The following is a 55,661-nucleotide window of genomic DNA, read 5'->3' on the forward strand; positions in this document are numbered from 1 at the left end:
GGCGATCACGAAGTGACGCGACCGAAGGGAGCGCCCTTGACAGGCCGGCACGAACCGGAAGGACGATGGGACTGACGGGAAACCCCCAGCACCTCCCTGAGACGGCCCAAGGGGCTACCGCCCCCCGCCCCCCGGCCCACAGACGAGGGGGCGGGTGGGCAACCACCGGCCGGGCCCGGGGGGTCGAGGGGGAGATGGCCGGCCCGCGCCGCAAGGTACGTACGACAAAGCCCCCGCCACCCATGGGGCGGGGGCTGAGCCGGGGTTACTTCTCCGTCACGCCCGCCGCGTCGAACGTGGCCACCTCGTGCATCGCGCGGGCCGCGCTCTGCACCAGGGGGAGCGCCAGGAGGGCGCCCGTGCCTTCGCCGAGGCGGAGGTCCAGGTCGACCAGGGGGCGCAGGCCGAGCTTGTTCAGGGCGGCCACGTGGCCCGGTTCCGCGCTGCGGTGGCCCGCGATGCAGGCCGACAGGGCTTCGGGGGCGATGGCGCGGGCCACCAGGGCGGCCGCGCCGGCGCTGACGCCGTCCAGGATGACCGGGGTGCGCAGGGATGCGCCGCCCAGGAGCAGGCCGACGATCGCCGCGTGCTCCAGGCCGCCGATGGCCGCCAGGACCCCGATCGGGTCGTTCGGGTCGGGCTGGTGGAGCTCCAGGGCGCGGCGTACGACGTCGACCTTCCGGGCGTGCGTCTCGTCGTTGATGCCGGTACCGCGACCGGTGACCTCCGCCGGGTCGACCCCCGTGAAGACGGAGATCAGCGCGGCCGACACCGTGGTGTTCGCGATGCCCATCTCGCCGGTCAGCAGCGCCTTGTTGCCCGCCGCGACGAGATCGCGCGCCGTCTCGATGCCGACCTCGATGGCCGCGACGGCCTCCTCGCGGCTCATCGCGGGGCCGACGGAGAGGTCGTCCGTACCGGGGCGGACCTTGCGCGGGAGCAGGCCCGGGGTGGCGGGGAGGTCGCCCTTCACACCCACGTCGATGACGCAGACCTCGGCGCCGACCTGGTTGGCGAAGGCGTTGCAGACGGCCCCGCCGCCCAGGAAGTTGGCCACCATCTGCGTGGTGACCTCCTGGGGCCACGGGGTGACGCCCTGGGCGTGGACACCGTGGTCACCGGCGAAGATCGCGACGGCGGCCGGCTCCGGGATCGGCGGCGGGCAGACCCGCGACAGGCCGGACAGCTGCGCGGAGATGATCTCCAGCATGCCGAGCGCGCCCGCCGGCTTCGTCATGCGCTTCTGGCGCTCCCAGGCCTCGCCGAGCGCCTTCGCGTCGAGCGGGCGGATGCTGGCGACCGTCTCGGAGAGCAGGTCGTGCGGGGCCTCGCCCGGCAGCGCGCGGCGGCCGTACGTCTCCTCGTGGACGACCCAGGCCAGCGGACGGCGCTGCGACCAGCCCGCCTGCATCAGCTCCGGCTCCTCCGGGAACTCGTCCACGTACCCGACGCACAGGTAGGCGACGACCTCCAGGTGCTCGGGGAGCCCCAGCGCGCGGACCATCTCGCGCTCGTCGAAGAAGCTGACCCAGCCCACGCCGAGGCCTTCGGCGCGCGCGGCGAGCCAGAGGTTCTCGACGGCGAGGGCGGAGGAGTACGGGGCCATCTGCGGCTGGGTGTGCCGGCCGAGGGTGTGGCGGCCGCCGCGGGTGGGGTCGGCGGTGACGACGATGTTCACGGGGGTGTCGAGGATGGCCTCGATCTTCAGTTCCTTGAACTGCTTGGCCCGGCCCTTGGGCAGCGACTTGGCGTACGCCTCGCGCTGCTTCTGGGCGAGCTCGTGCATCGTCCGGCGGGTCTCGGCGGAGCGGATGACGACGAAGTCCCAGGGCTGCGAGTGGCCGACGCTGGGCGCGGTGTGGGCCGCCTCCAGGACGCGCAGCAGCACCTCGTGCGGGATGGGGTCGGTACGGAAGCCCTTGCGGATGTCGCGGCGCTCGCGCATCACGCGCAGGACGGCCTCGCGCTCGGCGTCGGCGTATCCGGGGGCCGGCTCGCCGACGGGCTCCGCCGGGACGGGCTCGGCCTCGGACTCGGACTCGGCTTCGGCCGGAGCGGCTTCGGCGGCGGGCTCGGCGGCGGGCTCGACGCCCTCGGGCGCGGCCTCGGTCTCGGTCTCGGCAGGCGTCTCGGCGGGTGCTTCGGCCTGGACCACCGTTTCCGCGGAGGCCGGCTCGACGCCCCCGGCCGGACCCTGCGGCTCGGCGGCGGGCGCCTCGGCGGCCTGCGCGGGCTCCGCCGGGGCCTCCGGCGCCTCGGGCCCCGCTTCGGCGGCGGGCGCGGTCTCGGAGGCCTCCGGCGCGGGCTCGGCCGGGGTGTCGGCGGCGGGAACTGCGGCCTCGGGCGCCTCAGGGGCCCCAGTGGCCTCGGCGGCGGGCACCGGGGCGACGGCGGCCTCGGGGGCCGTCGGGGCCTCCTCGGCGGCGGCGGGGACGGCCTCCGCTGCGGCCGCGGCGGGGGCGGCGACGGCCGCGGGGTCGACCGGCTCGACCGTCCACGGGGTACCGGCCTGCGGCGGGACCTCGCCGGTCTGCGGCGCGGCGGGACCCAGGTCCAGGTACTCGGGGCCGGGCGCGGCAGCGGCGGCGGGGTCGACCGCGACGGGCTCGGGGGCGGGTACGGGCTCGGGGGCCTGCTCGGCGGCCGGAGCGGCGGCTTCGGGAGCCTGCGCGGCGGCGGCCTGGGCGGCTTCGGCGGCCTGGGCGGCCTGGATGGCGGCGGCCACCTCGGGCGCCAGCACCACGACGGGCTCCGCCGCAAGGGCCTCCGGCGCGACGGCCACGCCATCGACGGCCACGGCGGGCTCCGCCACGGCCGGCTCCGCCACGGCGGCCTCCGGGGCGACGGCCACGGCCTCCGCCACCACCGGCTCCGCCGGCACGGCTGTCTGCTCCCCGGCCGCGACCGGCTCGGCGGCAACGGCCTGCTCCACGGGCGCGACGGGCTCGGCGGCTACGGCCTGCTCCACGGGCGCGACGGGCTCGGTGGCAACGGCCTGTTCGACCGGAGCTGCCTGTTCGACCGGAGCTGCCTGCTCCACACCGGGGGCCTGCTCCACACCGGCGGCGGCCTGGGGCACCCCGGGGACGACCTGCACCCCGGGGACGGCCTGGACACCAGGGACGACCTGCACGCCCGGCACCATCGGCGGCACCTGCGCGGCGGGCGCGGCGGCCGGACCCCGGTCGGCGAGGGAGCGTACGACTCCCCCGGTGGCGTCGGGGACGGGCGGGCCCATGTGCAGCGGCCGGCGCGGCGGCATCACGCCGGCGGCGGGCGGCACCTGTGCGGCGGCCGGCGGGACGACGAGGCCGCCGAGGTCCAGGGAGCCGGAGTCGCGGCCGCCGGTCTCGTGTGCGCCCGCGCTGTACGCGACGGGTTCCGCGAAGGCGCCGGGGCCGGGTCCGGGAACGGCGCCGGGAGCGGGGAAACCACCCTCGGGGAAACCGGCCTCCGGGAAGCCGGGGAGGGGCTGACCCGGAACGGGCTGCCCGGGCACCGGGAAGGCCTCGGGGCCGGGGTAGCCCTGCTCCTGGAAGCCGAGGTGTCCGGGCTCGGGGTAGCCGGGGGCGGCGGGCTGCGGGTACTCGGTGTATCCGGGCTCGGCCGGGAATTCGCCGGGAAAGGCGGGGACCGGGGGGACCACCTGCGGGTCGCTCCAGGAGCCCTGGCCGTGGCCGCTCGGCATCAGCAGGAGTTCCTCGTCCTCGGCCTCGGACGGGTCGTCCACGAGGTCCTGGAAGGCGTAGCCGGCCGGGGCCTGCGGCGGCATCGGGGGCAGGGGCGGCATCGGGGGGACCGGAGCGGGACTGCCCGGCTGATCCACCATGCCCGTGTTGTCCGGGTGACCCTCGCCCGGGACCTGGCCGGTGTCAGTCATGCGTACCCCTCGCCCATCGGTGTTGCCTCTTCGATCGCCCGGTCGCCCTCAGGGCCCGCCGTGCGGACTTTGCCGTGCGGGGTCGTCGCGCGGTGCGACGCCTCGCGTACGCACGCACAACAACTCCTGAGCATTGTCGCGCTCGTAGGCCGCCGTGTCGGCCGGAAACCGGCACGGTCCGCTGTGGACTGCGCCACGTCGCGCGTCCACCAGGGGCGGTACGACGATCGGCCAGCCTACCCCGGGCTCCGCGTCAGCGGTTCACGGGGCGTTCGCCTGCCAGCAGGAACACCACGGAACGCTCCTGTTCCGCCCAGGTCCGGGTGTCGAGGCCGACGGACTGGAGCAACGCGCATTCGACGGCGTACCCGTGCTCGGTGAGGGTGCGTCCCATGGCCTCGGCCTCGTCGCGCGTGGAGGCGTGGCTGACGATCCGTTCGGGGCGCCGTTCGGCGACGGCGGCGACGACGGCGGGCCCGCCGCCGCCGACGCGGACGACGTCGGGTTCGGGCAGGTTCTCCAGGGCGTGGGGGGCGCGGCCCGCGACGACCTGGATCTGGACACCGCGCCTGCGGGCGGCGGCCGTTACGCGTTCGCACGCGCGCGGGTCGGCGTCGACGGCGATGACGGCGGCGCCGAAGGCGGCGGCGTCCACGGCGAGGGCTCCGGAGCCGGCGCCGATGTCCCAGACGAGGTCTCCGGTGCGGGGGCCGAGCCGGGCGAGCTGTGCGGCGCGCAGTTGGGCGGACTCCCCCTCCCCCGGCCGGGGTCCGTCGGCGGCGGGCCGGGGCCGGGCCCAGCCACGTGCGGGGGCGAGGCCGGGGTTCTGGCCGAGGAGCCAGCCGGGGTCCGCGGCGGCGGTGTGTCCGGCTCCGCCGATGACGATGACGACGTTGGGGTCGCGCCAGCTGTGGTCGGCGGCGGCGTCGGAGGTGAGGACGGTGACGCGTTCGCGGTCGGTGCCGAGTTCCTCGCAGATGACGAAGGTGCGGTGGATCCCTTCGAGCAGCAGGGCGAGTTCGACGGGGCCGGCGCCGGGCGAGGTGAGGACGGCGACCTTGGGGTGGGCGCGGCAGACGTTGACGGCGCGGCGCAGGGTGCGGGGGTGGGCGACGACGACCTGGGCGTCGTCCCAGGGCATTCCGGCGCGGGCGAAGGCGGCGGCGACGGCGGAGACGGCGGGGACGACCTCGACTTCGAGGCCGTGTTCGGGTGCGCGCAGGGTGCGTACGACGCCGAAGAAGCCGGGGTCGCCGTCGGCGAGGACGACGGCGGTGCCGCGGTGGCCGGCGATGCGGCGGGCGGCGAGGCCGAGGCTGCCGAGGCGGATGCGTTCCGCGCCGGGCGGGACTTCGGGGAGCGCGAGGTGGTGGGCGGCTCCGGCCACGAGGGTGGCGGCGGAGAGCGCGGAGCGGGCGGCCGCGGTCAGGGGGGAGCCGTCCCAGCCGATCACCGTGACCCGGTCGGCCATCGTCGTCGGTCTCCTGGGGTGGGGGGCGGGGGAGGCGTCTTCGGCCGCGTCCGGGCGGCGTCGTGGGCGTCTTCGGCCTCGTCAGGGGGACACGGTGAGACTACCTGGTCATCGGGTCAGTGCCGGTCGGCGCCGACGGGGCAGCCGTGCGCGTCGGCGCCGAGGCGCAGGAGGCGGTCTTCCCCGTGACCGTCGCCGTGGCTGTTCCCGTAACCGTTCCCGTGGCCGTCGCCGTGGCCTTCCGCCCGGCCGGCGTCGTGGCCGGGGCGTCCGGCGGGGGCGGGGCAGGTGTGGTGGCTCTCGTACGCGTCGTAGGCGTCGTACTCGTCGGCGTCGTCGAGGTCCTCGGGGACCAGGCTCCAGACGATGAGGTCGGTGCGGGTCTCGGTCCAGCCGCCGTCGGCCGTCTGGGTGCGGACTATCGCCACGTTGCGCAGGACGCCTTCGCTGATGCAACCGATCTTCTGCGCCACCTGCTGGGAGGCGGTGTTCCCGGCGGCGGTGCGCAGTTCGAGTCTTTCGAAGGCCTGGTCGCGCAGGAGCCATTGGGCGACGGCAAGGACGGATTCGCTGGCGTATCCCTCGCCGCGGGCCCAGGGGGCGGTGACGTAGCCGACTTCGGTGGTGCGGGTGCGCCAGCTGGTGTTCCGGAGGTGGACGATGCCCACGAGGCGCTGGGTGAGGAACTCGGTGACGGCGAAGACGATGCCGCGGCCCTCGGTGCGTTCGGCGTGGGAGAGGACGGTGGCCCAGGCGTGGGCGTCGGCGTGGGTGTAGGGGTGCGGTACCGAGGTCCAGGCGGTGACGTGCTCGTCGTTCATCATCTCGGCGAGCGCGGTGACGTCGTCCTCCTCGAAGGGGCGCAGCACCAGCCGGTCCGTGCTGATGGTGACGTCCGGGAAGGTGGTAGTCATGCGCAGCTCCATGCCTGGGACCGTGGGGCGGGACCGTTCGTACGGGACCACTGGTGCGGGACCGTTTGTGCGGGTCGTAGGCCACAGCATGCAGCATGGGCCGGGTGATGTGCAGGGCCGGGCTGCCCGGAAGCGGGCAGACCCCGGGCAGACCCGGGGCGGAGCCCGGGCAGGCCGCGGCCCCGCGCGCCCGAAGGGGTGCGCGGGGCCGGGGGTCCGGCGCCTGTCAGGCGGTCCCGGGTCAGGCGGCGGGGGTGCCGAAGGCCGGGATGACCGAGCCCTGGTACTTCTCCTCGATGAACTTCTTGACCTCGTCGGAGTTCAGGAGCTTGGCGAGCTTCTGGATGCGCGGGTCGTTCTGGTTGCCTTCCTTGACCGCCAGGAAGTTGGCGTAGGGGTTGCCGTCGGCCTTCTCCAGGACGAGGGCGTCCTTGGCGGGCGAGAGCTTGGCTTCGAGGGCGTAGTTGCCGTTGATGACGGCGGCGTCGACGTCGTTCAGGGCGCGCGGGACCGTGGCGGCCTCCAGCTCCTTGAACTCCAGGCCCTTCTTGTCGGTGATGTCGGACAGCTTGGCGCTGGTGCCGACGCCGTCCTTGAGGGTGATCAGGTTGTTGGCGGCGAGCAGCTGGAGCGCGCGGCCCTCGTTGGTGGTGTCGTTGGGGACGGCGATGGTCTGGCCGGGCTTGATGTCCGTGAGGGCCTTGACCTTCTTGGAGTAGAGGCCGAGGGGCTCCAGGTGCACGTTCACGACGGGCACGATGTGCGTGCCGTTCTTCTTGTTGAAGTCGTCGAGGTACGGCTTGTGCTGGAAGTAGTTGCCGTCGACCTGGCCCTGCTCGGTGGCGGTGTTGGGCAGGACGTAGTCCGTGAACTCCTTCACCTCCAGCTTGAGGCCGTCCTTGGCCGCGAGCTTGTCCTTGACGAAGTTGAGGATGTCGGCGTGCGGGCTCGGGGAGGCCGCGATGACCAGCGGCTTGCTCTCGTCGACCTTGCCGCCGTCGGTCTTGGCGGCCGTGGACGGGTCCGAGGAGCTGCCGCAGGCGGTGAGGCCGAGGGCGAGCGCGGCGGAGGCGGCGGCGATGGCGGTGAGCTTGGTGTTCTTGCGCACGAAGAGTGCCTTTCTTGCTTTTCGCGGGTGTTCGCGGGGTGGTGGCCCAAGCACGACAAGTGCGGGCTTTCCTTGGTGGGGAAGTCTGGGGGGGGTCTCAGGCTGTCCGGCCGCGGCGCGCGAGGACGCGTACCACGCCGTCGCCGATCAGCTGGATCACCGTGACGAGGGCGATGAGGACGGCGACGGTGGCGAACATGAAGCCGGTCTCGAAGCGCTGGAAGCCGTAGGTGATGGCCTTGGAGCCGAGTCCTTCGCCGCCTACGGCGCCGGCCATGGCGGAGTAGCCGACGAGGGTGATCACGGTGGTGGTGACGGCGGCGACCAGGGAGGGCAGGGCCTGCGGGAGCAGGACCTTGCCGACGAGGGTGGGGATGCCGCCGCCCATGGACTCGACGGCTTCGACGAGGCCGTGGTCCACCTCGCGGACGGCGGTCTCGACGAGGCGGGCGAAGAAGGGGATGGCTCCGATGGCGAGCGGGACGATCATGGCGGTGGGGCCGATGAAGGTGCCGACGACGGCGGTGGTGACCGGGATCAGGAAGATCAGCAGGATGATGAACGGCAGCGAGCGGCCTATGTTCACGATCACGCCGAGGACCTTGTTGAGCGGCTGGTTCTGCAGCAGGCCGCCCTTGTCGGTGAGGACGAGGAGGATGCCGACGGGCAGTCCGCCGAGGACGGTCACCAGGGTGGACCACAGCACCATGTAGAGGGTGTCGTAGGTGCCCTGGGTGAGCAGGGGCTGCATCTCGGACCAGGTCACTTGGCACCATCCTTGACCAGTGCGGCGATCTCGGAGTCGAGGTCGGAGTCGTCGTCGACGATGTCGACCTGGAGGCCCTGCTCGCGCAGGAAACCGACGGGCACGACGTTCTCCTCGTAGCGGCCGGGGAGTTCGATGCGCATGCGGCCGATCTGGCGGCCTGCGACGGTGTCCATGGCGGCGCCGAGGATCGAGATGTCGATGTTGTACGTGCGCGAGAGCTGGGAGATGACCGGCTGGGTGGCGGCCTCGCCGTGGAAGGTGACGTCGACGACGGTGCGGTCGGGGCCGGTGGCGGCGCCGCTGACCGGGAAGAGTTCGCCGGCGAGCTCGGAGCCGGGGGTGGCGAGCAGTTCGGCGACGGTGCCGGATTCGATGATCCGGCCCCGCTTCATGAGTGCGGCGGAGTCGCAGACGGCCTTGACCACGTCCATCTCGTGGGTGATGAGCAGGACGGTGAGGCCGAGCTGGCGGTTGAGGTCGCGCAGCAGCTGGAGGATGGAGCGGGTGGTCTCGGGGTCGAGGGCGCTGGTGGCCTCGTCGGAGAGGAGCACCTTGGGGTCGCCGGCCAGGGCGCGGGCGATGCCGACGCGCTGCTTCTGGCCGCCGGAGAGCTGGGTGGGGTAGGCCTTGGCCTTGTCGGCGAGACCGACGAGGTCGAGGAGTTCCAGGGCCTTGCGGGAGCGCTCGCGGCCGGAGACGCCGAGGATCTCCAGGGGCAGCTCGATGTTGGCCTGGACGGTGCGCGAGGACAGCAGGTTGAAGTGCTGGAAGACCATGCCGATGCGGCTGCGGGCCTCGCGGAGCTCCTTGCCGGCGCGGCGGCCGCGGCCGGCGAGGGCGGTGAGGTCGACGCCGTCGACGGTCACGGTGCCGCTGGTGGGGCGCTCCAGGAGGTTCACGCAGCGGATGAGGGAGGACTTGCCGGCGCCGCTCTGGCCGATGACTCCGTAGACCTCGCCCTCGCGGACGTGCAGGTCGACGCCGTCCAGGGCGGTGACCTCGCGGCCACGGGACTGGTAGACCTTCGTGAGGCCCGATGTGGTGATCACAGGATTTCCGTCGCTGTCGAGTGCACGGGGTGCGGATGCCGTGCACGGGGCAAACATCTGGGGACGCGATACGGGTCTAACCGTCACAAAACGATGGTGTCGACGCGTGCGCGGGGCAGGAGCGGTCCGGACCGGGGATCAGTCGGCGGTGTCGTCCGACTGGCGTGGCGGAGTTGCTCGGCCGGTCTCGCTTCGGGGCGCGAGACTGCGTGAAGGGGCCCTCAGAAGGCGCACATTCGACACATACAACGAGCACCGGGCGTCATGGTCGCCTCGGTCGCAAGGGTGCGGCTGCTCGTCGTGGTCATGTGCCCCAGTAAAGCAGACATGGCGACTCACCGATCAATGGCGTCCGGAATGCGGACGGATTCCGGCCGCATTCCGGACGGCAACGGTCAGCTCCGATCGTCCGTCTCAAGCGTGACACCGGCACCGCTGACCAGTGCCGACACGGCCGAGAGGTCCCTGACGACCACGTCCGCGTCGAGCTCGGCGGCGGGGTGCGTTGTGGCCAAGGCCACGGTCCGCATGCCGGCCGCCCGGCCGGCGGCCAGCCCGGCGGGGGCGTCCTCGAAGACCACGCAGCGGGCCGGGTCCACACCCAGGCGCCGTGCGGCGAGCAGGAACGGCTGCGGGTCGGGCTTGCCGCGGGTGACGTCCTCGGCGGTCACCAGCTCCGGGAAGTCGATGCCCGCCTCGCGCAGCCGGGCCTCGGCCAGCGGGCGGGTGGCGGAGGTGACCACGGCCCAGCGGCCGGCGGGCAGGGCGTTCAGCAGCTCCTTGACGCCGGGCAGCAGGACGACGCCGCCGGGCACGTCCTCGACCTCCAGGGCCTCGATGCGGGCCAGCGCGCCGGCCCGTACGTCTTCGGGCAGCAGTTCGGCGATGATCTCGGCGGCCGGGCGGCCGTGCCGCTCGACCCGGGCGAACTCCTCCTCGGACAGGCCGTACTCCCGGGCCCAGCGGGTCCAGCAGCGGTGCACGGATTCCATCGACGACACGAGCGTGCCGTCGTTGTCGAACAGCAGGGCTTCGGCATGCAGCTTCATGCCTTCCAGGAAAGCCCGGGGCGAGGGGCGGGCGCATCGGGTCTTTGGGCCCGTAATACCCTCGCTGCATGCTCGACGCCCTGACGGTCGCCCTCGGCGCGGCCGCCCTCGCCCTCGCCGCCTGGTGCGGCCACGCCGCGTGGCGGGACCAGCCGACCAAGGACTGGCACTTCATCGGCATGGCCGTGGTGACGGTGCTGGCCCTGGCCCAGCTGGTGATCGGCCTGGTCCAGCTGGGCCGGGGCGAGAAGCCCGAGCAGGGCACGGTGATCTTCGTGGCCTATCTGCTGGGCGCCTTCGCGGCGGTGCCGGCGGCCGGGATGCTCTCGCTGACCGAGCGCACCAAGTGGGGATCGGTGACGGTGGCCGCCGGCGCGGTCGTCCTCGCCGTGCTGGAAGTACGCCTCTACGACATCTGGGGATCCGCAGGTGCCTGACACGACGACCGCCCCGCCCGCCGGGCGCAGGCGACTGGTATCCGGTCCGGGGCTGCTGCTGGTCTGGCTGTACGGGGTCATGGTGGTCGGAGCGGTGTCGCGCTCGGCCTACCAGATCTCCACCGAGTTCGACCGGGCCCCGCTGGCGTACTCGCTGTCGGCGGCCGCGGCCGTGGCCTACGCCTTCATCACGTACTCGCTGGTGCGCGGCGGGGAGAAGGCGCGCAAGGCGGCGCTGGTGTGCTGCGGCGTCGAACTGGCGGGCGTGCTGGCCGTCGGGACCTGGACGCTGGTACGGCCCGAGGCCTTCCCCGACACGACCGTGTGGTCGGAGTTCGGGATGGGCTACCTCTTCATCCCGGTGATCCTGCCGGTCACCGGGATGCTCTGGCTCCGCTCGAAGCGCTGAGCCGTCCGGCCCCGAGGCCCTGACGCCCTGGAACCGGTCCGGGGGCGTCCCGCCGTCGCGCGGAACACCCCCGGCACGGGCCCCCTACGCGCTGACGGCGTAGTCGGAGTCCTTGGCGTCCTTCTCCAGGATCACCAGCCGCACGCCGTCGGAGGCGGTGCGGTTGCCGACCTGGGCGTAGCCGGCCTTGCGGTAGAGGCGCAGGTTGGACTCGCTCTTGTGGCCGGTGTACAGGCGGAAGCGGGTCGTGCCGGCGCTGCCGGCGAGGGCCTCCTCGACCCCGCGCAGCAGCCGGGCGCCGAGGCCGTGGCCCTGGAGCCGGGGATGTACGCACAGTTTGGCGATGCTCGCCGTGCCGTCCTCGCCGACGCTGCCGCGCACCGCGCCCACCACCTCGTCGCCGAGCCGGGCCACCAGGACGGTGTCCGCGGCCAGCTCCGCCTTCAGGGAGTCCAGGGACTGGGTGAGCGGCTGGATGAGGTAGTTGCCGTACAGCTCGGCCTCCCGCTGGAACGCCAGATACTGCAGCTTGAAGATCTGCTCGGCGTCTTCGGCGGCCGCCGCCGAAATGGTCACGCTCATGCCCATGTGCGCATGCCTCCCGCTCACCTGGTGGCTCTCCGGTCTACCGCTCCTTTCCCCACGGGCCAGGAGCCGCAACCTCGACAGCCAGCATTCTGCGCAGACATCCCAGGCAACGGGAACGTACCGGCCCCAAACTTCCTTGTGAGATACCCAACTCTCCTGCGATTTCACGGTAAGTCAGGTCCCTGGGCGACAGAAGTGCGGCGAGCAGCTCCGGGCAGCGTCCGGGCAATCGGGCGACCGCCGATCGGAGGGCCCGGTTCTCCTCGCCGTGCATCAGGACGTCCTCCGGTGCCCCGGCCGCCGCGGTGGGAACCGGCGCCGCGCCGTACGGGACCTCGCGCCGCGCCCGCCGCCGGGCCACCCGGGCCTCGGCGCGCACGGCGCGCCGCAGCCAGCGGGCCCGGCCGGTGGGGTCGGGGGCGCGTGGGCGCTCCAGCAGCCGGACCCAGACGGCTTGTTCCAGGTCGGCGGCCTCCACTCCGGCGGCCGGGGCCTCCGCGGCCGCCTCGGCGGAGAGCAGCGGGCCCAGTTCCTTGAGCAGGTCGGGTTCCTGTATCAGGTCCATGCCGGGCGGGACGCGGGTGCCGGGCCGGGCGGTTTCCCGGCCGGGCCCGGCCCACCCGTTCGGGGCCGGTGGCCTAGCGGTTGACGCCGCGGCCGGGGCGGAAGTCCTCGGCCGCGAGGAGTCCGGTGTCGGGGTGGTCGGTGAAGATGCCGTCGATGCCCAGTTCGAAGTACCTGCGGAAGGCGCCGAAGGCGTCCCCGTAGGCGGCGGGGTCGGTGCCCTTGCGGTATTCGGCCGGCAGGAAGCTGTTCTCGTTGCGCGCGGTGTAGGGGTGCAGCACCAGCCCCTGGGCGTGGGCGTCGCGCACGAGGGTGGTCGGGGTGCCCAGCTTGCCGGCCGCGTCGCGCGGTACGACGAGGTCTAGGGTGGGGCCGATGCCCTGGGCGAAGCCGGCGATCCACTTGAGCCCTTCGGGCTTGACCAGGTCGGCGACCGTGCGGGGGTCCTTGGCCACCTCGAAGTCCCAGGGCCGGGTGCCGGCCGCCGAGAGCAGCACCACGCGCGGGGCGGACACCAGGCGGGAGAGCCGCTGGATGCTGGAGGGCTCGAAGGACTGGAGGAAGACGGCGGCGTCGCGTCCGTCGCGCCCGTGGCGGCGCAGCAGCCGGGCGAGGGGCTCTTCCAGGCCGAGGCCCAGTCCGCGGAAGTAGGTGGGGTGCTTGGTCTCGACGTGCAGCCAGATCCGCTTGTCGCGCAGCCGGCCCTCGCGGTTGGCCCAGCGCAGCACCTCTTCGAAGGTGGGGACGGCCCAGCGGCCGTCGTAGAGGGTGTTGCGCTGGCGGACGGCGGGGATGCGTTCCTTCGCGCGCAGGGTCTTCAGCTCGGCGAGGGTGAAGTCCTCGGTGAACCAGCCGGTGACGGAGACGCCGTCCACGGTCTTGGTGGTGCGCCGGGCGGTGAACTCGGGGTGGTCGGCGACGTCGGTGGTGCCGCCTATCTCGTTCTCGTGGCGGCAGACGAGGTGGCCGTCCTTGGTGGGGACGAGGTCCTGCTCGATGACGTCGGCGCCGAGGTCGAGGGCCAGCTGGTAGGAGCCGAGGGTGTGCTCGGGGCGGTAGCCGCTGGCGCCCCGGTGGCCGATCACCAGCGGGACGGGCAGGTCCCGGTAGCCGCCGCGGTCGCCGTGGCGGGATTCGGATCCCGGTCCGGCGCTGTCGTCGGCCGCGGCGGCGGTTCCCGCCGTCAGTCCGGTGATGCCGGTTCCGGCCGCCAGTACGGCCGCTCCCAGGACCGTGCGCCGCGCTGCCCCACCCTGTGTCATCAGTGCCACTCCTCGTTCTGGAACGGGCCCGCGGCCCCGGGATCTCCGGGGGGCGTGGCGGCCCGGACGGGCGAGGCGATGGTAGGCAGGAGGGGGTGTCGCGGGGGTGGGCTCCGCCGGAACATGGCGGAAACGTGTGTCAACACCGGGTATCCAGTGCGTGAACCCGATGTGCGATCAGGGGTGACCCGCGAGTATCGTCCTCACCTGCACTACCGCCGTGTGGTGCGAAAGCCGCTTTTCGATGCCGGAGGGCTCACGTTGTTCCGTACCGCGCTCATCAAAGCCACTGTCGGACCGGTCATGCGCCTGATGTTCCGCACCAAGGTGGAGGGGCTCGACAACATCCCGGGCACGGGTCCGGTGATCCTGGCGGGCAATCACCTCACCTTCATCGACTCGATGATCCTTCCGCTGGTCTGTGACCGTACGGTCCACTTCATCGGCAAGGACGAGTACGTGACGGGCAAGGGGCTCAAGGGCCGTCTGATGGCGTGGTTCTTCACCGGCGCCGGCATGATCCCGGTGGACCGGGACGGCGCGAACGGCGGGGTGGCCGCGCTGATGACGGGCCGCCGGATCCTGGAGGAGGGCAAGATCTTCGGGATCTACCCCGAGGGCACCCGCTCCCCCGACGGCCGGCTCTACCGCGGCCGGACGGGCATCGCGCGCCTGACCCTGATGACGGGCGCCCCGGTGGTCCCGTTCGCGATGATCGGCACGGACAAGCTCCAGCCGGGCGGTGCGGGCATGCCGCGCCCGGGCCGGGTCACCATCCGCTTCGGCGAGCCGATGGAGTTCTCCCGCTACGAGGGCATGGACCGCGACCGCTACGTGCTGCGCGCGGTGACGGACTCGGTGATGGCCGAGGTCATGCGGCTGTCGGGCCAGGAGTACGTGGACATGTACGCGACCAAGGCGAAGGCGGCCTGATCCCCCGCGCGCTCACTGGCGCCGCAGTGACCGGCTGACGCCCGCCGCCGTGGTGGTGGCGAGGACCCAGCCGGTCACGATCAGCAGGTACGACAGCCACTGGTACCAGCCGGCCGGGGCGAAGGCTCCCTCCTGCCCGAAGCCGATGATCGGCAGCATCAGGTCGAGGGTGTAGAAGAGCGGGTTGAACTCGGGCGCCTCCCCCGCCTTCAGGGCCCGGGGCGGTGCCAGCGCGTAGGCGACGGTCCCGGTGACCGTCAGCGCGAGCAGCCATGCCGCCGCGCGCAGGGGCCGGAAGCCGTAGCCGACGGTGGCGTCCTGGAGCAGGCCCCAGAGGCGGCTGTGCCGGGGCTGGGTGCGCCGGTGGCGGCGGAGTTTGGCCAGCTGGGCGGTGCGGGCGCCGGCCTCGTCGCCGACGGTGCGGTAGGCGGCGGCCAGCTGCTCGTAGGCGTACGGCAGGTAGCCGTCCTCCTCCCGTTCCAGCAGCGGCAGCCGCTCCTCGGCGGGCAGGTGGGGGTGCAGGAGCCGGTAGCTGAGCCCGTCGGTGCGGACCAGGGGCGGCCAGACGGACGGTTCGGCCCAGAGCAGGTCGACCTGGCTGCGGCGCAGGTTGACGATGCCGTCGATGGCGGGGGCCTTGCGCAGCCAGAGCTCCCCTATGACCGCCGAGCTGGCGCGCAGGGCCACGGCGCCGGGGTTGGAGAGGCGTGCGCGGGTCAGTATGACCTGGCCGGGGATGCGGGCGCCGGTGAGGTTGACCATGCCCTCGGCGTGCAGCCGGTGGCCGCGTACGTCGCTGCCGACGGTCAGGGTCTCGGCGTGCAGGGCGATGCCGCCGGGGTTGACGAGCCGGGCGTCGTCGAGGCTGATCTGGCCGGCGACGCCGGCTCCGTTGATGCGGAACTGGCCGTGGACGGTGAGTCCGTCGGCCATGATGTCCGTGCCTATCTCGGCGTGGTTGAGCTGGAGCGGCGGCTCGTCGGCCTCGTCGGGCAGGCTGCCCTGGCGGATGACGGCGCCCTGGAGGAAGAGGCCGCCCTCGATCTTCGCGCCGGCGAGCCGGACGGGGCCGTCGATGCGGCAGTGGGAGAGCCTGAGCACGATCTCGACGCGCACGGTGGCTGCGGTCAGGCCGGGCAGGGTGGAGTCGCCGAGGACGAGGGCGCGCAGCTGGGCGCCGTACATCATGGGTTTGCGTTCGAACCAGCAGGACCGCATGCGGATGGGGTGGTCGACGACCGCGTACTTGAGGTCGAGCTTGCCGGTGATCCTCGCGCCGTAGAGCTTGATGCCGGCGACGTGGCCCTCGTCGGCCGTGCCTCCGACGAGGAGGTTGCGCAGCACTTCGGCGCGGACGGTGCGTCCGGGACCCCAGGCGGCTCCGTCGTGGGAGGTCTCGTCGGGGTCCTCGCGGAAGTCGACCGCCTCGCCGCGCGGGAAGGCGTCGACGACGCGGCGTTCGGCCGGGGTCAGGTCGTTGATCTCCATCGCCGGGATGGTGTCCCGGGCTTCGGCGGACTGTCAATTCCGCGAAGTCGCTCCGGGACACCACCGGCTGGCGGTGCGTCAGTGCTCGACGCCCTCCTGGAGCGCCTGGCCCTTGAGCAGGAACCAGGCGGCCGCGGCGGTGGCCAGCAGGACGGCCGCGCCGACGCCGGAGGCCAGTCGCAGGCCGTCGACGAAGGCCTCCTGGGCCGCGCCGACCATGGTCTGGGCGGCCTGCGGGTCGAGGGTGCGGGCGGCCTCCACGGCGCCGCCGAGGGATTCGTGGGCGGCGTCGGCCACTGGGGCGGGGACCGAGGCCGGGGCGGTGAAGCCCTGGTAGACGCCGGTGACGACGGAGCCGAGCAGGGCGATGCCGAGGGCGGCGCCGAGTTCGTAGGCGGTCTCGGAGACGGCGGAGGCGGAGCCGGCCTGTTCCTTGGGGACGCTGGAGAGGATGACGTCGGCGGTGACGGTGAAGGAGAATCCGGCGCCGAGGCCGACGACGAGCAGGGCGGCGCCGAGCAGCGGGTATCCGGTCTCGCGGTGGATCACGGTGAGCGCGGCGAGGGCCAGGCCGATGGCGGCGAGGCCGCCGGTGACGATGACGCGTACGGAGTAGCGGCGGGCGTACTTGCCCGCGACCAGGCCGGTGACGACCGCGCCGACGGCGGCGGGCAGTTCGGCCAGGCCCGCCTCCAGGGGGTCGCGGCCCTGGACCAGCTGGAAGAACTGGGAGAGGAAGAAGACGAGCCCGGAGAGGCCGAAAACGGTCAGGAGGTCGGCGAGGACGGCACCGGAGAAGCCGCGGTGCCGGAAGAGCCGCATGTCGAGCAGCGGGGACGCCAGGGCGAACTGGCGGCGTACGAAGGCGTAGAGGCAGGCGGCGCCGAGGGTGGCGGCGATCCAGACACCCGGGGTGGGGCCGTGGGTGGCCACTTCCTTGACGGCGTAGACGACGCCGATGACGCCGACGAGGGACAGGGCGACGCTGAGCAGGTCCCAGGGGCCCGCGACGGGGTTCTTGGACTCGGGCAGCAGCCGGATGCCGACGAGGACCAGGACGATCATCACCGGGAGGTTGATGAGGAAGACCGAGCCCCACCAGAAGTGCTGGAGCAGGGCTCCGCCGACGACGGGTCCGACGGCCGCGCCGGCGGAGGCGGTGGCACCCCAGATGCCGATGGCGAGGCTGCGTTCGCGCGGGTCGTGGAAGATGTTGCGGATCAGCGCGAGGGTGGAGGGCATCAGGGTGGCGCCGGCGACGCCGAGCAGGGCGCGGGCGACGATCATCATCTCGGGGCTGGTCGCGTAGGCGTTCAGGACCGAGACGGCGCCGAAGGCGGCGGCTCCGGTGAGGAGGAGCCTCTTGCGGCCTATCCGGTCGCCGAGGGAGCCCATGGAGACGAGCAGGCCGGCGATGACGAAGGAGTAGATGTCGCCGATCCACAGCAGCTGGGTGCCGGACGGCTTGAGGTCCTCGCTGAGGGAGGGGGTCGCGAGGCCGAGTACGGTGGCGTCGACCGCGACCAGCAGGACGGCCAGGACGAGCACGGAGAGTGCGAGCCAGCGCCCCCTGCTCTTGCCCTCCGTCTCCGTCCGCCGGTTCAGCTGTTCGGTTCGGGTCATCACTCCACACTCCGTCTGGCGCCACCGAGCAGCAACTCGGTGATCATGTACTGGAAGTCCTTGGCCGCGACGCGGCCGTCCATGACGGCCCAGGCGCAGCTGCCGACGAGGCCGTAGAGGGCCTCGGTGAGCCATGCGGGGCTCAGGTCGATACGGATGTCGCCCTCGTGCTGGCCGCGTTTGAAGAGCGCGTTGACCCGGGCGTCGAGGCGGGCCCAGCCCTCGTTGACCTCGTCGCCTTCGAAGAGCTGGTTCTCGGTGACGAGGAAGGCCAGCAGCTGGGCGTTGGGCTCGGTCTCGGCGACCAGGCGCCTGAGGGCCTCCACGGCCGTGCCCTCGTCGAGGCGGGCCCGGTCGAAGGCGCCTTCGAACTCCCGGATGCCGAGGTCCTCCAGGGCGCGTACGAGGGCGTCACGCCCGGCGAAGTGCCGGTGGAGGGTCGCGCGGCCGATGCCTGCGGCGCGGGCGACCTCGTCCATCGTGGCGGTCGATTTGCGGGAGAGCAGGGCCGCCGCGTCGCGGAGCACCTGGTCACGATCCATGGCCATGAGACAACCATACCCCGAATGAGACGCGGCTGTCTCATCTATGGGTGAGATCGAGCCACACCCCGATCGAAAAAAACCGGCTGCCCGGCGGGCGGCACGAGAGAAAGGCTTGAGGCATGAAGCCACTGCTGCTGATGGACGTCGACGGCCCCCTGAACCCCTACGCCGCCAAGGCCCAGCGCCGCCCGGCGGGCTACAGCACCCACCGGATGCGGCCCACCGGCTTCACCGAGGGCAAGCCGCTGCGGGTCTGGCTGAACCACGGCCACGGGGCGGAGCTGCTCGCGCTGGCGGACGCGTACGACCTCGTCTGGGCCACCACCTGGAAGGACGAGGCGAACGACTGGATAGGCCCCCACCTGGGGCTGCCGCGGCTGCCCTTCATCGACTGGCCCGTGATGCACGGGCGCGCCCCGCGCGGCACCTTCTGGAAGACGCAGTACGTCCTCGACTACGCCGGCCCGCGGCCCTTCGCCTGGATCGACGACGACATCACGGCCATGGACCGCGAGTACGTGGACCGGTACCACCCGGCGCACGCCCTGCTGATGCGCGTGGACGAGCGGATCGGCCTGACCCGGGCGGACTTCGACGCGCTCGCGGACTGGGCCGCCGCGCTGTGACGGAACGTCATTCGATGACTACTCCCCGCATTCGCGGCGTTGATGCGCATCTTGATCATTTGGAGTGACTGTCGCCCCCGGGCCTTCTGCGGAGGGTGCGCGCAGGAGGAGAGTCCTCCCCGGTGAGCCCTTGCCCGGGGTGGGCCACCTGCACGGATACATCCACTTGCAGGCAGCAGGGAGACAGACATGAACGCGTCCAGGAAGCTCACGTTCGCTGCGGCGGCGCTGGCACTGACGATCGGCGGCGCGGTCGCCGTGTCCTCGGCCTCGGCGGAACCGGCGGCCGCGTCCCACTCCATGGCCACCACCACGGCGTGGGCGAAGGTCTCCGCCGGCGGCCAGGTCCTCGGCGGCCAGGGCATCACCGGCATCAACAAGTTCGGCATCGGCCGCTACAACATCACCACGGCCTCCGGACTGGGCGGGTGCGCCCTGCTCGGCACCATCAACACCAACGGCGGGAACGACCCCGGCCCCGGCAGCTCCTCCATCCTGGTCGGCCAGGTGAACGGGAACACCCTCTTCATCCGCACCGCCACGCCGTCCGCCGGCGGCAGCGCGGCCGTGGACAGCGACCGGCCGTTCTCCGTCACGGTCGTCTGCTGATCACCCGATGACGAAGGGGCGGCGGGGACCGGTGTGGTCCCCGCCGCCCCTTCACGCCCCGCGGGCTACTGCTTGTGGGCCGCCCAGGCGTGCTGGATGACCAGGTCGGCCTTCAGCTCGGTGAGCTGGACCGCGACCGCCGACGGGGCGGTGCCGCCGCGCCCGTTGCGGGAGGCCAGGGCCCCGGGCACGTTGAGGACGGTGCGGACCTCGGGGGTCAGGTGCTCCGAGATCTTCGCGAACTGCTCGTCCGTGAGCTCGTCCAGCTCGATCCCCAGCGCCTCGCACTCCTTGACGCACTCGCCGGCCACCTCGTGCGCGACCCGGAAGGGCACCCCCTGCTTCACCAGCCACTCGGCGATGTCGGTGGCGAGCGAGAAGCCGGCCGGAGCCAGTTCCTCCATCCGCTCCCGGTTGACCGTGAGGGTGGCCATCATCCCGGTGAAGGCCGGCAGCAGGACTTCGAGGGTGTCGCAGGAGTCGAACACCGGCTCCTTGTCCTCCTGGAGGTCCCGGTTGTAGGCCAGGGGCAGCGCCTTCAGGGTGGCCAGCAGGCCGGTCAGGTTGCCGATGAGACGGCCCGACTTGCCGCGCGCCAGCTCCGCGATGTCCGGATTCTTCTTCTGCGGCATGATCGACGAGCCGGTGGAGAAGGCGTCGTGGAGGGTGACGAAGGAGAACTCCTTCGTGTTCCACAGGATGATCTCCTCGGCGATCCGGGAGAGGTTGATCCCGATCATCGCGGTGACGAAGGCGAACTCGGCGACGAAGTCGCGGGAGGCCGTGCCGTCGATCGAGTTGCCGACCGAGCCCCGCTCGAAGCCCAGGTCGGCGGCGACCGCCTCCGGGTCCAGGCCGAGCGAGGAGCCCGCCAGGGCACCCGAACCGTACGGGGAGACCGCCGTGCGGGTGTCCCACTGCCGCAGCCGCTCCGCGTCCCGGGACAGGGACTGCACGTGGGCCAGGACGTGGTGGGCGAACAGGACGGGCTGCGCGTGCTGGAGGTGCGTCCGGCCCGGCATCGCCACGTCCGGGTGCGCCTCGGCGAGGCCGACCAGCGCGTCCTGGAGGTCGGCGACCAGCCCGCCGATGATCCGCGCGTGGTCGCGCAGGTACATCCGGAAGAGGGTCGCCACCTGGTCGTTGCGGGAGCGGCCGGCGCGCAGCTTGCCGCCGAGGTCGGGGCCGAGGCGCTCCAGCAGGCCGCGCTCCAGGGCGGTGTGCACGTCCTCGTCGGCGATGGTTCCGGTGAAGGAGCCGTCGGCGACGTCGGTCTCCAGCCGGTCGAGGCCCGCGATCATGCGGTCGAGTTCCTCGGCCGTGAGCAGCCCCGCCTTCGCGAGGACGCGGGCGTGGGCACGCGAGCCGGCGATGTCGTACGGCGCCAGCCGCCAGTCGAAGTGGACCGACGCGGACAGCTTCGCGAGGGCCTCGGAAGGGCCGTCGGCGAAGCGGCCGCCCCAGAGCCGGACGTCACCGGTGTTGCTGCTCACAGCTACTGCTCCTCATGAGGGTGGTGGTGCGACGGTCTCCCCGCCGCGCAGGAAGCGGGGAGGCCGTCTCGGTACAGCGTCAAACGATTCACGGCGCGACGCGACGCGCCGTCTGACCGGCCGCAGCGTTGGCATAACTATGCATTGCTCCGTATGTTTCGTCAATCGAGGTCCGGTGTGCCGCGTTCACCAGCCCGTATATCGGGAGCGGCCCCGCCCCCCGGCCGCCTACGATCGGGCGCGACCGATCCGGGGAGGGCACACATGTGGAGCGCGGCCGACAACGCGTCGCGGGGTCGCAATGTGGCCCGGGCACTGCTGCGGGGCAACACCTCACCGGTCGCGGCCGAGCTCGCCGGGAACGGCCCGGACGCGTGGATCGCCTTCGACGAGGAGGTGCGCCGGATCCTGCGCTCCCCCGGGGCGGGCGACGATCGCCGGCTGGAGGCCCGGCTGTGCCACCCGGACGGGCGGGTGCGCATGGCCTCGCTCGCCGCCTGGCGGAACCCGCCGCTGCCGCTCGTCCTGATCCGGTGCGCCGACCGGGTCCCGCAGGTCCGCGACCGCGCCCGCCGGGTCCTGGGCAGGGCGGTGGCCAAGTACCCCGCCGACGTCCTGATCCACCTCACCCCGTTCGTCCTGCGGCTGGGCGGCCGCGAGCACGGCGGCTGGGCGGTGGAGCAGCTGGAGGCGGCCCTGTCCGGCCGCTACTCCCTGCTCGCCGCCTGGTGGCGCCCCGGCCGGCCCTGCACCACCTGGAGCTGGAACGCGCTGACGCCCGCTCAGCGTGACGGCCTGCTGGAGCGGCTGCGCGGGGAGGGGGAGCTGACGACCCGCCGGTTCGCCGCCCGTGTCACCCTCGCCGCCGGGCGGTTCGGCGTACGGGAAGCGGCCCGGCGGGCCGCGACCGAGCCCGACCCGGTGACGGCCCGGATGTGGACCGACGCCGCGCTCGCGGCGATGGCCGCCGACGGGCCGGACGACGGGGCGGTCGACGCCCTGCTCGGCTCCCGCTTCGCGCCGGTGCGGGCCGCCGGGGTCACCGCGCTGCGCCGGGCCGGGCGGGCGGCCGAAGCCGTGGACCACCTCGCGGACCGGTCCGGCCGGGTCCGGGCCTGCGCCCGGTGGCTGCTGGGCCGGGACGGCGGCGACCCGTACCCGCACTACCTGGCGCTCGTCACGGACCGGCAGCGGGTGACCGGCTACGCGGTGGCGGGCTTCCGGGAGGTGGCCGGACAGGCCGACGGGCCGCTGCTGCACGCCCTGCTGGACCACCCCGACGGTGCGGTACGGGCCGCCGCCCTGGGCGCCCTGCGCCGGCTGGGCCTCGCCGTCGAGGACGCGGTCCTGCTCGCGCTGCTGGAGGACCCCTCCGCGTCGGTGGCCCGGGAGGCCGCGCTGTCCCTGCTCCGGGTGACCGGACGGCTGGACTCCGCCGCGCTGGCCGCGCGTACCGGCACCGAGTGGCCCCCGCACACCCGCAGGGCCGCGTTCCGGCTGCTGCGCGGCCGGGGCGGGAGCGCCGAACTGCGGGCCTCCGTCGCGATGCTGACGCACCCCGACCCGGGCCCGCGCCTGTACGCGCGCAGCACGGTGATGAACTGGAACTGGCTCAGCACCCTCGACGAAGGGGAGGCGCACCGGGCGGAGCTCGGCGAGCTGCTGGCGCGGGTGGCCCGGAACCTGGACGTCCACCGGATGCGGCTGCTGTGACACCCCGCCACGGCCTGCCTGCGGGGCGGCCGCCCCGGCCGGCCGTACGGTCTGACGTGTGCTGCGTACCGCCCTGCTCACGGGCTCGCTGATCCTCGCCGGGCTCCTCCCGTACGGCCCCGGCCCGCTGCCCGCCCGGCTCGCCGACACCGGCGGCGGCAGCCAGCTGATCACCGCCGTCGCCCCGGCGCCCGGTTCCACGACGGGGGTGCTGACCTGGTGGGACCGGCGGGCGGGCCGCTGGTTCGAGGCGGGCAGCGCGCCCGCCCGGTTCGGGGCGAACGGCCTGACCGAGGGCGGGACCCGGGTCCAGGGCACGGACACCACCCCGACGGGCCTGTTCGAGCTGCCGTACGCCTTCGGCATCGCCCGCCCGCCCGCCGGAACGGAGTACGCCTACCGGCGGGTGACGGACCGTTCGTGGTGGTGCCAGGACAACGCCTCGGCCGCCTACAACCGCTGGACCGAGCCGCTGGCCGCCGACTGCGCGCCGGGCGAGGCCGAGCACCTGGTGACGTACGCGCGGCAGTACGCGTACGCCCTGGTCATCGGCTTCAACTACGAGCGGCCGGTACGCGGCCGGGGTGCGGGCATCTTCCTGCACGTGGACGGCGAGGGCGCGACGGCCGGCTGCGTCTCCGTCCCCCGCGGCGCGATGCGCGAGCTGCTGCGCTGGGCGAACCCGCGCCGCCACCCGCACATCGCGATCGGCACGGAGACCGGCCCCCTGGCGGTGACCCGGTACTGAGCGCCGCCCCCGGCCCGCCGCCTCAGCCCTCCTTCTGCGCCAGGCGCAGGAGGTGGTCCGCCAGGGCCTGGCCGCCGGCCGGGTCGCGGCTGATGAGCATGAGGGTGTCGTCGCCGGCGATGGTGCCGAGGATCGCGTGCAGTTCGGCCTGGTCGATCGCCGAGGCGAGGAACTGGGCCGCGCCCGGCGGGGTGCGCAGGACCACGAGGTTCGCGGAGGCCTCCGCCGAGATCAGCAGTTCTCCGGAGAGGCGCCGCATGCGCTCCTCCTTGGCCGATTCGCCGAGCGGTGCCTGCGGGGTGCGGAAGCCGCCCTCGCTGGGGACCGCGTAGATCAGCTCGCCTCCGGTGTTGCGGATCTTGACCGCGCCCAGCTCGTCGAGGTCGCGGGAGAGCGTCGCCTGGGTGACGCTCAGCCCGTCGTCGGCGAGCAGTTTGGCCAGCTGGCTCTGGGAGCGGACCGGCTGCCGGTTGAGGATGTCCACGATCCGGCGGTGGCGGGCGGTGCGGGTCTGCGGAACGGAGGGGCCGCCGTTCTGCTCGGGTTCCTGCGCCTGGCTCATCGTCGTCTCATTCTCCGGATCGTCCCGCTTCGTCGAGGATGCCGGGAAGCGCCCGGACGAACGCGTCCACCTCCGCCTCGGTGATGACGAAGGGGGGCATCAGCCGTACGACGTCGGGGGCGGGCGCGTTGACCAGGAACCCGGCCTGCTGGGCCGCCAGCTGCACCTGCGGTGCGAGCGGCTCCGTCAGCACGATACCCAGCAACAGTCCCGAGCCGCGGACGTGGGAGACCAGCCCGTGACCGGAGGCTTCGATTCCGGACCGCAGCCGCTCGCCCCGCGCCTTCACCCGGTCGAGCAGTCCCTCGGCGGCGATGGTGTCGATCACTGCGAGGCCGGCGGCGCAGGCGACCGGGTTCCCGCCGAAGGTCGTGCCGTGCTGGCCCGGCTGGAGGAGGTCCGCGGCCGGGCCGAAGGCGGCCACCGCGCCGATGGGCAGGCCGCCGCCCAGGCCCTTCGCGAGCGTGACGAGGTCGGGCTCGACCCCCTCGTGCTGCTGGTGTTCGAACCAGCTGCCGCAGCGGCCGATACCGGTCTGCACCTCGTCGAGGACGAGCAGCGTCCCGGTGGCCCGCGTGATCTCGCGGGCCGCCGTCAGGTAGCCGGCGGGCGGGACGACGACGCCGATCTCGCCCTGGACGGGCTCGATCAGCACGAAGGCCGTCTCCTCGGTGACCGCGGCCCGCAGGGCCTCCACGTCGCCGTAGGGGACGTGCGTCACGTCGCCGGGCAGCGGCAGGAAGGGCGTCTGCTTCCCGGGCTGGCCGGTGAGGGCGAGGGCGCCCATGGTCCGGCCGTGGAAGCCTCCGCCGGTGGCGACCATGTGGGTCCGGCCGGTCAGCCGACCGATCTTGTAGACGGCCTCGACCGCCTCCGCGCCGGAGTTGCAGAAGAAGACCCGGCCCTCGCGGCCGAACAGCTGGAGCAGCCGCTCGCCGAGGGCGAGGACGGGCTCCGAGGCGTAGAGGTTGGAGACGTGTCCGAGCGTGGCGATCTGCTCGGTCACGGCGGAGACGATGGCCGGGTGGGCATGGCCGAGGGCGTTGACCGCGATGCCGCCGACGAAGTCGGTGTACTGCTTGCCGTCCGCGTCCCAGACCTGCGCGCCCTCGCCGCGCACGAGGGCCAGCGCGGGGGTGCCGTAGTTGTTGGTCAGCGCGCTCTTCCAGCGTGCCGCGTACTCCTCGTTGCCGCTCACCGCGGGCTCCTCCCCTGTGCGTCGGGCACGACCATCGTGCCGATTCCCTCGTCGGTGAAGATCTCCAGCAGGATCGAGTGCTGGACCCGCCCGTCGATCACCCGGGCGGTGCTGACACCGCCGCGCACGGCGTGCAGGCAGCCCTCCATCTTCGGCACCATGCCGCTGGACAGCTCGGGCAGCAGCTTCTCCAGCTCGCTGACGGTGAGCCGACTGATGACCTCGTCGCTGTTGGGCCAGTCCGCGTAGAGGCCCTCGACGTCGGTGAGGACCATCAGCGTCTCGGCGCCCAGCGCGGCGGCGAGGGCCGCGGCGGCCGTGTCGGCGTTCACGTTGTACACGTGGTCGTCGTCGGCGCTGCGGGCGATGGAGGAGATGACCGGGATCCGGCCGTCCGCGAGCAGGGCCTCGATCGCGCCCGTGTCGATGGCGGTGATCTCGCCGACCCGGCCGATGTCGACGGGCTCGCCCTCGATCCGCGGGACGTGCTTGGTGGCGGTGATGGTGTGGGCGTCCTCGCCGGTCATGCCGACGGCCAGGGGGCCGTGCTGGTTGAGCAGGTTGACCAGCTCCCGCTGGACCTGGCCCGCCAGGACCATCCGTACGACGTCCATGGCCTCCGGCGTGGTCACGCGCAGGCCGGCCTTGAACTCGCTGACCAGGCCCTGCTTGTCCAGCTGGGCGTTGATCTGCGGGCCGCCGCCGTGGACGACGACGGGCCGCAGGCCGGCCTGGCGCAGGAAGACCACGTCCTGGGCGAACGCGGCCTTCAGGTCCTCGTCGACCATGGCGTTGCCGCCGAACTTGATGACGACGATCTTGCCGTTGTGGCGGGTGAGCCAGGGCAGCGCCTCGATGAGGATCTCGGCCTTGGGGAGCGCGGTGTGGCGCCTCGCGGTGCTCACGAGCTGTACGCGCTGTTCTCGTGGACGTACTCGGCCGTCAGGTCGTTGGCCCAGATGACCGCCGACTCGGAGCCGGCGGACAGGTCCGCGGTGATGCGCACCTCGCGGTCCTTCATGGAGACCAGGTCGCGGTCCTCGCCGACGGAGCCGTTCTTGCAGACCCAGACGCCGTTGATGGCGACGCCCAGCCGGTCCGGGTCGAAGGCGGCCCTGGTGGTGCCGATGGCGGACAGCACCCGGCCCCAGTTGGGGTCCTCGCCGTGGATGGCGCACTTGAGCAGGTTGTTGCGGGCGATGGAACGGCCGACCTCGACCGCGTCCTGCTCGCTGGCGGCACCGATCACCTCGATGCGGATGTCCTTGCTGGCGCCCTCGGCGTCGCCGATCAGCTGCCGGGCGAGGTCGTCGCAGACGGTCCGCACGGCCTCGGCGAAGGCCGCGTACGCCGGGACCCGGCCGGACGCGCCCGAGGCGAGCAGCAGCACGGTGTCGTTGGTGGACATGCAGCCGTCGGAGTCGACCCGGTCGAAGGTGGTGCGGGTCGCGTCCCGCAGCGCCTTGTCGAGGGTGGCGCTGTCCACGTCCGCGTCGGTGGTGAGGACGACGAGCATCGTGGCCAGGCCCGGGGCGAGCATGCCCGCGCCCTTGGCCATGCCGCCGACGGTCCAGCCCTCCTGGGTGACGGCGGCCGTCTTGTGGACGGTGTCGGTGGTCTTGATGGCGATGGCCGCGTCCTCGCCGCCGTCGCAGGAGAGGGCGGCGGCGGCCGTCTCGATGCCGGGGAGCAGCTTGTCCATGGGGAGCATGACGCCGATCAGCCCGGTGGAGGCGACGGCGATCTCGCCGGCGTTGTGCTCGCCGCCCAGGACGGCGGCGACCTTCTCGGCGGTGGCGTGGGTGTCCTGGAAGCCCTTGGGGCCGGTGCAGGCGTTGGCGCCGCCGGAGTTGAGGACGACCGCGCTGACGGTGGCCCCGCGCAGGACCTGCTCGGACCAGCGCACGGGGGCGGCCTTGACGCGGTTGGAGGTGAAGACGCCCGCGGCGGCCAGTCTCGGCCCGTTGTTGACCACGAGGGCCAGGTCCGGGTTGCCGTTCGCCTTGATCCCGGCGGCGATGCCCGCCGCCGTGAATCCCTGTGCAGCCGTCACGCTCACGGCGCCACTCCAATCGTGGAAAGACCCAGTGCCTCGGGCAGCCCGAGGGCGATGTTCATGCTCTGCACCGCACCGCCGGCGGTGCCCTTGGTGAGGTTGTCGATCGCGCTGATGGCGATGATCCGCTGGGCGGACTCGTCGTACGCGACCTGGACGTGGACGGCGTTGGAGCCGTACACGGCCTTGGTGGTGGGCCACTGGCCCTCGGGGAGGAGCCGGACGAAGGGCTCGTCGGCGTAGGCCTTCTCGTACGCGGCGCGCAGCGACTGGGCGCTGGTGCCGGGCCGCGCCTTGGCGGAGCAGGTGGCGAGGATGCCGCGCGGCATCGGCACCAGGTTCGGGGTGAAGGAGACGGAGACCCGCTCCCCGGCGAGCGGGGAGAGGTTCTGCACCATCTCGGGGGTGTGCCGGTGGCCGCCGCCGACGCCGTACGGGGTGACGGTGCCCATGACCTCGGCGCCGAGCAGGTGCGGCTTGAGGGCCTTGCCGGCGCCGGAGGTGCCGGTGGCGGCGACGATGACGGCCTCCGGCCCGGCGAGCCGCGCCTGGTAGGCGGGGTAGAGGGCGAGGGAGACGGCGGTCGGGAAGCAGCCGGGGACGGCGATGCGCTTGCTGCCGGCCAGGGCGGCCCGGCCGCCGGGGAGCTCGGGGAGGCCGTAGGGCCAGGTGCCGGCGTGCGGGGCACCGTAGAACTCGTCCCAGTCGGCGGAGTCCTTCAGCCGGTGGTCGGCGCCCATGTCGACGACGAGCACGTCCTCGCCGAGCTGCGCGGCGACGGCGGCGGACTGTCCGTGCGGCAGGGCCAGGAAGACGACGTCGTGGCCGGCGAGGACCTCGGGCGTGGTCGCCTCCAGGGTCCGTCCGGCGAGCGGGACGAGGTGCGGCTGGAGGGGGCCGAAGGGCTGTCCGGCGTTGGAGTGCCCGGTCAGCGCGCCGATCTCCACCCCGGGGTGCGAGAGCAGCAGGCGCAGGACTTCACCGCCCGCGTATCCGCTCGCTCCGGCCACCGCTACACGTACCACCATCGGTCCTCCTCCTCGATGGCATGACTATACGTACCTATGCAGTTTTATGCAAAGGCCTTGTCCCGGTGGCCGGACGGCGTTCCGGGGGGTCCGCGCTAGTCGAGGCCGCCGCAGAAGGTCCTGGCCGCGAGCGCGGCACCGGCGGCGTAGCCGTCCGTCCAGTTCCGGTCGGGCGGGGGCTCGACGGCGGGCGGCTCGGCCCGGCAGTCGCCCTTGACGGCCTGGAAGCCCGCCCGGTAGCCCTTGTCGTACTCGGCCCGGGCTCCGGCCTCCCGCGGCTTCGCCGGGGTGCCGCCGCCGCACGGGACGCCGTCGACGGTGTACGTGCCGTCGGGCAGGCCGCCGACCTGGAAATCCCCGCCGGCGGGGACTTCGAACCGCGGGTCGCTGTACCCGTTGTCGCCCGCGACGGCCACCGTGTCCTTGCCCGTGAACCCGGTACCGGTGATCTTCACGAGCTTCTTCTGCGGGTCCTGGCCGTCGGGCCGGACCACGCAGGTCCCGGCGGGTACGCGAGCGGCCGTGTCCTGGGCCCGGGCGGGCACCGCGGGCGCGATCGCGAGCGAGGAGGCCAGCAGGGTCGCGAGGGCGGAGAGCCGGGTCCTTGTCCTCATTGCCATCACTTCCGTCGAGGCAGAGGCGGGGGCGGGGCGGGGCCGGGGGGCGGGGCGGCACGGGGTCGGCGTTCCCTCTCCCCCCCCCCCCCCGGGGAAGCGGGCGGCCCGCCTCCTTCCCATGCTCACGCGCCGGGCCGGGGGTGTCGACCGGGCGGCCCGCGGGGGCCGGGGTCGCGCCCCCGCCGCGGGGCCGCCCTCCGGGCGACGACGGCAGTTTGACGACAGGCCCTAGACCCGGTCTCCGACGCCGCCCAGCGGGTGGCGCACCCATACGTTCGGCTCCACGTAGACCGCGCGGTCGTGCTCCGGGTCGCAGTGGACGGTGCTGAGCGCCCCCGGCACGCGCACCGGTCCCGGCGTGTCGAAGGGCAGGCCGGTCCACCGGCGCCACTCGTCGAGGGTGCCGCTGATCGTCATCGAGACGGGGGCCACCGAGTCGATGACCGCGCCCGCCCGTACGTGGACCCGCAGCCACGGGTCGTACGGCAGGCCGTCCTCGCGGGTCCGGTACGCGTACTCCGCCATCGGGGTGTCCGGCTCGGCGGGCTTCCCGCTGGGCCTGACCGGGGCCACGACCTCGGTGAACCCGGCCGCGCGGGCGCCCTCGCGCATGGCGGTGAGCATCCGCCCCGAGAGCCCCTCGCCCTGCCGGCCGACGGCGACCGAGATCTCCAGGGCGCTGACCGTGTCGGGCCGGACGCCGCGCCGCCGGTCGGAGAAGGCCCACATCAGGACCCGGTCCCAGCCCTGGCCGGGCAGCACCCCGCCGCGCTCGGCCGTGTGCAGCGCGAAGGGCACGCTGAAGGCCCGGGCCACCACCTCGGCGCCTTCGGTGGCGATGAACACGTACTCGGGGAACTCCGCGACCAGGCGCGGGTACAGCAGCCAGGCCAGCGGGTCGTTCTGGGAGAACTCCGGCCAGGAGTCCTCCATGTCCCACAGCCGGGACGCCAGTTCGGGACGGCCGGCCAGGGAAGTGATCACTATCTCGGTCATGCCCGCAGGTTAGGGGCCGTCCCCGCGGCCCCTCAACGCGGTTTCACCGCACCCCGGGCGCCGCCTGGGACGTCCCGCCGCGCAGGCCCCCGGGCAGTCCGCCCCGCATCCGCTGCACGGCCTCCACCAGCTCCCCCGGCCCCGAGACCCCGGCGAAGCTCAACCGGACGTGCGCGGCGGGCGGTTCGGCGCAGAAGTACGGGCGGCCCGGGGTGACGGCGACTCCGGCGCGCAGGGCCGCCGCGGTGAAGTCGGCGTCGTCGCCGTCCCCGCCGGGGCGCACCCAGAGCTGGAATCCCCCCGAGGGCAGGTGCGTCAGCTCGGCGGCGGGCAGCTCCCGCCGCAGGGCGCCCGCGAGCACCTCGCGCCGGTGGCGCAGCTCGGCGGCGACGGCGCGCAGGTGGCGCGGCCAGGCGGGCGCGCCGACCAGTTCGAGGGCGGCTTCCTGGAGGGGCCGGGGCACGAAGAAGGTGTCGACGACCTGGATGGCCCGCAGCCGGTCCAGGACCGGGCCCCGGGCGGCGAGCGCGCCGACGCGCAGGCTGGGGGAGGTGGCCTTGGTCAGGGACCGGACGTGGACCACGACCCCGTCGGAGTCCGTCGCGGCGAGCGTCGCGGGCAGCGGCCCGGCGTCCTCGTGGGCGAGGTTGCGCGCGTAGTCGTCCTCGACGACGAAGGCTCCGGCGGCCCGTGCGATGCGCAGCACCTCGGTGCGCCGGGCGGCGGACAGCACGGCGCCGGTCGGGTTCTGGAACAGCGGCTGGCATACGAAGACCCGTGCGCCGGTGGCTTCGAAGGCGGCGGCCAGCAGCTCCGGCCGGACCCCTTCGGCGTCCACCGGGACGGGTACCGGCCGGCAGCCGGAGGCGCGGGCGATGGCCAGCAGGCCGGGGTAGGTGGGCGACTCGACGAGGATGGGCGCGCCGGGCGGGGCCAGTGCCCGTACGGCGGTGGTGAGGGCGCTCTGCCCGCCGGCGGTGATGAGCACGTCGGCGGCGCCCACCGCTCCGACGGCGCCGCCGATCTCGCGGGCGAACCAGTCGCGCAGCTCGGGCAGCCCCTCCATGGGCGGCCTCCCCCACGCCCCGGGCCGGCGTCCGGCGCGGGCCAGGGCGGCCGCCATGGCCCGTTCGGGCTGGAGCGAGGGGTGCAGGTAGCCGCCGTTGAGCTCGATGACCCCGGGGGGCGGCACGGCGAGGGAGTTCGCGACCCCGGCGGCGTCCACGGAGCGCGGGACGACGTCCCCGGCGCCTTCGGCGCTGAGGGCCACCTCCTGCCAGGAGGTGTCGCCGGGCGCGGGGCCGCTCGTGCGGGGGTGGGCGCGGAAGGCCCCGGCGCCGGGCCGGGTGACCACGAGCCCCTCGGCGGCGAGCTGCGCGAGGGCGCGGGAGACGGTGACGGGGCTGACCCGGTAGCGCTCGACCATGGCCCGGCTGGACGGCAGCTTTCCACCCACCGGGTAGCGGTCGAGTTCTGCTCGCAGGGATTCTGCCAGTTCGGCCACACTGCTACGCTCGTACATGACAGTACAGAATAGCGCTACTCTTCCGGCCCCGATAGCGGTGCAGGTGGGCCGCGACCGTGGAGCACGCAGCGGCACCGCCCTCGCCCTGCTCGGGGTGGTCGCCTTCTCGCTGACCTTTCCCGCCACGGCGTGGGGCCTGGAGAGCTTCGGCCCGTGGTCCCTCGTCGCCCTGCGCAGCGCGCTGGCCGCCGCCGTCGCGGGCGGCTTCCTGCTGGCCGGGCGGGTGCCGCTGCCGGCCCGGGAGCACTGGGCGGGCCTGGCCGTGGTGGCTGCGGGCGTGGTGGTCGGCTTCCCGCTGCTGACCACGCTGGCCCTGCGCACCTCCACCACCTCGCACGCCGCCGTCGTGGTGGGGCTGCTGCCCCTGACCACCGCCGCCTTCTCGGCGCTGCGCACCGGCAGCCGCCCCTCGGGCCGCTTCTGGGCGGCGGCCGTCGCCGGGGCCGCGGTGATCCTCGTCTTCACCCTGGCCCAGAGCGGCGGCGCCCCCTCCGCCGGGGACGCCTACCTGTTCGGGGCGCTGCTGGTGTGCGCGGCCGGCTACACCGAGGGCGGGCGGCTGGCCCGTTCCCTGCCGGGCTGGCAGGTGATCGGCTGGGCGCTGGTGCTGTGCCTGCCGCTGAGCCTGACCGGCGCGGCGTTCGCGCTGGCGTCCGAGCCGGTGCACCTGACCTGGCACGGGGTGACCGGCCTGGTGTGGCTGGCGGCCGGCTCGAACTTCTTCGGGCTCTACGTCTGGTACCGGGGCATGGCCGAGATCGGCACCACCCGTGCCAGCCAGCTCCAGCTCGCCCAGCCGCTGCTCACCCTGGTGTGGTCGGTGGCGCTGCTCGGCGAGCACCTGTCCCCGGCCACCCCCCTGACCGCCTGCGCGGTCCTCGTCTGCATCACCGTGACCCAACGGGTCAAATAGCCGCGGATCGTCCTAAACTGCTAGCACCGGATCGGACCGGCTCCGAGGGAGGTCAGCAGATGCGCGCGACCGAGGGCGACCAGCTGGTGCAGCACGGCAGGGTCGTGGGCCAGCACGACAGGGTGGGCGAGATCGTCGAGGTCCTGGGTGAGAACGGCGCCCCCCCGTACCGGGTCCACTTCCCGGACGGGCACGACGCCGTCATGTCCCCCGGCCCCGACTGCGTCGTACGCCACCCGGACAAGCCCGAGGGCAAGTCCACCACCTGGCGCTGAGTCACCTCGGCGGCACGGCCGTCGGGTAGTGGTCGGCAACGACCCTGGCCAGCGCTCCATTGGGGTCCGCGACCACGTGCTTCCCCGAGAAGTAGCAGTGGCCGCGGACCTCCGCGTACCGGCGGGCGAGGGTCAGGTGCCGGGACAGCTCCGCCGGGTCCCGCCAGGCCGGGGTGGAACTGCGGGCGTCGCAGCGGTACAGCGCCTCGCCCATGTACAGGTCGACCCCGGTGCCCGCCACCGTCTTCGCCCACCAGCGCACGATCTCGGCGTAGTCGGCCGGTGCGTACCCAATGTGCCAGTACGCCTGCGGCGCGACGTAGTCGATCCAGCCCTCCAGGACCCACTTGCGGGTGTCCGCGTAGAGGTCGTCGTACGTCTGCAGCGCCCGCGTGGCCGAGCCGAGCCGGTCGGTGCCCTGGTTGCGCCAGACCGCGAAGGGGCTGACGCCGAAGCGGGCCGCCGGGCGGACGGTGCGCAGCCGCTGCGACATCTCGCGCACGAGGGTGTCGGTGTTGTGGCGGCGCCACGCGGCGCGGGAGGTGTGGGAGCCGCCGTGCTCCGCGAAGGCGTCGTCGTCGTCGAAGTACTCCCCCGCGACGGGGTACGGGTAGAAGTAGTCGTCCCAGTGCACCGCGTCGACGGGGTAGCGGGAGACGGCGTCGAGCATCGCCTCCTGGACGAAGGCCCGCACCTCGGGCAGGCCCGGGTTGTAGTACAGCTTCCCGCCGTAGGGGACGGTCCAGCCGGGGTTGCGGCGCGCCGGGTGCGAGGCGGCGAGGCGGCTGCGGTCGGCGTGGTTGGCCACCCGGTACGGGTTGAACCAGGCGTGCAGCTCCAGACCGCGCGCGTGCGCCTCGGTGACCGCCGTGCCCAGCGGGTCCCAGCCCGGGTCGCGGCCCTGCGTCCCGGTGAGCCACTGGGACCAGGGCTCGCGCGTCGAGGGCCAGAAGGCGTCGGCGGCCGGCCGGACCTGGAGGACCACCGCGTTCAGCCGGCGGGCCACGGCCGCGTCGAGGAACGTGATCAGCTGGGCGCGCTGCTGCCGGGCGGTGAGGCCGCTCTCGGAGGGCCAGTCGACGTTCTGTACGGTGGCGATCCACATCCCCCGGAACTCCGCGGCCCCCGCCCGGCCCCCGGCGCCGCCCCGGGCGGGGAGCGCCCCCGGTGGGCCGGCCGGCTCCCGTACGGCCGCTGCCGTCACAGGTCCCGCCGCTGCCGCCGCCGCCGGGCCCGCCGCCGTGCCGGCCAGCACGCCCGCGGCCCCCGCCAGTAGTCCCCGCCGCCCGATGTACGTCATGTGACGACTCCGTTCCTCTCCGTGACAATGCTCTGCGTGGGCACAGCATGCCCGCCCCGGCCCGCCGCCATGGGCATCGCGGGAGTAACGTCGGGGGGCGTGGCGGGCGCCGGGACGCAGTTACCACTGCCGAACACGGGGGACCCGCGCGACGGATGAGCAGCGAAAGGCACGATGTGACGGACCTCTCTACCCTCCCGACCGACATCACCAAGGTCGGCGTGGTGGGCTGTGGCCAGATGGGCGCGGGCATCGCGGAGGTGTGCGCCCGCAGCGGTCTTGAGGTGAAGGTCGCCGAGACCACCGGGGAGGCCCTGGAGATCGGGCGCACCCGGCTGCACAACTCGCTGACCAAGGCCGCCGAACGCGGCAAGATCAGCGAGGAGGAGCGGGACGCCGCCCTGGCCCGCCTCAGCTTCACCACCGACCTCGGCGAGTTCGCCGACCGCGACCTCGTCATCGAGGCCGTCGTCGAGAACGAGCAGGTCAAGACGGAGATCTTCCAGGTCCTGGACCAGGTGATCACCCGTCCGGACGCGATCCTCGCCTCCAACACCTCCTCGATCCCGCTGGTCAAGCTGGCCGTCGCGACCTCGCGGCCGGACCAGGTCATCGGCATCCACTTCTTCAACCCGGCGCCCGTCCAGCGGCTCGTCGAGCTGATCCCGGCGCTGACGACGAGCGAGGAGACCGTCAAGCGGTCCGAGGCCCTGGTGCGGGACGTGCTCGGCAAGCACGCCGTCCGCGCCCAGGACCGGTCCGGCTTCGTCGTCAACGCGCTCCTGGTGCCGTACCTGCTGTCCGCGATCCGGATGTTCGAGTCGGGCATCGCGAGCCGCGAGGACATCGACAACGGCATGGAGCTGGGCTGCGCCCACCCGATGGGCCCGCTCAAGCTGTCCGACCTGATCGGCCTCGACACGATCGTCTCGATCGCCGATTCGATGTACGCCGAGTACAAGGAGCCGCTGTACGCCGCTCCCCCGCTGCTCCAGCGCATGGTCGACGCGGGCCGGCTGGGCCGCAAGACGGGATCGGGCTTCTACCCGTACGGCTGACCGGCACGGGACCGCCCCCGGGGACGGCCCGGCCGGCGCCCCGGGCCTACGGGCGGCCCAGCCGCAGGTGGTGCAGCAGGAGCAGCCCGGCCGCCATGCCGGCGGCCGGGATCTCCCCGCGCGCGATCATGTCGGGGACCAGCTTGAGCGGGACCCATGCGCGGCGCGAGGACTCGAAGGCGTCCTCCGGTTCGCCGACGTACGCCGCCCCGTCCGCCCAGTAGAGGTGGTGGCGGGCATCGGTCAGCCCGTTGGAGGGCTCGACGGTCATCAGGTGGTGGAGCGGGCCGGGCCGCCAGCCCGACTCCTCCTCCATCTCCCGCGCCGCCGCCTCCGCCGGGGACTCGCCGTCCTCGACCACCCCGGCGGGCAGCTCCCAGCCCCAGCTGTCGGTGATGAACCGGTGCCGCCACAGCAGCAGCACCTCGTCCGCCTCGTTGACGGCCGTGGCGACGGCCACCGGCCTCAGCCGGATGACGAAATGGTCCAGGTGCCTCCCGTCGGGGAGTTCCACGTCCGCGAGGTTCACGTCGAACCAGCGGTTCTTGTAGACGGTCTGCTCACTCAGGTTCGTCCACTGCACGGTCATGCCACCTTCCGCATCCGTTGGTGGCAACATGGCAGCAGCTGACGCCCTCACAGGGGAACGCGCAGCGCCCCGTCGATGAGGTGCGCGGTCTCCTCCGCGCCGGAGCAACCGCTGCTCAGCAGCTGTTCGCGGACGGCCCGCAGCCGGTCGCGCAGGCGCAGCGACTCCATCCCCTTGGCCCGCTCGGCCATTTCGGCCGCCGATGCCACCGCCCGGTCGGCCTCGCCCTGGCGCAGCTGGATCTCGCACAGCATCGCCAGCCGGTGCACCCGCCCCCGGTCGTGCGCCGGGGTGCCGACCGCCTCGGCGGCCTGCTCGTGCGCCGCGTCGAGGTCGCCGAGGCTGAGCAGCGCCTCCGCCACCTGTACGTTGACCAGCCCGGGCTGTACGTAGCCGGTTTCGGCGGGCTCGGTGCCGGGCCGGATCCGCTCGGCGGCCGCCTCGGCGCGCCGGATGCAGGCCAACGCGGCCGCCGTGTCGCCGAGTTGCGCGTACGCCTTGGCCTGCATCGCGTACAGGTCCGCGCCGAGCGCCGGGGTGGTGTCGGGGCCGGCGGCGCGCAGCGCGGCCTCGGCGAAGGCCACGGCCTGGCGGTACTCCCGCAGGTGCAGCGACTGGTTGACGAGCAGCGCGATCACGTACGCGCCGAGCCCCCGGTCCCCGCTGGCCTTGGCGAGCCGCAGCGCCTGGTGGAAGTAGCGCTGGGCCAGGCCGTGGGCGTCGGAGTCGTACGCGCAGATCCCCGCGACCGCCACCAGGGACCCGGTGGCCCGGTGCAGCGGGCGGCCGATCTCGTCGGAGTAGCTCCCGCGCAGCATCGGGGCGGTCTCGCTGCCGAGGAAGCGCACGATCCGGGCCCGGGTGGCCATCCCCCCGGCCCGGCGGTACATCAGCTCGTAGTGCACCCGGGCGGCCCGCAGGACCTCGATGTGCTCGGGCCCGATCCGGCGCGGCCCGTCGCGCGAGACGTCGGCGTCCTCGGGCGGGTTCTCCCACTCCCACACCGGGATGACGGCCGGGGTGCCGGTGAGGGCCTGCGCCGTGAGCTGGGCGGGCCGGCCCAGATCGTCGGAGCGCCACAGGGCGGTGGCGCGGTCGACGAAGCCGCTGAGCGGCGTCGTACCGTGCGTGCTCGGCCGGCCGGGGACGCCGAGCCCGATGTCGTCGAGCCCGACGGGGCGCCGGAGCCTGCCGCCCAGCACCTCGCAGATCAGGTCCGGCACCTGGCCACGCGGTCGTTGCCCCTTCAGCCAGCGGGAGACCGCGGTGTGCTCGTAGCGCAGCGCGAGTCCCCGCGACCGGCCCGCCTGGTTGACGTGCGCGGCGAGTCCGGCGTGGGACATGCCCGCCTCTGCGAGGAGGGCGTCGAGCAGGGCGTTGGGCTGCATGGGCCCCTCCAAGGGCTCGTCGGAGTCAGGCTAGTGGCTGAGGGGGTGCGGGCGGAGGCGTTCCGCGTTTCCTTCACACGGGGTGTGAACCGAGTGCGCGCATAAATGCGTTACGCACCCTGCCGCGCGGGGGCCCCGGGGCGGTTCACTTAAGAGCCTCGCCAAGGAGGCCGCCCGGTCGTCGGCTCCCCCTCGTACAGTGCGACGACCCGGCACCGCGCCGCCCGCCCCTGCTGTCTGCCCGACACTCCATGGCAGGCGCGGGCGGCGCACCACGGCTCCGCCGCGGTCCGGTTGGTCGCCGGACCCCGCGGAGCCGGGCCGGTTCCGTACCGGGTCCGTCCACCGGCCCGGTACGGAACGGCTCCGCCGGCGACACGGATCCGCCCGGGCCGTTCCACTCCCCCCGGCCCCGGGCGGCTCCGGTCCCGGCCCGCGCCTCGAACGCCGGCGCGGCTGGAAAGCCCCGGGCGCCGCGCGGGCCGGATGCCGGCGCGGAGCGGCGAATCCAGCCCCGCCGGCGTCTGAGGCGCGGGGTCTGGGGGCGGAGCCCCCAGGAGCGGGGTCCGGGGCGGAGCTCCGGGGAACGGGCGAAGGGCGGGTAGGGGAACAGCCCCGCAGGGACCCCGCAAGGGCACCGCCCGCCCCACGCACCGGCAACGCCACCCGAACGGGTGAGGGGCGCGCCCGGATCACCGGACGCGCCCCTCACCGGGACTCAGGCGGGAAGCGTCACGCGCCCCGCAGCACCGCCCCGGTCCGCTCGCCGGCCAGGGCCACCGCCGCGTCGCGCGCGGCCGTGGACTCCTCGGCGGTCAGGGTCCGGTCGGCCGCGCGGAAGCGCAGCGCGTAGGCGAGGGACTTCTTGCCCTCGCCGACCTGCTCACCGGTGAACACGTCGAACAGCCGCAGGGACTCCAGCAGTTCACCGGCGCCCTTGCGCAGCGCGTCCTCCACCGCCGAGGCGGGGACGGAGGCGTCCACGATCAGCGCGACGTCCTGGGTCGCCACCGGGAAGGTGGAGATCCGGGGCGCCTGCACGGCCTCGCCGCCGGCCGCCGCGAGGCGGTCCAGGTCGAGCTCCATGGCGCTGGTGCGGGCCGGCAGGCCCATGGCCTTGACGACGCGCGGGTGCAGCTCGCCGGCGTGGCCGATGACCTGCTCGACACCGTCGACGGTGACGACCAGCTCGGCGCAGCGGCCCGGGTGCCAGGGGCCGTACTGGCCCTGGCGGACGACCAGCTCGGTGCCGGCCTCGGCGGCCAGCGCGCGGGCGGCCTGGACGGCGTCCGCCCAGCCGGCCGGACGGCCCTTGCCCCACCAGCCGGCCTGCTCGCGGGCACCGGCCAGCACGACCGCGGCGTACCGCGGCTGCGCGGGCAGGGCCGCGTCGAGGGTGGCGACCTCCTCGTCCGTGGGACGCCGGTCGACGGGCAGCCGTACGGCGACGCCCGGCTCGGCGGCGGCGCGGAAGACCGAGCCGGTCTCGAACAGCGCGAGGTCGTGGCTGCCCCGGCTGTCGTTGCGGCGCAGCGCCCCGAGCAGGCCCGGCAGCAGCGTGGTGCGCAGCGCCGGCTCCTCGTCGGAGAGCGGGTTGACCAGCTTGACGACCTGGCGGCTCGCGTCGTGCGCGGGCAGCTGGAGCTGGTCGAAGACGGCCTCGCCGAGGAACGGGTAGCTCAGCGCCTCGACGTAGCCGGCGCCGGCCAGGGCGCGGCCGACCCGGCGGTGCAGCTGCTGGCGCGCGGTCAGGCCGCGGCCGGAGGGCACCTGCGGGAGGGTGGACGGGAGGTTCCCGTAGCCCTCCAGCCGGATGACCTCTTCGGCGAGGTCGTTGGGCTCGGTGAGGTCGGGCCGCCACGAGGGGACCGTGACGACGAGCTCGTCCTGGCCGTAGACGTCGCAGCCGATCTCCTGGAGGCGGCGCACGACGGTCTCGCGGCCGTACTCCATGCCCGCGACCCGGTCGGGGTGGTCGGCGGCCATCGCGATGGTGCGCGGGGCGCCGGGGGCGGTGAGCTCGGTGACGCCGGCCTCGGCGGTGCCGCCGGCGAGCAGCACGAGGAGGTCGACGGTCCGCTGGGCGGCCGCGGCGGCGGCCTGCGGGTCGACGCCCCGCTCGAAGCGCTTGGAGGCCTCCGAGGAGAGCTTCAGGCGGCGGGCGGTGCGCGAGATCGACACGGAGTCGAAGTGCGCGGCCTCGATCACGACGTCCGTGGTGCCGGTGACGGCGCCCGTCTCGGGGTCGGTGACGGAGTCGGCGATCTCGGTGTTGGCTCCGCCCATGACGCCGGCGAGCCCGATCGGGCCGCCGTTGTCGGTGATCACCAGGTCCTCGGCGTCGAGGGTGCGCTTGACCCCGTCGAGGGTGGTGAACTTCTCGCCCTGCTCGGCACGGCGGACGCCGATCGCGCCGTCGAGGCGCGCGCGGTCGTAGGCGTGCAGCGGCTGGCCGAGCTCCAGCATCACGTAGTTGGTGACGTCGACGGCCAGCGAGATCGGGCGCATGCCCGCCTTCTGGAGGCGGCGCGTGAGCCAGATCGGGGACCGCGCCTCCGGGTCGAGGCCGGTCACCGTGCGGGCGGTGAAGCGGTCGCAGCCGGCCGGGTCGGAGATCTGCACGGCGTAGCCGTACGAGTTCGGCGCGGGCACGTCGAGCAGCGCCGGGTCGCGCAGCGGCAGGCCGTACGCGGTGGCGGCCTCGCGGGCCACACCGCGCAGGGACATGCAGTAGCCGCGGTCCGGGGTGACGTCGATGTGGAGGACCTCGTCGACGAGCTGGAGCAGCTCGATCGCGTCGGTGCCCGGCTCGTACTCCGGCGGCAGCACGATGATGCCGTGCGTGCCGTCGTCGCCCATGCCGAGCTCCTCGCCGGAGCAGATCATGCCGTGCGAGGTCTTGCCGTACGTCTTGCGCGAGGCGATCGCGAAGTCGCCGGGCAGGACGGCGCCGGGCAGGACCACGACGACCTTGTCGCCGACGGAGAAGTTCCGGGCGCCGCAGACGATCTCCTGCGGTTCACCGGTGCCGTTGGCGGCGCCGACGTCGACCGTGCAGAAGCGGATCGGCTTGCGGAAGCCCTCGAGCTCCTCGATGGTCAGCACCTGGCCGACGACGAGGGGGCCCTTGAGGCCGGCGCCGAGCGTCTCGACGGTCTCGACCTCCAGGCCGGCGTCGACCAGCTTGGCGGCCACGTCACGGCCGGTCTCGCCCGCGGGGAGGTCGACGTACTCCCGCAGCCAGGAAAGCGGGACGCGCATCAGATCTCACTCCCGAACGGCCGGGTGAAGCGCACGTCACCCTCGACCATGTCTCGCATGTCTTCAACGTTGTGGCGGAACATCAGAATCCGTTCGATTCCGAAGCCGAAGGCGAACCCGCTGTACTTCTCCGGGTCCACACCGCAGGCGGTCAGCACCTTGGGGTTGACCATGCCGCAGCCGCCGAGCTCGATCCAGCCCTCGCTGGAGCAGGTACGGCAGGGGCGGTCGGGGTTGCCCACCGACTCGCCGCGGCAGACGTAGCACTGCATGTCCATCTCGGCGGACGGCTCGGTGAACGGGAAGAAGTGCGGGCGCAGGCGCGTGGTGGTCTGCTCGCCGAAGAGCTCCTTGACCATGTGGTCGATGGTGCCCTTGAGGTCCGCCATGGTCAGGCCCTCGTCCACGGCGAGGAGCTCGACCTGGTGGAAGACCGGCGTGTGCGTCGCGTCGAGCTCGTCGGTGCGGTACACGCGGCCGGGGCAGACGATGTAGACGGGCGGCTTGCGCTCCAGCAGCGAGCGCGCCTGCACCGGGGAGGTGTGGGTGCGCAGCACGACGCCGGACTCGTCGCCCTCGGTGCCCTTGGGGCCCTGGACGAAGAAGGTGTCCTGCATCTGGCGCGCCGGGTGGTCGGGCGTGAAGTTGAGGGCGTCGAAGTTGAACCACTCCGCCTCGACCTCGGGGCCTTCCGCGACCTCGTAGCCCATGCCGACGAAGATGTCCGCGATGCGGTCCATCAGCGTGGTCAGGGGGTGGCGGGCGCCGGCGGGCACGCGGTCGTAGGGCAGCGTGACGTCCACCGCCTCCTCGACCAGCACCCGCTCGTCGCGCTCGGCCTCCAGCTGGACCGTGCGGGCCCCGAAGGCCTTGTTCACGGCGCCGCGGGCCTGTCCGACGCGCTTGCCCGCCTCGGCCTTGGCCTGGGGCGGCAGGGCGCCGATCTCGCGGTTGGCGAGCGCGAGGGGCGAGCGGTCGCCCATGTGCGCGGTCTTCGCCTCGCGGAGCTCGTCGAGGTCGCCGGCGGACGCGAAGGCGGCGAGCGCCTCGTCCCGCATGCGCTCGATCTCTTCCGGTTTCAGTGCCTCGACCTCGACAGGGTCGTACGACTTGTTCGGTGCCGACATCTCTTCCCGTACTTCCGATGGCTGGCTGGTGGGTCCCCGCGCGACGTGATCGAAACGCCTCGGCCCGATCGGCACGAGGACACAAAGGTGCCAAAGGACGAGTCTAAGGGCCGCCGGGGGTGGAGGAGCCCGTGGGCCGTCTGGCGAGACCGTCCGCAGGGTTACTGCGTGAGGTACGCCGGCGCGCTCACGGGCAGGATAAATCGGAACTCGGCCCCGCCTCCGGGGCCCCGTCCGACCGTGATGGTGCCGCCGTGGGCCTCCACGATGCCCTTGACGATGTACAGGCCCAGGCCGGTGCCGCCGCGCTTGCTCCCCCGCCAGAAGCGGGTGAAGACGCGGCTCATCGACTCCTCGGGGATCCCGGGGCCTTCGTCGGTCACGGTGACGGCGGTTCCCTTCTCGTGCGGCGCTACGTCGATGGTGACCGTTCCGTCACCGTGGCGCACCGCATTTTCGAGGAGGTTGCCCAGGATCTGGTCGATCTTGTCGGGGTCGGCCCAGCAGTCGGGCAGCGGGGTGCAGACCCGTACGAGGAACCGCTCGGGCGCCTGGCCGTTCGCGGTGAGCGCCTGGACGTGGCGGCCCACGGCCGCGGCGATGTCGACGGGCTGGCGGCGCACCTCCAGCCGGCCGGAGTCGATGCGGGAGATGTCGAGGAGTTCGGCGATCAGCCGGGTGACGCGGTTGGCGTCGGCGTCGACGGTCTCCAGCATCAGCCGCTTCTGGTCGTCGGTGAACCGCTCCCACTTGGCGAGCAGGGTCGCGGTGAAGCCCTTCACCGAGGTCAGCGGGGAGCGCAGCTCGTGCGCCACCGTCGCGATCAGCTCGGCGTGGCTGCGCTCGGTGCGGCGCCGGGCCTCGGTGCCGCGGAGGGTGACCACTAGGCGGCTGAGCGGGCCGGTGGGGTGGGTGCGCACGTAGCGGGCGGAGACGAGCACCTCACGCCCGCCGGGCAGCAGCAGGTTCCGCTCGGGCTGGCCGCGCCGGGTGGCGAGTCCCCCGTAGGGGTCGGTCAGCGCCCACCAGCGGCGGCCTTCGAGGTCCTCCAGCGGCAGCGCGCGCTCGATGCGGGCGCCGAGGGCCTGGCCGGCGGCGATGGCGGTGATCCGGGAGGCGGCCCGATTGAAGCAGACGACGTGCCCGGTGTGGTCGGCGACGACGAGCCCGTCGGGCAGGTCGTCGGGGTCGATGAGGGGGTCGGGGGCGGGGGCGTCCGGCCGGGCCGCCGTACCCGCCGCCCGCCCAACGGGACCCGCCTGCGGCGGTACGAAGCCCAGGGAGTCCGGGGTCCCGGCGGGCTGCGCGGCCGCGTCCGCGGCCCCGGGCGAGCTGTTCGTACCGACGGTCATGTCCCCGTACCCCACATCTCCGGGTAGCTCAGTGGGCCCCCGGGCGGCCACATTACTAGCTGGGGGTCACGGAGCGGCACCCTCCGGGCGCCCGCTGTGCACGCGCGGACGCGTAGAGGCACACGGCGGCGGCCGTCGCGAGGTTCAGGCTCTCCGCCTTGCCGTGGATCGGGACCCGGACGACGGCGTCCGCGAGGGCTCGGGTCTCCTCGGGCAGGCCCCAGGCCTCGTTGCCGAAGACCCAGGCCGAGGGTCCGCCCATGGTGCCCGCGTCCAGCTCGGCGTCGAGGTCGTCCTCCCCGGCGCCGTCGGCCGCGAGGATGCGCACCCCGGCCGCCCGGAGCCCCTCCACGGCCTGCTCGACGGGCACGCCGACGGCCACCGGGAGGTGGAAGAGGGAACCGACGGAGGCCCGTACGGACTTCGGGTTGTACAGGTCGACGGAGGCGTCGGTCAGCACCACCGCGTCGGCGCCGGCGGCGTCCGCGCAGCGCAGCACCGTGCCGGCGTTCCCGGGGTCGCGGACGTGGGCGAGGACGGCGACCAGGCGGGGTCCGGCCTTGAGGATCTCCTCGAACGGGGAGTCCAGGAAGTGGCAGACACCGACCAGGCCCTGCGGGGTGACGGTCTGCGAGACCTCGGCGAGCACCTCGTCGGAGGCGTAGTGCACGCGGGCCCCGGCCAGCAGCGCGGCCTCGACGATGTCGGCGTAGCGCTCGGCGGCCTCGACGGTGGCGAACAGCTCGATCAGGGTCGCGCCCTGGGCCCCGCGGTGCTCGACCGCCTCGCGGACGGCCTGCGGGCCCTCGGCGATGAACCGGCGCTCCTTGGTGCGGAAGTTGCGCCGCGCCAGCCGCCGGGCGGCGGCCACCCGCGGGGATCGGGGGGAGATCAGCTCGATGGGGTGACCCATGGTGTCTGCGGTTCTCTTTCGGGTTCTGCGCTGCGGTGCTGCGCGGCGGTCGCGCGCGGCGGGGCGAAAGCACACGGACCCGCAGGCGGGGAGCCTGCGGGTCCGTGGGGTGCCGGTCGCGTGAAGCGGGCCGGCCAGGCCTTAGGCAGCGGCCTTGGGGGCGTTGACGTCGGCCGGGAGGGCCTTCTGCGCGACCTCGACCAGCGCGGCGAACGCGTTGGCGTCGTTGACGGCCAGCTCGGCGAGGATCTTGCGGTCCACCTCGATGTTGGCGGCCTTCAGACCCTGGATGAGGCGGTTGTACGTCATGCCGTTCTGGCGGGCAGCGGCGTTGATGCGCTGGATCCACAGCTGACGGAAGTCGCCCTTGCGCTTCTTGCGGTCGTTGAAGTTGTAGACCAGCGAGTGGGTGACCTGCTCCTTGGCCTTGCGGTACAGGCGCGAACGCTGACCGCGGTAGCCGGAGGCCGCCTCGAGGATCGCCCGGCGCTTCTTGTGGGCGTTTACCGCCCGCTTGACGCGTGCCACTTTTTACTCCTTGTAGCGGGGCCGTGGTTGTCGTCACACGGCCCGAAAATTCGATGGGGTCCCGGTCCTGACGTCCCGCTCCCGGACGGGAGCGGAGGACATCAGATGCCGAGAAGCTTCTTGATCTTCGCGGCGTCGCCGGGAGCCATCTCCGCGTTGCCGGTCAGGCGACGGGTGAGGCGGGACGACTTGTGCTCGAGCAGGTGGCGCTTGCCGGCGCGCTCGCGGAGCACCTTGCCGGAGCCGGTGACCTTGAAGCGCTTCTTGGTACCGCTGTGCGTCTTGTTCTTCGGCATGGCGCCGTTATCTCCTCGTCGGTGGCGCCCCCGCCGGCCCCGGGGGGCCGGCTCGCGGGAGCGTCATGTTGTTGGGTGATCCGGGACGGGCTGTCCCTGGATCAGGCCTCGGTGTTCGCCTCGGCGGAGCCGTCGGCGGCGACCTCGGTGGACTCCGCCTGGGCCGGAGCGGCCTCGGCGGCGGTACCACCCTGGCGCTCGGCCTTGCGCGCGGCCTGCGCCTCGCGGGCTTCGGCCATCGCCTCGGTCTTCTTCTTGTGCGGACCGAGAACCATGATCATGTTTCGGCCGTCCTGCTTCGGGTTCGACTCGATGAAGCCGAGGTCCTGGACGTCCTCCGCGAGACGCTGCAGCAGCCGGTAGCCGAGCTCCGGCCGGGACTGCTCGCGACCACGGAACATGATCGTGATCTTGACCTTGTCGCCCTGCTTGAGGAACCGAACGACGTGACCCTTCTTGGTGTCATAGTCGTGCGGGTCGATCTTCGGCCGGAGCTTCATCTCCTTGATGACCGTGTGCGCCTGGTTCTTGCGCGCCTCACGGGCCTTCATGGCCGACTCGTACTTGAACTTGCCGTAGTCCATGAGCTTGCAGACCGGCGGGCGAGCGGAGGCCGCGACCTCGACCAGGTCCAGGTCGTATTCCTGCGCGAGCTCAAGCGCCTTCGCAAGCGGAACAATGCCCACCTGTTCGCCGCTGGGACCGACGAGTCGCACCTCAGGGACGCGAATCCGATCGTTGATGCGGGGCTCGGTGCTGATGGATCCTCCTCGGTAGCACCACACGGATGCCTGGCAGGCAACCGCTGACGTCTTGTGTCGTCAGACCTCACCGCGGCGGAGAATGAAAAATGCCCCGCCGGGCACAGGCAGGGGCTCCAAAACAACCGGAGCACCGCCGCGTGCGAACCGCGGGGCGCAACTCGGCGGTCTTCCATCGTCCGTACGGAACGATGGATACCGCCTGACCGGATGACCCGCCTCCCCGGAGGGTGGTCGGGTGGGAGATCGGAGCCTCCACTTGTGGGCCGGGCACGCATGTGTCCGGCCGGTCGAAGTTCATAGTACCCCACGCATTGCAAGGCCGCCGCACGACCTATCGTGGAGCGCATGACTGACGCGACGCCCTCCGATTCCACCCCTCCCGACTACGACGAGATGACCCGCGACATCGCGGACGTCCCGGCCGTCGAGGTCATCACCACGGTGGCCGTCCACCTGCTGAGCGCCGCGGCGGTCAACCTGGGCCTGGACAAGCCGGACTCCGAGCACAAGGACCTCGACGAGGCCCGCAAGCTCATCAACGCCCTGGCCGGTCTGGTGACCGCCAGCGCCACCGAGATCAGCTCCTTCCACGCCGCGCCGCTGCGCGACGGCCTGAAGTCGCTCCAGCTGGCCTTCCGCGAGGCCTCGATCGTCCAGGACGAGCCGGGCCAGGGCCCGGGCGAGAAGTTCACGGGCCCGGTCTACGCCTGACCCATCGGACCCGTTCCGCTTCGTACGCCGGAGGCCGCCCGCGAGGTTTCGCGGGCGGCCTCCGGCGTACGTACGGGGTCCTCAGCGCGTGAAGAGTGCCTCGCCGGGCGGGACCGGGCCGCCTGCCGGGAGCAGGGCCAGGTCCAGGCCGCGTACGAGACGGCCCCGGAGGGTCTCGTCGGCCGCGAGGGACTCGGCCACGCGGCGGGCGGCCGGGGCGGGGTCCGCGTCGGCGGAGAGCACGATGGCCAGGGTGCCGTCGGCTCCGGCGCCGCCCCGGCCCAGGTGGGCGCGGAGCACGGCGGGCTCGGCGGCCACGGCCGCCCGTACGGCCTCGCGCACGGCGGGGTCCGCGAGCGGGTCGGCGTCCGTGCGGCCCTCGGCCAGCGCCAGCAGGGCGGGGCCCGTCAGCTGGTAGGTGACGGGGCCGGCCAGGTCGATGACGACCGTGTCGGCCTTCTCGTGCGCGGCGGCGGCGAGCGCCTGGTGCAGCGGGACCGCCACCGGGCGGGCCGCCGGGTCCCACAGCGCCAGCGAGGCGATCGAGGTGAAGGCGGGCAGCGCGCGCCTGTTGCCCGCCGTCAGGGTGGGCACGGCCATGTCGCTGGTCTTCTCGCGCTTGAGGCCCGTCTCCGGGTCCGTCTCGACCTCGCCGAGCATCGCCACGACGGGCACCAGCAGCCGCGCGTCCTTCAGCGCCGCCAGCAGCTGCGGCTCGGCCGCCCGGTCGGCAGCCCAGGCCGCCAGGGCGGCGCTGAGGCGGGGATCGGCGGTGCCGTCGTCGTCGGAGAAGCCGGGGTCTGGAATGTTCTTGGTCGCCACAATCAACCGACCCTATCCCGAGGTGTCCCGGCGCGCGGCGCGCGGGCGCCGGGCCAGTACGGCCGCCAGCACCAGCAGGGCCGCTCCCCCGGCGGCAGCCGCCGGCACGCCGGGCCCGATGGAGCGGCCGGAGGGGCGCTCCCGCTCGGGGCCGGGGCCGAAGTACCGCCGCCCGGCCGGGACGGCGGCGGGGACGGGGCCCTCGGGGCGCAGCGCCGCCCCGGCCTGGAGCGCGGCGACGGGGTCGACCGTGCCGTGGCCGCGGGCGTCGTCGCGGCCGCCGGCCGGGCGGTCGGCGGCGGTGTCCTCCAGCAGCTTCTTGATCTGCGCCGGGGACAGACCGGGGTGGGCGGCCTTGACGAGGGCCACCGCGCCGGAGACGAAGGCGGCGGCGGCGCTGGTGCCCCAGCCCTCGTAGTAGGCGCGGTCCGGGTCGGCGATGACCACGTCGACGCCGGGGGCGCTGACCGTGGCGTACCAGTGGCGGGTGGAGAAGGCCGCCTTGCGGCCCTGGCGGTCGACGGCCGCGACGGCGATGACGCCGGGGTAGGCGGCGGGGTAGGAGGTGCGGTCGCCGCGCTCGCCGCCGTTGCCCGCGGAGGCGACGACGACCACGCCCTTGCCGAGGGCGTACTGGACGGCCTCGTCCTCGCCGGACTCGTGGTGCGCGGAGTCGCTGTCGTCGCCGAGGGAGAGGTTGATCACGTCGGCGCCGTGGTCGGCGGCCCAGCGGATGCCCTCGGCGAGGGCCCCGGACTTGCTGTCGCGGGCCTTGGCGCGGCCCGGGTCGCCCTCTTCGAGGATCACCCTGACCGGCAGGATCTTCGCGTGGGGCGCGATGCCGAGGACGCCTTGCGAGCGGTCGGGGCCGTGGCCCCGGCCGGCGATGATGCCGGCCATCGCCGTGCCGTGGCGGGCCCAGGCGCGGTCGCCGCGGCCCGCGCCCATGCCGACGAGGTCGGTGCCTTCGAGGACCTGGCCGGAGAGGTCGGGGTGGGTGGCGTCCACGCCGGTGTCGAGCACGGCGACGGTGACCCCGTCGCCCTGGGTCGTGCCCCAGGCCTCCTCGGCGCGCAGGGCGAGCAGGCCCCACTGGCGGTCGCGGATGGTGTCGGCGGCGGCGGGGTGGGCGGTGCCCACGGCGAGGAGGGCGGCGGCGAGGGAGGCGGCGGCGGCCGCGCGGAGCGGGTGCCGGTTCCCGCTCGGGTTCGGGCTCATCGGGCGGACCCCTTCGTCGGTGCCTCCGGCGTCGCGAGGGCGGTCAGGGTCTGTCCGACCCGGTCGGCGGCGGCCTTGGCGTCGTGGCCGAGCCCGGCTTCGGCGACGGTCCCGGTGGCGTCCTGCCGGGCCGCCTCCTCGGCGGGGACGGGCGCGTCGACGGTGCGGCCGTCGGCGAAGGCGGAGACGGCGTACACGACGGCCGGGGCCTCGGCGGAGACCTTCGCCGTCCAGGCGGCGCGGCGCGCGTCGGCGTACTCGTACGCGGGCGGGAGGGTGAGGCGGCCCCGGAGCCCGTCCATGACGGGGGCGGCTGCGGGCGTGAACACCAGCCCGACGGTGACGAGGGAGCTGCGGGTGGCGTCGGTATAGGTGGCGCGGAGCACGCGGGTGCAGCCGGTGGCGGCGAGCGCGGCCCGCCAGTCGGCCGGGAGCGCGGAGGCGCAGTCGGCGTCGGGCGCGAGGGCGATCCGGGTCCAGGTGCGGTCGGCTCCGCCGGGGCCGGCGTCGGGGGTGGCCAGTACGGGGGGCAGCAGGCTGTCCACGGGGGCCGAGCGCCACAGCGAGGCGGCCTTGCGGTAGGCGGCGTCGGGGGGCAGGGGACGGTGCGCGGCCCGGTGGGCGTTCCAGGCGGCGGTGGCGGCGCCGGCGAGGAGGGCGGTGCCGAGGAGGGCGCACGCGGCCGCGGTGACGACCCGCACGGGGTGGCGGCGGGGCGGCGGCGGGGGGCCGGGGGCGTCCAGGACCTCGGTCCGTGGTGTCGTCGTGGTCATCCGGCGGCTCCGCCCCCCGTTCCGTACGGCTGCCTGCCCGTACTTTACGTGCCCGTCGACGCGGCCCCCGCCCGGGCGGGGGCCGCACCGGCCGCACCGCCGCGCGGGGCGGCCCGGGCCGGCAGGGCCGGCGCTGCGCGCGCTTGGCCCCTCCCCGTCCTTCACCCGTTCTCAGGGGCTGCGCTCCTGACCCCGGTACGGATGCTCCGCGTCCGCCGGCGATCGAGGCGCCGGGGGCCGGGGGCGGAGCCCCTGGGGAACGGCCCCTACCCACCCGTAACAACCTCTGGCAAGCTGCCGCCCATGACTTCGGACCGGGCCCGGTACGACCGGGCGACCGCGCATCTCGACGCGCCCCTGGCCATCGTGGACCTGGCCGCCTTCGACGCCAACGCCGACGATCTGGTGCGGCGGGCCGCCGGGAAGCCGGTCCGGGTGGCCAGCAAGTCCGTCCGCTGCCGGGCGCTGCTCGAACGGGTGCTGGCCCGGCCCGGGTTCGCCGGGATCATGTCGTACACGCTGGCCGAGTCGCTGTGGCTCGCGCGGTCGGGGTTCGAGGACGTGCTGCTCGCCTACCCCTCCGCCGACCGGGCCGGTTTCGCGGAGCTGGCGGGGGACGCGAAGCTGGCGTCCGCCGTGACCGTGATGGTGGACGACCCCGCGCAGCTGGAGCTGATCGACCGGGCTCGGGACGGTGGCGCCGAGGAGGTGCGGGTCTGCCTGGAGCTGGACACCGCCCTGCGGCTGCTCGGCGGGCGGGTGCGGGTCGGGGCGCGGCGGTCGCCGCTGCGGGAGCCGGCGCAACTGGCGGAGCTGGCGGCGGCGGTGGTGGCGCGGCCGGGGTTCCGGGTGGTCGGGCTGATGGGCTACGAGGGGCACGTGGCCGGGGTCGGTGACGCGCCGGCCGGGCGGCCCGTGCGGTCGCGGATGATCCGGCTGATGCAGAGCGCGGCCCGCAAGGAGCTGGCGGTCCGGCGGGCGGCGGCGGTGCGGGCCGTCCGGGCAGTGGTGCCGGATCTGGAGTTCGTCAACGGCGGGGGTACGGGGAGCGTCGCGGAGACGGCCGCCGAGGAGGCGGTGACGGAGATCGCCGCCGGGTCGGGGCTGTACGTGCCGCGGCTGTTCGACAACTACACGACCTTCCGGGGGCGTCCGGCGGCGCTGTTCGCGCAGCCGGTGGTCCGGCGGCCCGGGGTGGGGGTGGTGACCGTGCTCGGCGGCGGCTATCCGGCGTCCGGTGCGGCGGGCGCCGACCGGCTGCCGGTGCCGTACCTGCCGGCGGGGCTGCGCTACGACCCGCAGGAGGGGGCGGGCGAGGTGCAGACCCCGCTGCTGGGGAGCCCGGCCGACGACCTGCTGATCGGCGACCGGGTCTGGTTCCGGCACGCGAAGGCCGGGGAGCTGTGCGAGCGGTTCGACACCCTGCACCTGGTGGAGGGTGACCGGGTGGTGGGGTCCGTCCCGACTTACCGGGGTGAGGGGCGGACCTTCCTCTAGGAGACGGTCACCGGAAGGCCGTCGGAAGCGGCGGCGCAGGCGCCCGGAGGCGGCGTCTGCGGCGGGGTCGGGTCACGGGCGGGGGGCTCCTTGTGGGTTCGCCGCGGACGGTGGAGCACGACAGCCGGGCGTCGTGCGACGCCCGGCTGTCGGGTGGGGGGTGTGGGGTGGGGCCCGGGTTTACAGGGGGGTGACGTACGCGCCGGAGATGCCGCCGTCGACGAGGAAGTCGGTGGCGTTGATGAAGGAGGAGTCGTCGCTGGCGAGGAAGGCGACGGCGGCGGCGATCTCGGTGGGCTCGGCGAACCGGCCGAGCGGGATGTGCACGAGGCGGCGGGCGGCGCGCTCGGGGTCCTTGGCGAAGAGTTCCTGGAGGAGCGGGGTGTTGACGGGGCCCGGGCAGAGGGCGTTGACGCGGATGCCCTCGCGGGCGAACTGAACGCCGAGTTCGCGGGACATGGCGAGGACTCCGCCCTTGGAGGCGGTGTAGGAGATCTGGGAGGTGGCGGCGCCCATGATGGCCACGAAGGAGGCGGTGTTGATGATGGAGCCGCGGCCCTGGCGCTGCATGTAGGGCAGGGCGGCCTTGCAGCAGAGGTAGACGGAGGTGAGGTTGACGTCCTGGACGCGGCGCCAGGCGTCGAGTTCGGTGGTGAGGATGGAGTCGTCGTCCGGGGGCGAGATGCCGGCGTTGTTGAAGGCGATGTCGACGGAGCCGTAGGTGTCGTAGGCCGTCTTGAAGAGGGCTTCGACCTGATCCTTGTCGGTGACGTCGACCTGGACGAAGGTGCCGCCGACCTCTTCGGCGGCGGCCTTGCCGGCGGCGGGGTCGATGTCGGCGCAGACGACGTTGGCGCCTTCGGAGGCGAGGCGGCGGGCGGTGGCGAGGCCGATGCCGCTGCCGGCTCCGGTGATGACGGCGGTGCGGCCGACCAGGCGGCGGCAGACGATCTCTTCGGTGCGGTCGGTCATGGTGTTCAGGCCTCCGTGCTGATGAAGACGTTCTTGGTCTCGGTGAATGCGGTGAGGGCGTCGGGTCCGAGTTCGCGGCCGAGGCCGGACTGCTGGTAGCCGCCGAAGGGGGTCCAGTAGCGGACGCTGCTGTGGGAGTTGACGGAGAGGTTGCCGGCGCGGACGGCTCGGGAGACGCGCAGGGCGCGGCCGACGTCGCGGGTCCAGAGGGAGCCGGAGAGGCCGTACTCGGTCGCGTTGGCCAGGCGTACGGCGTCCTCCTCGTCCTCGAAGGGGAGGATGACGGCGACCGGGCCGAAGACCTCCTCGGCGGCGACGGGCGCGGTGGGGGCGGCGTCGGTGACGAGGGTGGGCGGGTACCAGAATCCGGGGCCTTCGGGGGCCTTGCCGCGGATGGCGGTGAGGTCGTCGGTGACGTAGGAGCGGACGCGGTCGAGCTGGGCGCGGGAGATGAGGGGGCCCATCTGGGTCTTCTCGTCGAGCGGGTCGCCGACGGCCACGGACTCGATGCCGGGGGCGACGAGTTCGAGGAAGCGGTCGTAGGCGGAGCGCTGTACGAGGATCCGGGTGCGGGCGCAGCAGTCCTGGCCGGTGTTGTCGAGGAAGGCCATGGGGGCGGCGGCCGCCGCCGCTTCGAGGTCCGCGTCGGCGAAGACGATGTTGGGGCTCTTGCCGCCGAGTTCGAGGGTGACGCGCTTCACCCGGTCGGCGCACTTGGCCATGATCTGCTTGCCGACGCGGGTGGAGCCGGTGAAGACGATCTTCGCGACACCGGGGTGTTCGACGAGCGCGTCGCCGGCTTCGGCCCCGTGGCCGGGGAGCACCTGGAAGAGGTGTTCGGGGATCCCGGCTTCGAGGGCGAGTTCGGCGAGGCGCAGGGCCGTGAGGGGGGTGGTCTCGGCGGGTTTGAGGATGACGGCGTTGCCGGCGGCGAGGGCGGGTGCCAGGCCCCAGGCGGCGATCGGCATCGGGAAGTTCCAGGGGGCGATCACGCCGATGACGCCGAGGGGTTCGAGGAAGGTGACGTCGATGCCGCCGGCGACGGGGATCTGGCGGCCGGAGAGGCGTTCCACTCCCCCGGCGGCGTAGTCCAGCAGGTCGCGGACGTTTCCGGCTTCCCAGCGGGCGTTGCCGATGGTGTGGCCGGCTTCGCGGACCTCCAGCCGTGCCAGTTCCTCGATGTGTCCGTCGACGACCGCGGCGAAGCGGCGCAGGAGCCGGGCGCGGTCGGCGGGGGCGGCCGCCGCCCAGGCGCGCTGGGCTCTGGCGGCCCGGGCGACGGCGGCGTCGACGTCGTCCCGTGTGGCGGCCGGGACGACGGCGACGGTTTCCTCGGTGGCCGGATTCAACACTTCCAGCGCATCGGACACGTGGGTGCCTCTCTGGTTTCGGTTCGCGGGTCTGGTCTTACAGGCGTTCGAAGGAGCGGCGCAGCTCCCAGTCGGTGACCGCGGAGTCGTAGGCGTCGAGTTCGACGCGGGCCATGTTGCGGTAGTGGGCGACGACCTCGGGGCCGAAGGCGGCCTTGGCGATCTCGCTGTTCTCCCAGAGTTCCGCGGCCTCGCGCAGGGTGGCGGGGACGTGGGCGTAGTCGGCGGTGTAGGCGTTGCCGGTGCAGGGTTCGGGGAGTTCGAGGCGGTTCTCGATGCCGTGGATGCCCGCCGCGACCAGGCCGGCGACGGCGAGGTAGGGGTTGACGTCGCCGCCGGGGAGGCGGTTCTCGAAGCGGGTGGAGCGGCCGTGGCCGACGACGCGCAGGGCGCAGGTGCGGTTGTCGAAGCCCCAGGCGACGGCGGTGGGGGCGAAGGATCCCGGGCGGAAACGCTTGTACGAGTTGATGTTCGGGGCGTAGAGAAGGGAGAAGTCGCGCAGTGCGGCCAGCTGGCCGGCCAGGAAGTGGCGCATCACGGTGGACATGCCGTGTTCCTGGTCGCCGTCGGTGCCGGCCATGGCGTTGCGTCCGTCGGCGTCGGTGAGCGAGAGGTGGATGTGACAGGAGTTGCCCTCGCGCTCGTCGTACTTGGCCATGAAGGTGAGCGAGACGCCCTCCTGGGCGGCGATCTCCTTGGCTCCGGTCTTGTAGACGGCGTGCTGGTCGCAGGTGGTGAGCGCCTCGTCGTAGCGGAAGGCGATCTCGTGCTGGCCGAGGTTGCACTCGCCCTTGGCGGACTCGACGACCAGTCCGGCGGCCTGCATCTCGTTGCGGATGCGGCGCAGGAGGGGTTCGACGCGTCCGGTGCCGAGGACGGAGTAGTCGATGTTGTACTGGTTGGCGGGGGTCAGGCCGCGGTAGGCGGCGTTCCAGGCCTGTTCGTAGGTGTCCTGGAAGACCATGAACTCCAGCTCGGTGCCGACCATGGCGGTGTAGCCGAGTTCGGCGAGGCGCTCCAGCTGGCGGCGCAGGATCTGCCGGGGTGCGGCGACGACCGGGGAGCGGTCGCTCCAGGCCAGGTCGGCCATGATGAAGGCGCTGCCGGGGTTCCACGGGATGCGGCGCAGCGTGGCGGTGTCGGGGTGCATGGCGAAGTCGCCGTAGCCCCGGTCCCAGGAGGACATCTCGTAGCCGTCGACGGTGTTCATGTCGGTGTCGACGGCGAGGAGGTAGTTGCAGCCCTCGGTGCCGTGGGCGAGGACCTCGTCGAGGAAGAACTGTGCGGCGAACCGCTTGCCCTGAAGACGTCCCTGCATGTCGGGGAAGGCCAGGACGACTGTGTCGATCTCACCGCTCGCGACGAGGGCACGGAGCTCCTCGGGCGCGAGCGGCGGCTTGCGGTCTACCACTGGAATCTCTCCTTCGGTGAGCCGAGGAGGCCTAAGGTATTGAATAGAACCATTGCTTGGGAAGGGGAGGAGCCGAGATGACCGACACGGCGGACGGCGGTGGCGCGATCGCGCGGCTGAATCCCGTGCTGCGGCAGGTGCGGGCGGGCAACGGTTTCGAGGAGGCCCTGGAGCAGATCCTCCAGGTGGTCCGGCTGGGCCTGGTGCCGGGCGGGGAACGGCTGCCGCCCGAGCGGGAGCTGGCGGAGCGGATGGGGATCAGCCGGGTCACCCTGCGCGAGGTGCTGAAGGTGCTCCAGGACCAGGGCCTGGTGGAGGCCCGGCGCGGCCGGTACGGCGGAACGTTCGTGCGGGCCCGCCCCGACACCCCGGCCGGCGGCGCCGAGGAGGAGCTGCGGCGGCGCGTGGCGGGGGTGGACATCGAGGACGTGCTGCGCTTCCGCGAGGTGCTGGAGGTGGGGGCGGCCGGACTGTGCGCCTCGCAGGGGCTGTCCGAGGCGGAGGCCGAGCGCCTGCTGGCGGCCCTGGCGGCCACCCACGACGCCCCGCTCTCCGAGTACCGCCGCCAGGACACCCTCTTCCACCTCGCCCTGTGCGAGCTGGCCGGATCCGCCACCCTGACGGCCCAGTACGCCGCCGTCCGGGCCACCGTGAACGACCTGCTGGACTGCATCCCGCTGCTGGTGCGGAACCTGGAGCACTCGCAGCAGCAGCACACGGCCCTGGTCGAGGCGGTGCTGGAGCGCGACGCCGAGGGGGCCCGGGCGGTGATGCGCGAGCACTGCTGCGGCACCGCGGCGCTGCTGCGCGGGTTCCTGGCCTGAGGCGGGTGGTGGGGGTGGGGCGCGAGAGGTTTTCGTAACCCCTGTTTAACGCAGGGGTCTTGCGCGCTCCACACCCATGACGCAAAGGTACGCCTCACAACCATTGCATCGCAGTGCCCTAGGCAGGAGCGCACATGGCCGACGACATCGCACCGCTGCCCGTATCCGCACCACCCGCCGCGAAGGGCGGCGCCGAGGCGGAGTACCTGGAGCGCCGCACCCTGCGCCGGGGCAGCGCCGGCTGGCTGCTCCTGACCGGGCTCGGCGTCGCGTACGTCGTCTCCGGCGACTTCTCCGGCTGGAACGTGGGCCTGGACAAGGGCGGTTTCGGCGGCCTGGCCATCGCCACCGTCCTCATGGGCGCCATGTACGCCTGCCTCGTCTTCTCCCTCGCCGAGCTGTCCACGATCCTGCCGACGGCGGGCGGCGGCTACGGCTTCGCCCGCCGCGCGCTCGGCCCCTGGGGCGGCTTCCTCACCGGCACCGCCATCCTCATCGAGTACATCCTGGCCCCGGCGGCGATCGTCATCTTCATCGGCGACTACGTCGAGTCGCTGGGCCTGTTCGGGCTGACCTCCGGCTGGCCGGTCTACCTCGGCTGCTTCGTGATCTTCATCGGCGTCCACCTGTGGGGCGTGGGCGAGGCCCTGCGCTTCAGCCTCGTCGTCACCGCGGTGGCGGTGGCCGCGCTGCTGATCTTCGCGCTCGGCGCCCTCACCGAGTTCGACGCGGGCTCCCTGAACGACATCCCGGTGGACACCACCGCGTTCGGATCCGGCTCCTGGCTGCCCTTCGGCCTCCTCGGCATCTGGGCGGCCTTCCCCTTCGGCATGTGGTTCTTCCTCGGCGTCGAGGGCGTCCCGCTGGCCGCCGAGGAGGCCAAGGACCCCGTCCGCTCCATGCCGAAGGCCCTCGCCATCTCCATGGGCGTGCTCGCCCTGCTCGCCCTGATCACCTTCGTCGCCGCCACCGGCGCCCAGGGCGCCGACGCCGTCAGGACCGCGGGCAACCCGCTCGTCGTCGCCCTGGAGGGGGACGA

Annotated in this window: 51 protein-coding genes and 1 pseudogene (1 of these 52 running past the window's edge); 14 read left to right on the forward strand and 38 right to left on the reverse strand. The window is 73.5% G+C overall.

Annotated elements, in window-relative coordinates; genetic code table 11:
• Positions 1-265: 265 nt before the first annotated feature.
• The 7 genes and pseudogenes from cobT to AC069X_RS28475 all read right to left on the reverse strand — a co-directional run bounded on the left by cobT (position 266) and on the right by AC069X_RS28475 (position 10,240).
• Positions 266-3,880: a nicotinate-nucleotide--dimethylbenzimidazole phosphoribosyltransferase gene (gene cobT / locus AC069X_RS28445; RefSeq protein ID WP_478732832.1), complete on the reverse strand. Its 3,615-nt coding sequence runs from the start codon at positions 3,878-3,880 to the stop codon at positions 266-268.
• 253 nt (positions 3,881-4,133) lie between these two features.
• Entirely contained in the window at positions 4,134-5,351 is a 1,218-nt protein-coding gene (gene cbiE, locus AC069X_RS28450; protein WP_478732834.1) for a precorrin-6y C5,15-methyltransferase (decarboxylating) subunit CbiE, read from the reverse strand.
• A 314-nt stretch (positions 5,352-5,665) separates the two neighbouring features.
• Positions 5,666-6,277, reverse strand: a pseudogene (locus tag AC069X_RS28455) (GNAT family N-acetyltransferase); the annotation flags it as partial.
• 229 nt (positions 6,278-6,506) lie between these two features.
• Positions 6,507-7,373 (reverse strand): MetQ/NlpA family ABC transporter substrate-binding protein, encoded by an 867-nt coding sequence (locus AC069X_RS28460; RefSeq protein ID WP_478732836.1) that lies wholly within the window; start codon positions 7,371-7,373, stop codon positions 6,507-6,509.
• Positions 7,374-7,470: 97 nt separating this feature from the next.
• Positions 7,471-8,139: a methionine ABC transporter permease gene (locus AC069X_RS28465; RefSeq protein WP_478732838.1), complete on the reverse strand. Its 669-nt coding sequence runs from the start codon at positions 8,137-8,139 to the stop codon at positions 7,471-7,473.
• On the reverse strand, positions 8,136-9,191 hold the full coding sequence (locus AC069X_RS28470; protein WP_478732840.1) for a methionine ABC transporter ATP-binding protein: 1,056 nt from the start codon (positions 9,189-9,191) through the stop codon (positions 8,136-8,138). Before AC069X_RS28470 ends, AC069X_RS28465 begins: the two co-directional genes overlap by 4 nt.
• A 395-nt stretch (positions 9,192-9,586) precedes the next feature.
• The gene (locus AC069X_RS28475; protein ID WP_478732842.1) at positions 9,587-10,240 is read right to left on the reverse strand and encodes an HAD-IA family hydrolase; all 654 of its coding nucleotides are present in this window, start codon (positions 10,238-10,240) and stop codon (positions 9,587-9,589) included.
• A gap of 68 nt (positions 10,241-10,308) precedes the next feature.
• Here AC069X_RS28475 and AC069X_RS28480 point away from each other — a divergent pair, with 68 nt between their 5' ends.
• On the forward strand, positions 10,309-10,677 hold the full coding sequence (locus tag AC069X_RS28480) for a hypothetical protein (RefSeq protein WP_478732843.1): 369 nt from the start codon (positions 10,309-10,311) through the stop codon (positions 10,675-10,677).
• Positions 10,670-11,086 (forward strand): hypothetical protein, encoded by a 417-nt coding sequence (locus AC069X_RS28485; protein ID WP_478732845.1) that lies wholly within the window; start codon positions 10,670-10,672, stop codon positions 11,084-11,086. Before AC069X_RS28480 ends, AC069X_RS28485 begins: the two co-directional genes overlap by 8 nt.
• Before the next feature lie 84 nt (positions 11,087-11,170).
• On the opposite strand, the gene AC069X_RS28490 is transcribed toward AC069X_RS28485, so the two are convergent.
• The 3 genes from AC069X_RS28490 to AC069X_RS28500 all read right to left on the reverse strand — a co-directional run bounded on the left by AC069X_RS28490 (position 11,171) and on the right by AC069X_RS28500 (position 13,500).
• Complete coding sequence (locus AC069X_RS28490; protein ID WP_478732847.1) at positions 11,171-11,674, reverse strand: GNAT family N-acetyltransferase; 504 nt, start codon at positions 11,672-11,674, stop codon at positions 11,171-11,173.
• Between the two features lie 37 nt (positions 11,675-11,711).
• A complete protein-coding gene (locus AC069X_RS28495) occupies positions 11,712-12,239 on the reverse strand; it encodes a sigma-70 family RNA polymerase sigma factor (RefSeq protein ID WP_478732849.1) in 528 nt (175 codons plus the stop codon).
• A 73-nt stretch (positions 12,240-12,312) separates the two neighbouring features.
• Positions 12,313-13,500: a glycerophosphodiester phosphodiesterase gene (locus tag AC069X_RS28500; RefSeq protein WP_478732851.1), complete on the reverse strand. Its 1,188-nt coding sequence runs from the start codon at positions 13,498-13,500 to the stop codon at positions 12,313-12,315.
• 303 nt (positions 13,501-13,803) lie between these two features.
• On the opposite strand from AC069X_RS28500, the gene AC069X_RS28505 reads away from it, so the two are divergent.
• Entirely contained in the window at positions 13,804-14,433 is a 630-nt protein-coding gene (locus AC069X_RS28505) for a lysophospholipid acyltransferase family protein (RefSeq protein ID WP_478732853.1), read from the forward strand.
• 12 nt (positions 14,434-14,445) lie between these two features.
• Here AC069X_RS28505 and AC069X_RS28510 read toward each other — a convergent pair whose 3' ends face one another.
• The 3 genes from AC069X_RS28510 to AC069X_RS28520 form a co-directional block, all read right to left on the reverse strand.
• Positions 14,446-15,921 carry a membrane-associated oxidoreductase gene (locus tag AC069X_RS28510; RefSeq protein ID WP_478732855.1) on the reverse strand — a complete coding sequence of 492 codons (1,476 nt, stop codon included), beginning with the start codon at positions 15,919-15,921 and terminating at the stop codon, positions 14,446-14,448.
• 78 nt (positions 15,922-15,999) lie between these two features.
• The gene (locus AC069X_RS28515; RefSeq protein WP_478732856.1) at positions 16,000-17,544 is read right to left on the reverse strand and encodes an MFS transporter; all 1,545 of its coding nucleotides are present in this window, start codon (positions 17,542-17,544) and stop codon (positions 16,000-16,002) included.
• Positions 17,544-18,092, reverse strand: coding sequence for a TetR/AcrR family transcriptional regulator (locus AC069X_RS28520; RefSeq protein WP_478732858.1), 549 nt, complete (start codon positions 18,090-18,092; stop codon positions 17,544-17,546). Before AC069X_RS28520 ends, AC069X_RS28515 begins: the two co-directional genes overlap by 1 nt.
• A 116-nt stretch (positions 18,093-18,208) precedes the next feature.
• On the opposite strand from AC069X_RS28520, the gene AC069X_RS28525 reads away from it, so the two are divergent.
• Together AC069X_RS28525 and AC069X_RS28530 are read left to right on the forward strand one after the other, a co-directional pair.
• Complete coding sequence (locus AC069X_RS28525; protein ID WP_478732860.1) at positions 18,209-18,715, forward strand: HAD domain-containing protein; 507 nt, start codon at positions 18,209-18,211, stop codon at positions 18,713-18,715.
• Between the two features lie 189 nt (positions 18,716-18,904).
• Complete coding sequence (locus AC069X_RS28530) at positions 18,905-19,324, forward strand: hypothetical protein (protein WP_478732862.1); 420 nt, start codon at positions 18,905-18,907, stop codon at positions 19,322-19,324.
• Positions 19,325-19,389: 65 nt separating this feature from the next.
• Here AC069X_RS28530 and argH read toward each other — a convergent pair whose 3' ends face one another.
• Positions 19,390-20,817, reverse strand: coding sequence for an argininosuccinate lyase (gene argH / locus AC069X_RS28535; RefSeq protein ID WP_478732864.1), 1,428 nt, complete (start codon positions 20,815-20,817; stop codon positions 19,390-19,392).
• Positions 20,818-21,081: 264 nt separating this feature from the next.
• Here argH and AC069X_RS28540 point away from each other — a divergent pair, with 264 nt between their 5' ends.
• Both AC069X_RS28540 and AC069X_RS28545 read left to right on the forward strand, forming a co-directional pair.
• Positions 21,082-22,530 carry a hypothetical protein gene (locus AC069X_RS28540; RefSeq protein ID WP_478732866.1) on the forward strand — a complete coding sequence of 483 codons (1,449 nt, stop codon included), beginning with the start codon at positions 21,082-21,084 and terminating at the stop codon, positions 22,528-22,530.
• 61 nt (positions 22,531-22,591) lie between these two features.
• Positions 22,592-23,278, forward strand: a complete 687-nt coding sequence (locus tag AC069X_RS28545; protein ID WP_478733056.1) for a L,D-transpeptidase family protein — start codon at positions 22,592-22,594, stop codon at positions 23,276-23,278.
• A 22-nt stretch (positions 23,279-23,300) separates the two neighbouring features.
• Here the strand turns inward: AC069X_RS28545 and AC069X_RS28550 are convergent, their stop codons facing one another.
• The 8 genes from AC069X_RS28550 to AC069X_RS28585 all read right to left on the reverse strand — a co-directional run bounded on the left by AC069X_RS28550 (position 23,301) and on the right by AC069X_RS28585 (position 31,257).
• Entirely contained in the window at positions 23,301-23,840 is a 540-nt protein-coding gene (locus tag AC069X_RS28550; RefSeq protein WP_007263124.1) for an arginine repressor, read from the reverse strand.
• Positions 23,841-23,847: 7 nt separating this feature from the next.
• Positions 23,848-25,038 carry an acetylornithine transaminase gene (locus AC069X_RS28555; protein ID WP_478732868.1) on the reverse strand — a complete coding sequence of 397 codons (1,191 nt, stop codon included), beginning with the start codon at positions 25,036-25,038 and terminating at the stop codon, positions 23,848-23,850.
• On the reverse strand, positions 25,035-25,943 hold the full coding sequence (gene argB, locus AC069X_RS28560) for an acetylglutamate kinase (protein WP_478732870.1): 909 nt from the start codon (positions 25,941-25,943) through the stop codon (positions 25,035-25,037). Before argB ends, AC069X_RS28555 begins: the two co-directional genes overlap by 4 nt.
• Entirely contained in the window at positions 25,940-27,097 is a 1,158-nt protein-coding gene (gene argJ / locus AC069X_RS28565) for a bifunctional glutamate N-acetyltransferase/amino-acid acetyltransferase ArgJ (protein ID WP_478732872.1), read from the reverse strand. The genes argB and argJ overlap by 4 nt, the downstream gene beginning before the upstream one ends.
• A complete protein-coding gene (gene argC, locus AC069X_RS28570; protein ID WP_478732874.1) occupies positions 27,094-28,122 on the reverse strand; it encodes an N-acetyl-gamma-glutamyl-phosphate reductase in 1,029 nt (342 codons plus the stop codon). Before argC ends, argJ begins: the two co-directional genes overlap by 4 nt.
• A gap of 95 nt (positions 28,123-28,217) precedes the next feature.
• On the reverse strand, positions 28,218-28,736 hold the full coding sequence (locus tag AC069X_RS28575) for a hypothetical protein (protein ID WP_478732876.1): 519 nt from the start codon (positions 28,734-28,736) through the stop codon (positions 28,218-28,220).
• A gap of 231 nt (positions 28,737-28,967) precedes the next feature.
• Positions 28,968-29,735, reverse strand: coding sequence for an N-acetyltransferase (locus tag AC069X_RS28580; protein WP_478732878.1), 768 nt, complete (start codon positions 29,733-29,735; stop codon positions 28,968-28,970).
• A gap of 43 nt (positions 29,736-29,778) precedes the next feature.
• Positions 29,779-31,257: an aminotransferase-like domain-containing protein gene (locus AC069X_RS28585; protein ID WP_478732880.1), complete on the reverse strand. Its 1,479-nt coding sequence runs from the start codon at positions 31,255-31,257 to the stop codon at positions 29,779-29,781.
• Between AC069X_RS28585 and AC069X_RS28590 the strand changes: the two genes are divergently transcribed.
• Together AC069X_RS28590 and AC069X_RS28595 are read left to right on the forward strand one after the other, a co-directional pair.
• On the forward strand, positions 31,256-32,173 hold the full coding sequence (locus AC069X_RS28590) for a DMT family transporter (protein ID WP_478732882.1): 918 nt from the start codon (positions 31,256-31,258) through the stop codon (positions 32,171-32,173). The two genes, AC069X_RS28585 and AC069X_RS28590, sit on opposite strands and share 2 nt — an antisense overlap.
• A gap of 59 nt (positions 32,174-32,232) precedes the next feature.
• Positions 32,233-32,448 (forward strand): DUF1918 domain-containing protein, encoded by a 216-nt coding sequence (locus AC069X_RS28595; RefSeq protein ID WP_478732884.1) that lies wholly within the window; start codon positions 32,233-32,235, stop codon positions 32,446-32,448.
• Between the two features lies 1 nt (position 32,449).
• Here AC069X_RS28595 and AC069X_RS28600 read toward each other — a convergent pair whose 3' ends face one another.
• Positions 32,450-33,748, reverse strand: coding sequence for a glycoside hydrolase family 10-like protein (locus AC069X_RS28600; RefSeq protein WP_478732886.1), 1,299 nt, complete (start codon positions 33,746-33,748; stop codon positions 32,450-32,452).
• A gap of 155 nt (positions 33,749-33,903) precedes the next feature.
• Between AC069X_RS28600 and AC069X_RS28605 the strand changes: the two genes are divergently transcribed.
• Complete coding sequence (locus AC069X_RS28605) at positions 33,904-34,806, forward strand: 3-hydroxybutyryl-CoA dehydrogenase (RefSeq protein WP_478732888.1); 903 nt, start codon at positions 33,904-33,906, stop codon at positions 34,804-34,806.
• A 46-nt stretch (positions 34,807-34,852) separates the two neighbouring features.
• Here the strand turns inward: AC069X_RS28605 and AC069X_RS28610 are convergent, their stop codons facing one another.
• The 9 genes from AC069X_RS28610 to infC all read right to left on the reverse strand — a co-directional run bounded on the left by AC069X_RS28610 (position 34,853) and on the right by infC (position 45,045).
• Positions 34,853-35,389 carry an NUDIX hydrolase gene (locus tag AC069X_RS28610; protein ID WP_478733058.1) on the reverse strand — a complete coding sequence of 179 codons (537 nt, stop codon included), beginning with the start codon at positions 35,387-35,389 and terminating at the stop codon, positions 34,853-34,855.
• 53 nt (positions 35,390-35,442) lie between these two features.
• Positions 35,443-36,783 (reverse strand): tetratricopeptide repeat protein, encoded by a 1,341-nt coding sequence (locus tag AC069X_RS28615; RefSeq protein ID WP_478732890.1) that lies wholly within the window; start codon positions 36,781-36,783, stop codon positions 35,443-35,445.
• Positions 36,784-37,515: 732 nt separating this feature from the next.
• Positions 37,516-40,044: a phenylalanine--tRNA ligase subunit beta gene (pheT, locus tag AC069X_RS28620; RefSeq protein WP_478732892.1), complete on the reverse strand. Its 2,529-nt coding sequence runs from the start codon at positions 40,042-40,044 to the stop codon at positions 37,516-37,518.
• A complete protein-coding gene (gene pheS / locus AC069X_RS28625) occupies positions 40,044-41,171 on the reverse strand; it encodes a phenylalanine--tRNA ligase subunit alpha (protein WP_478732894.1) in 1,128 nt (375 codons plus the stop codon). The genes pheT and pheS overlap by 1 nt, the downstream gene beginning before the upstream one ends.
• A gap of 161 nt (positions 41,172-41,332) precedes the next feature.
• Positions 41,333-42,523, reverse strand: coding sequence for a sensor histidine kinase (locus AC069X_RS28630; protein WP_478732896.1), 1,191 nt, complete (start codon positions 42,521-42,523; stop codon positions 41,333-41,335).
• A gap of 55 nt (positions 42,524-42,578) precedes the next feature.
• Positions 42,579-43,436: a TrmH family RNA methyltransferase gene (locus AC069X_RS28635; RefSeq protein WP_478732898.1), complete on the reverse strand. Its 858-nt coding sequence runs from the start codon at positions 43,434-43,436 to the stop codon at positions 42,579-42,581.
• A 141-nt stretch (positions 43,437-43,577) separates the two neighbouring features.
• Positions 43,578-43,964 (reverse strand): 50S ribosomal protein L20, encoded by a 387-nt coding sequence (gene rplT, locus AC069X_RS28640; RefSeq protein ID WP_007263143.1) that lies wholly within the window; start codon positions 43,962-43,964, stop codon positions 43,578-43,580.
• Between the two features lie 101 nt (positions 43,965-44,065).
• Entirely contained in the window at positions 44,066-44,260 is a 195-nt protein-coding gene (rpmI, locus tag AC069X_RS28645; RefSeq protein ID WP_030770466.1) for a 50S ribosomal protein L35, read from the reverse strand.
• Positions 44,261-44,361: 101 nt separating this feature from the next.
• Positions 44,362-45,045: a translation initiation factor IF-3 gene (infC, locus tag AC069X_RS28650; protein WP_478732901.1), complete on the reverse strand. Its 684-nt coding sequence runs from the start codon at positions 45,043-45,045 to the stop codon at positions 44,362-44,364.
• A 324-nt stretch (positions 45,046-45,369) separates the two neighbouring features.
• On the opposite strand from infC, the gene AC069X_RS28655 reads away from it, so the two are divergent.
• On the forward strand, positions 45,370-45,735 hold the full coding sequence (locus tag AC069X_RS28655) for a DUF1844 domain-containing protein (RefSeq protein ID WP_478732903.1): 366 nt from the start codon (positions 45,370-45,372) through the stop codon (positions 45,733-45,735).
• An 81-nt stretch (positions 45,736-45,816) separates the two neighbouring features.
• On the opposite strand, the gene AC069X_RS28660 is transcribed toward AC069X_RS28655, so the two are convergent.
• Genes AC069X_RS28660 through AC069X_RS28670 form a run of 3 tightly spaced genes read right to left on the reverse strand, consistent with a single transcriptional unit; the run spans position 45,817 to position 48,548 of the window.
• Positions 45,817-46,557 carry an SseB family protein gene (locus AC069X_RS28660; RefSeq protein WP_478732904.1) on the reverse strand — a complete coding sequence of 247 codons (741 nt, stop codon included), beginning with the start codon at positions 46,555-46,557 and terminating at the stop codon, positions 45,817-45,819.
• A gap of 12 nt (positions 46,558-46,569) precedes the next feature.
• A complete protein-coding gene (gene mycP, locus AC069X_RS28665) occupies positions 46,570-47,775 on the reverse strand; it encodes a type VII secretion-associated serine protease mycosin (protein WP_478732906.1) in 1,206 nt (401 codons plus the stop codon).
• On the reverse strand, positions 47,772-48,548 hold the full coding sequence (locus AC069X_RS28670) for a hypothetical protein (RefSeq protein WP_478732908.1): 777 nt from the start codon (positions 48,546-48,548) through the stop codon (positions 47,772-47,774). The genes mycP and AC069X_RS28670 overlap by 4 nt, the downstream gene beginning before the upstream one ends.
• A gap of 303 nt (positions 48,549-48,851) precedes the next feature.
• Between AC069X_RS28670 and AC069X_RS28675 the strand changes: the two genes are divergently transcribed.
• Entirely contained in the window at positions 48,852-50,045 is a 1,194-nt protein-coding gene (locus tag AC069X_RS28675; RefSeq protein WP_478732909.1) for an amino acid deaminase/aldolase, read from the forward strand.
• Between the two features lie 180 nt (positions 50,046-50,225).
• Here AC069X_RS28675 and AC069X_RS28680 read toward each other — a convergent pair whose 3' ends face one another.
• From AC069X_RS28680 to AC069X_RS28690, 3 genes are read right to left on the reverse strand one after another with little or no spacing between them, the layout of a single operon-like run.
• Positions 50,226-51,017: a 3-oxoacyl-ACP reductase gene (locus tag AC069X_RS28680; RefSeq protein ID WP_478732911.1), complete on the reverse strand. Its 792-nt coding sequence runs from the start codon at positions 51,015-51,017 to the stop codon at positions 50,226-50,228.
• Between the two features lie 5 nt (positions 51,018-51,022).
• Entirely contained in the window at positions 51,023-52,387 is a 1,365-nt protein-coding gene (locus AC069X_RS28685) for an aldehyde dehydrogenase family protein (RefSeq protein ID WP_478732913.1), read from the reverse strand.
• Between the two features lie 37 nt (positions 52,388-52,424).
• Positions 52,425-53,798: a glutamine synthetase family protein gene (locus AC069X_RS28690; protein WP_478732915.1), complete on the reverse strand. Its 1,374-nt coding sequence runs from the start codon at positions 53,796-53,798 to the stop codon at positions 52,425-52,427.
• A 77-nt stretch (positions 53,799-53,875) separates the two neighbouring features.
• On the opposite strand from AC069X_RS28690, the gene AC069X_RS28695 reads away from it, so the two are divergent.
• Positions 53,876-54,622 (forward strand): FadR/GntR family transcriptional regulator, encoded by a 747-nt coding sequence (locus AC069X_RS28695; RefSeq protein ID WP_478732916.1) that lies wholly within the window; start codon positions 53,876-53,878, stop codon positions 54,620-54,622.
• Positions 54,623-54,756: 134 nt separating this feature from the next.
• Positions 54,757-55,661, forward strand: the 5' portion of a protein-coding gene (gene eat, locus AC069X_RS28700; protein WP_478732918.1) for an ethanolamine permease. 562 nt of this gene lie beyond the right edge of the window; the window shows 905 of its 1,467 coding nt (coding positions 1-905); the start codon lies at positions 54,757-54,759; the stop codon falls past the right edge of the window.

The organism is Streptomyces sp. NPDC043896 (assembly GCF_056435605.1).

What these genes read in the sequence shown, in the direction of transcription:
- cobT (WP_478732832.1), bottom strand. Translation starts at nt 3,880, where the DNA reads ATGACTGACACCGGCCAGGTCCCGGGCGAGGGTCACCCGGACAACACG.
- cbiE (WP_478732834.1), bottom strand. Translation starts at nt 5,351, where the DNA reads ATGGCCGACCGGGTCACGGTGATCGGCTGGGACGGCTCCCCCCTGACC.
- AC069X_RS28475 (WP_478732842.1), bottom strand. Translation starts at nt 10,240, where the DNA reads ATGAAGCTGCATGCCGAAGCCCTGCTGTTCGACAACGACGGCACGCTC.
- AC069X_RS28480 (WP_478732843.1), top strand. Translation starts at nt 10,309, where the DNA reads ATGCTCGACGCCCTGACGGTCGCCCTCGGCGCGGCCGCCCTCGCCCTC.
- AC069X_RS28490 (WP_478732847.1), bottom strand. Translation starts at nt 11,674, where the DNA reads ATGGGCATGAGCGTGACCATTTCGGCGGCGGCCGCCGAAGACGCCGAG.
- AC069X_RS28495 (WP_478732849.1), bottom strand. Translation starts at nt 12,239, where the DNA reads ATGGACCTGATACAGGAACCCGACCTGCTCAAGGAACTGGGCCCGCTG.
- AC069X_RS28500 (WP_478732851.1), bottom strand. Translation starts at nt 13,500, where the DNA reads ATGACACAGGGTGGGGCAGCGCGGCGCACGGTCCTGGGAGCGGCCGTA.
- AC069X_RS28505 (WP_478732853.1), top strand. Translation starts at nt 13,804, where the DNA reads ATGCGCCTGATGTTCCGCACCAAGGTGGAGGGGCTCGACAACATCCCG.
- AC069X_RS28510 (WP_478732855.1), bottom strand. Translation starts at nt 15,921, where the DNA reads ATGGAGATCAACGACCTGACCCCGGCCGAACGCCGCGTCGTCGACGCC.
- AC069X_RS28515 (WP_478732856.1), bottom strand. Translation starts at nt 17,544, where the DNA reads ATGACCCGAACCGAACAGCTGAACCGGCGGACGGAGACGGAGGGCAAG.
- AC069X_RS28520 (WP_478732858.1), bottom strand. Translation starts at nt 18,092, where the DNA reads ATGGCCATGGATCGTGACCAGGTGCTCCGCGACGCGGCGGCCCTGCTC.
- AC069X_RS28525 (WP_478732860.1), top strand. Translation starts at nt 18,209, where the DNA reads ATGAAGCCACTGCTGCTGATGGACGTCGACGGCCCCCTGAACCCCTAC.
- AC069X_RS28530 (WP_478732862.1), top strand. Translation starts at nt 18,905, where the DNA reads ATGAACGCGTCCAGGAAGCTCACGTTCGCTGCGGCGGCGCTGGCACTG.
- AC069X_RS28540 (WP_478732866.1), top strand. Translation starts at nt 21,082, where the DNA reads ATGTGGAGCGCGGCCGACAACGCGTCGCGGGGTCGCAATGTGGCCCGG.
- AC069X_RS28550 (WP_007263124.1), bottom strand. Translation starts at nt 23,840, where the DNA reads ATGAGCCAGGCGCAGGAACCCGAGCAGAACGGCGGCCCCTCCGTTCCG.
- argC (WP_478732874.1), bottom strand. Translation starts at nt 28,122, where the DNA reads ATGGTGGTACGTGTAGCGGTGGCCGGAGCGAGCGGATACGCGGGCGGT.
- AC069X_RS28575 (WP_478732876.1), bottom strand. Translation starts at nt 28,736, where the DNA reads ATGAGGACAAGGACCCGGCTCTCCGCCCTCGCGACCCTGCTGGCCTCC.
- AC069X_RS28580 (WP_478732878.1), bottom strand. Translation starts at nt 29,735, where the DNA reads ATGACCGAGATAGTGATCACTTCCCTGGCCGGCCGTCCCGAACTGGCG.
- AC069X_RS28590 (WP_478732882.1), top strand. Translation starts at nt 31,256, where the DNA reads ATGACAGTACAGAATAGCGCTACTCTTCCGGCCCCGATAGCGGTGCAG.
- AC069X_RS28585 (WP_478732880.1), bottom strand. Translation starts at nt 31,257, where the DNA reads ATGTACGAGCGTAGCAGTGTGGCCGAACTGGCAGAATCCCTGCGAGCA.
- AC069X_RS28595 (WP_478732884.1), top strand. Translation starts at nt 32,233, where the DNA reads ATGCGCGCGACCGAGGGCGACCAGCTGGTGCAGCACGGCAGGGTCGTG.
- AC069X_RS28600 (WP_478732886.1), bottom strand. Translation starts at nt 33,748, where the DNA reads ATGACGTACATCGGGCGGCGGGGACTACTGGCGGGGGCCGCGGGCGTG.
- AC069X_RS28605 (WP_478732888.1), top strand. Translation starts at nt 33,904, where the DNA reads ATGAGCAGCGAAAGGCACGATGTGACGGACCTCTCTACCCTCCCGACC.
- AC069X_RS28615 (WP_478732890.1), bottom strand. Translation starts at nt 36,783, where the DNA reads ATGCAGCCCAACGCCCTGCTCGACGCCCTCCTCGCAGAGGCGGGCATG.
- pheT (WP_478732892.1), bottom strand. Translation starts at nt 40,044, where the DNA reads ATGCGCGTCCCGCTTTCCTGGCTGCGGGAGTACGTCGACCTCCCCGCG.
- pheS (WP_478732894.1), bottom strand. Translation starts at nt 41,171, where the DNA reads ATGTCGGCACCGAACAAGTCGTACGACCCTGTCGAGGTCGAGGCACTG.
- AC069X_RS28630 (WP_478732896.1), bottom strand. Translation starts at nt 42,523, where the DNA reads ATGACCGTCGGTACGAACAGCTCGCCCGGGGCCGCGGACGCGGCCGCG.
- AC069X_RS28635 (WP_478732898.1), bottom strand. Translation starts at nt 43,436, where the DNA reads ATGGGTCACCCCATCGAGCTGATCTCCCCCCGATCCCCGCGGGTGGCC.
- rpmI (WP_030770466.1), bottom strand. Translation starts at nt 44,260, where the DNA reads ATGCCGAAGAACAAGACGCACAGCGGTACCAAGAAGCGCTTCAAGGTC.
- AC069X_RS28655 (WP_478732903.1), top strand. Translation starts at nt 45,370, where the DNA reads ATGACTGACGCGACGCCCTCCGATTCCACCCCTCCCGACTACGACGAG.
- mycP (WP_478732906.1), bottom strand. Translation starts at nt 47,775, where the DNA reads ATGAGCCCGAACCCGAGCGGGAACCGGCACCCGCTCCGCGCGGCCGCC.
- AC069X_RS28670 (WP_478732908.1), bottom strand. Translation starts at nt 48,548, where the DNA reads ATGACCACGACGACACCACGGACCGAGGTCCTGGACGCCCCCGGCCCC.
- AC069X_RS28675 (WP_478732909.1), top strand. Translation starts at nt 48,852, where the DNA reads ATGACTTCGGACCGGGCCCGGTACGACCGGGCGACCGCGCATCTCGAC.
- AC069X_RS28680 (WP_478732911.1), bottom strand. Translation starts at nt 51,017, where the DNA reads ATGACCGACCGCACCGAAGAGATCGTCTGCCGCCGCCTGGTCGGCCGC.
- AC069X_RS28695 (WP_478732916.1), top strand. Translation starts at nt 53,876, where the DNA reads ATGACCGACACGGCGGACGGCGGTGGCGCGATCGCGCGGCTGAATCCC.